Below are 57,671 nucleotides of genomic sequence, written 5' to 3' on the forward strand. Positions count from 1 at the left end.
TCCCCGTTTGAAAACCTTTTTTGTTTGTATCTAAATCCATTTTTTACTCCCTTTTTCCTCCCATTAGTCAGGCCAGATACTAGTTATCATAACTATCCTAAGGCATTTTAACAAAAATATTTACAATAGCTCATATTTCCATCAAGATAGATCAAAATACATCCGATTTGTCTCATGCAATACAATGCATTTGAATACTGTGGCGTTTAACGTCATAGTAAACAAAGTTAGCTCCTCGATAAAAGTCCAATAAACAAAAAGCGAGGTATAAATTAAATATCCCCCGCTTTTTTTATAAATCAAAATGAGCAGTTTACATTTTATAATACTGCTCCCAGCCTCTTGCGGGGGGCGGTCCTGCCAACAGTGCATTGGCAAATTTATCGTTACTGATCTCCCTTTTTGTGGGATCAAAGATCAATTTGGTATTTAAACGCTGGGCGATTACTCCCAGACAAAATACTTGACTCAGAGGTCCGGCGATCTCAAAAGCAGACCTTGTTTTTTCTTCTCCTTTACACGCTTTTAAGAAGTTAGTAAAATGATTAGACGGTGAGTTTGGAATTTCTGGAAGACGGGATTCCATTTCCTTTGCTTTCGCTTCGGGAATGATTTGCAAAATGCTTGCATGAGAACCACCTTTGAACGTCAGATCCTTTCCATAAATAATTTTTCCGGGGTTTAATTTTGCTGGTTCCAATTTACCTGTACTAGGAGCTGGAATATTCGGATCCAATCCCGAAACTCCATAACCATCTGGTATAGGTGGTAAATTATTTAACCCATCATACCAATTAATGTCAACAGCAGGCATTCTTTTCCGTTTGGGAAAATGAAATTTAAGTGTCGAAGACATGGGAAAAAAATACGAATTATGTCCATCAAGTTTAACGGCACTGACTTCGGTTGGTAGCCCAAGATCCAAGAATTCATGCGCAGTATCTAATATATGTGCTCCCCAATCACCAAGAGCTCCCATCCCAAAATCATACCAACAACGCCATTGGCCATTCACAAAATCTTTATTATAGTTGTGACCTAGTGTTTGCATTTGCCATAGTTCCCAATCTAAAGTTTCCGGGATTATTTCAGCGGCAGGAAATCCTTTCATATTCACATCCCATCCATGCCATCTCCGCGGCATGTTCATATGTGCATCTATCCGAGTGACATCTTTAATTATTCCGGCTTCCTTCCAAGCCTTAAATTGAAAGTAATTTGCTTCGGAATGTCCCTGATTTCCCATTTGTGTTACAAGCTTTGGGTTCTTCCTGGCTTTATTGGCCATTAATTCAACTTCGAGGAATGTTCGCGCCATTGGCTTCTCCACATAGACATGTTTTCCAAGATCGAGAGCTAACATCGTTATCGCAAAATGGGAAAAATCAGGTGTCCCAATACTAACCGCATCGATCTGACTTCCCATTTTATCAAACATAACTCTAAAATCTTTAAACTTTGGTGCATCAGGAAACATTGCCAGAATTTCGTGCGTTTGCTTCGCACCCAGATCAACATCGCATAATGCAACAATATTACAAAGTCCGGTTTTATAAAGTTCTTTTATAATATCTGCCGCTCTATTCCCCAAACCCACACAGGCCAAATTGACCCGTTCATTTGGTGTTGCCAGATTGACTTTCCCCAGGACACTATTCGATAACATTACAGCACCAGCTGCAATAACAGATTGTTTAACAAAGCTTCTGCGTGATAAATAATGGTTCATAAACTCTAAGCTTAGTTTGGTGTATTAATCTTTATACTGCGAAATGAAACCTTATCTCCGTGATCTTGCAATAGGATAAATCCCTCTTTTGCCTCACCAAAGTTATCCCAGTCCTTATATTTACTGATAGCAACAAGGTCCTTGAACTCCTTCGATCCTCTTTCGTAACTCAGCATCTTAATTCCATTCAGATAGTGTTCAACTTTATTGTCGGCTGTCACCACTACTCTTCCCCTATTCCATTCGCCTATCGGTCTCCGCGCACGTCCATCCCTATTTGATGTGATGAGGTCATAAAGAGAGGCTAAAGTACGATTGCCATCTCTTCCTAACTTCGCATCGGGATGCAAGTCATCGTCGAGCACTTGGTATTCAAGACCAATAGCCGATCCTTTAGACTTTTCTTTTAATGTTACAAAATACTTGACACCACTATTGGCCCCGGGGCTCAGCTTAAATTCAAAAGATAGATCAAATACGGCGTATTTATCCTTTGTTACAATATCACCGCCATTAGTAGACTCACCGCCATCAGATTTCAAAACTGTCAATTGCCCATCCTTAATCTCCCAGCCGCGATCAGGAAATTTATTCCCATGGATGCTGCGCCATCCATTATTTGTTTTTCCGTCAAATAAAAGCTTAACTCCTTTTTTCTTTTCGGCATCAGTGACTTCATTTGGTTTTAAATTGACAATATAGACTTCCTTCGGAAAACCTTTTGACTTTAGATCGCTTGTCTTGATTTTAACATTTTTGAAATAGACCTTCTTTCCATCTAATTCTGAGGGGATACTATGTACTTGTAGTCCGATGAAGCCTGTCCTGTCAATTGTGTCCACTACATAAGAAACGGGTACATCGTTGATCCAAGTACGCAGCTCATCGCCAATCGCTTCGATTCTAATGTGGTTATATTCTTCAGCTTTATATGCCTTTTTAGCGTTTTCATTGAGATCTAAGGGATAGATCCAACCACGACGTGCCTCATCATAGATACCACCTGTCCACGCTCTGGATGAGGGGTCTATCTCCACTTGTCTTCCGTACACTCTACCACGCCCATCATTAGCTTTAGGGTCTAGATGACTCCGAGTCTGGATTCCTGAATTTGTTTGACTACCTTCGAGCTTAACATCCAGTTCCAATATGAAATCACCGTATTCTTTCTCGGTAATCAAAAATGAATTGGGAGTACCTTTCGTCATTCGCCCCACGATTGCATCTCCCTCAATAGAATAAGGAGCTTTTCCGCCTACAGATTTCCAGCCATTCAACGTTTTTCCATCAAAAAGGTCTGTCCACCCTTCCGTATCCTTATTTATCTGCGCATGCGATAAAATTGAATTTCCAACCATCGCTGCCATCAAGACAGACTTAAATATTGTGTTTCTCTTCATTGTGATAGTTACTTCTTGAGCTCGTATGCTCGGTTTATTTATTGAATATTGGNNGTCTATTTTTCAATATTGGGATGCTAAAACTATTGTATAATTTAATCCCTTTCAATCCAGGAGATGGGTGCGCTGTCTTTACCTTATGGTTATTTATCCAATTGCTTTAATAAAACAATATATTAATTAATATAGGTCAAATGAACCAAGTTGAACGATTTATTTACGAAAACGTTTGAAACATCAAAAAATCTAATGGCGGAAGGAAAGCCTATAGGTTGCATATAAAAATACCGCATAAAACTGGGAGGTGAGATACCTAACGTGTAGATAGGTCTATCTCCAAAAAATAACCAAATTCTAAAAACAGTTTTACATCTAAGCAATACGCATGAACAAAAAACGGATTTAGTTTTATGGCCTACAAAACTGAATTAACCCGTAACATAGCTTCATCCCTATGGATACCATTTAACCAATCCTGTACCAAGTGGTGTTCCGAATCGTAAGGTATCAATAGCGGACGGTATCCATCTAATTGGGTAACAACCTGCATATAAAGGCCAATTGTTGAGGTTTCATAATCCTCTATTTCATTACTGAGCATCCCAAAATAGTTTTTTTCCTCGGCTTCTTTATTTGCAAACATTAGGCGGTATTCGTCCATCGTTTCATTACTCACCGAAACCCAGACACCGTAATCCAAAGTTTCATCATGGCCCAAAATCGGAACCTGCAAAACTGCACGAATAAAATAATCTATCTGGTCTTCGTGGTGAATCACGCAAAAATCATCATCTTTATCCGTAAATTTTTCTTTATCCACAGAGTTTAATATATCATAGTGAAAGGGGGCATTAAACGCTAAGGATGGCAATTCAGTATGTTCTACACCACAATTTTTACAAATAAAATTATTCATATATCTTCGTTCAAAAAAAGAATTTTCTCTATTACAAACTTAATCAAACTTTTAAATTCCCATAAAATTAATTCTATTGTTAGAAATCATCTGCTAAGTTTAACCACCAGAATTTCGGCCAAAACTTCAATTACTCGATAACTTTAATCTTCTCCGTGTCCCCAATTTCGATTGGGGTTAGCACTTTTTCTACCAAAATTTAAAGTAACTCAATTAAAACCCAAACTAGCTATTTTTAGCGCATGCTTCCTGCTGATTAGATCACCTCTATAATTTTTTCACGATTTTACCTTTTCAAAGTTATATTGGAGGGAGTTTGGCAATACTGGGATGTTCTTCAATTTTAAAAAATAAAATAAAAACAATCAGTAAAAAATTTGGAGAAAACGAAAATTATACACAACTTTAAAGCACAAACATATATTCCAAATAGGCTACAAAGTAGACAAAGGAAATTTTTTTATTTTAAAAAGACGATTTTATCCTTGAGCATATCAATGATAGAATTTCAAATTAGTTTTTTTGCAGAAAAACTTTACTTACATGTATAGACAGTAGCATTATAAAATATGACAACCACCCCCATTAAGGTATATACAGTAGTTTCAAAAGAGATTAAAGAAGATCCGGATGTATTCACCAATCTAGAGGGTGTTTTTTCTACCTATGAAAAAGCACAGGAATATATCGACCATTTTTTTGGCAATGCGAAATATGGCTATCGTTCCATCGTAACGACGCTTTTAGATCCATTCCAAGATGAAATCCAAAATAACGATTCTTATTACAGTATTTCGTCCCAGTTGATTGACAACAAATTAGAAATAGAGATCTGTAAAACTTCATTTGCAGTGGTTCTTTCCGAAGTTGGAAAACTGCGTATAGAAGAAGCTACTTCCGAAAGACCGTTGGAAATCAACCTCCATTGCTTTGCTAGATCTGAAGAAAAGGCTATTGAAAAATTCAATAATTTAGTCAAGAATTATTCAAAAGAACATAATCTTTACTTTCAAACGCTACCTTACCGGATAACAGATTCGAATCAATGCTATTAGTTTGCAAATTGTTTTTTTAAGCCGATTGTATATTTTAAGAACCAATTTTTTTTCGAATTTCACTCAGATATTCTGGAGTAAAACCTAGAAAAGATGCAATAAGATATTGCGGTACACGTTGCACAAAGTCTGGATACTTACGTAGCATGTCGCGATAAAACTGTTCTTTAGGCAATGAAAAAAGGTATTTAACACGCATTTGCGCAGCTGCATAAGCCCTCTGATACACAAAACGAAAATAGCGTTCCATTATAGGAAATTCTAGCATCAATTTCTCTTGATTTTCTTGACTGATATATAAAATCTCTGATTTTTCGACAGCTTGAATATAGAAGGAACTAACAAGCTTATGTTCATACGCCATATTATCTGTAAGCCACCAGTTTTCAATCGCAAATTCTGTTGTTTGCTCTACACCTTTTTCATTGACAAAAAACTTACGCAATATTCCTTTCAATACAAAGTAGTGATATCGACAGACTCTCCCCTCTTCTAGCAAGTTCTCTTTTTTAGCTATTGAAATAACATCAAAGTACTTTGATATTATTTCAAATGTATTATCATCAATTTGGATAAATTTCTCTAAATGTTTTCTAAATGTTTCCAATACATTTTAATTTATTTGATAATCAAAATTTCACCTCCAATTGCATTCACCAAAAACAACCTGAGGTGATATGATTTTTGTAACTAATCTCACAAGGTTATTTTTACATCAGACTTCTTTTATTTCCTCATTATTAAACCAAATAAAGTACCTCGTGTGCCTCTGTCAGCTGCGGGACTTCCAAATTGTGGAGCATTTTATCTAATACTACGTCCGGGAGAGGATAGGCCCTATTCCGATTTTGCAAACGCCATTGGCTGTACGGTTTTTCAATATAGACCAATTTAACATAGGCCTGATAGCTAACAAACAAATCGATCAACTGTTGACGCATTAATGTTGTAATATTAGTTGCATTCCAGATAAAATCCTGTCCCCTGCGCAAATAAATCTTTGCCTGTTCTTTTGCTTGCTGCACTACCCAGCCGTTCCGTTTTCTATCTGTTGGATCTATACTGTATCTACGACGAATATCATCTAGACTAATGACAGGGATATCCTCATTATGATTAGTTACATAATGATCTTTACCCATCCCCGGTAATCCAGCTAGCATAGTAACCTGAGATCTGAACCTATCAAAAGGAACATAATCCACATAACCGTCCGCTTTGTTGAAGTAAGTAAATTGTGCATTCAGTGTCGCAAAAGATCGTGGTGAATACCAACAACCAATTTCTCTTGTATACAGTTCAAAAAGCTCTAATACATCAAGTAATGCGGTTTGATCCCGACAGATTCGCCCTTTGGCGTCGGCTTCAGCCAACAGTTTCAACTCGGGCATATTTACCCGCAATGATACTTCCAAGGCGCTACGCATTGGATCAACTTTATCCATCAGCCACAACGGCAGTCCATGATACCGGACCAGCCCTACGATTTCTTCCCGAAGGGCAAAAGGTGTCTCCACATCACGGAACAAAATTTGACGTGCTGTCTGCGCCCCCTTCCGCGCATGACCAGGCGAACTGACCCTTCCTTTTCCGTCTACCGATGTGGTAGATCGTTTTTCGACATCATGCAGCAATGCCGCTGTCCAAAGTAGCTCCTGCCGTTGCCTATTAAGCCCCCTGTAGTCACTGGATTGTTGTAACTGCTCAAGTACCAATTGCGTGTGGATAGCAACATTCCCCTCTGCGTGATGAACGGGATCCTGCGGAACATTCTGCATGTCCGCTACCCAGGAAAACTGTTTTTCCAATTTCAACCAGTCTTTATCTGCTGTTAATTTCCATTCCATCTAGCTAATTCTCCTTTCCCAAATAAGCTTTGTTCTTTTCCAGGATTTTGTCCAATGTTCATCCGTCTGTACATGTCCTTTTCGCACATACTTAAAGACATTATGTTGAAACCTGGAAACTGGATAAGCATCCGCATTCCGACAGACTAGACCTTCTGAGGTACATTCGGTGCCCTGTCTTGGATCGATAGAGCCTAACACCGAAGGCTGGGAAGCTAGATTTTGAACAGTTTCTTCCAATTGCATTATCTGTTGTATGTCTGCTACCTTTTCAGACCTCAACAACGGTACCAAAGGCAAATCAAACAAAGCTGCATAGAAGCTTACTTCCTCCCATGAAAGCCAAGTATCTTTAACCCGAACGGCAAACACATAATAATAATGTTCCAATTGCGTATACTCGATTGAATGTACCGCATAAAGGTTTTCACCAAAAAACTCCAGATTACCTAAATCATTCTTTAAGCGTCCCCAATGTTCACGCAACCGCGCGGTCCAAGGAGATGTTGTCGGTGCCGCATGCGACCGGGCAAATACCCCCCGCCTGGATAGGCAGTTGTTTTCGCCATCCAATTTTTCGGTGTAAAGTAAATCTGAGAAAGATTGAATATCCTTCCAGTATTCATAATTAAAACGATCGTTGCTACTTGTCCCGGGTGAAAAAGGAAAATGATAGGTGCGACCATATTTTGTTGATTCCATTTTTTTAAACTAAAGTGAATAATGTTGATTTAAACACACAGGTATAGCAGCAATCAGTTTGGGTATTTCTCCCATCTGATTACGTATCCCCATATATTTGGTACAGCATTACATGACTCTATGTTTAAAAAGATATAACATTAATGATCTATCGAGACAAAAATAGATAATTTTCTTAAAATAAAAAACCGTTACACCAGCAGGCATAACAGAATAACCAAAAGCTATAAATAAAAGTTCTTATATTAATGAGGTCCGATGTTATCTAGATGTTAATAGGCGTATCCCAGCCAATACGGGAGTAATCCTCTTGATTGTTTAAGAAAAGTTTTACTTGATGCCCCCTAAGCCCTTTTCCAGTCCGCAGTATTTCATTAAGCTGCTCCTGTCGAATATTTTGCAGCAACATCTTCTCAATAAAGGGCTGCAGCTTCAGGTCGTCTGCCACACGTTTGATCGGATATTGCACAAAGAACATATTTATTGCATAATTTTTTGATATTTTGACAAGCCAGTTTTCCATGCCAGCCTTTTTTAGCTGATCGAAAATTGTCGGACAGTCCAATATTGTTCCGTTACGCAAGATAATGCATTTGGTCTCTGCTGTAGTGTAGACTGCAACAAGATCAACAAATCGCAGCTGTTGCAGGTTGATCTGTTGGACAAGCTCTCCCCTTTTAGCCAGTAGGTCAGCCAATAGATAGACGTCGATGTTGTCGATGTCCATTCCATAGAATTGCTCTTTCTTCTTTAAGCCATTTTCTTTTATTTTCCAGGATTCATTTAACGAAACGATCGGTGCAGTTTGTTCAAATTGTTCAAAAGTCGGTCTTTTTTTTATCAAAGGTCTTCTCTGTGTTACCATTTGCCCAGAAACAGCTAATTCTTTCTCTGAACTCACATTGCTTACAACCTGCATAAGTGGTCTGTTATAGAAAACAGCCAAATTCTGCCGTTGGCCAATGGAATGATAGAGTAGTGACCAATTTTCACACATATACACCATCAGGCTGTATGATACAAAAATAGTAGCATAGCGTATTCCATAGATTTGCATATGAAGCTCAAAAAGAACCGAACGTTCAACCGAAGACTGGCTATAAACGAAGATAATCGCGACATACAATAATAAAAATGGAAAAACAGACACTAAAAGGAGCGAAAAAAAAGCGATAAAATGCAGGATAATATCAAGACCGGGAATGTTTTTTGCAGGCTCCCCTATTCGTTCACGCATATAAGGTACACTCCAATATGTTGGCAGATTAAGCACAAGTGATACCATTGTTGCCCCAATCCAAAAAACACAGATCATTATGACAACCAAAATCCAATATTTAAACTGATCTGATCGTTCCAAAAAACCTTGAAACGATATTGTTTTCAAATTAAAAACAATAGACAGCATCAGCGAGCAAAAAAAATAAACGATAGATTTCATGACGTTTCTCCGAAATAATCTGGTTAGGACAACAAAATTAAATAAATTACTTACAAAAGTATACCAATATAATAAATAATATCGAAATTATAAAACAGCGGAACACACAAACGATAATATTTACAAAGTAATTAACAAAATCATAACATTCTTCCAAGCCAAGACTGAAGGACAAACCGTTAATAATTGCTATTTTAGATCAATATTCGTTGCTTTATGGAGGTTTAACTAATCAATAACCTACATTTCATTGTCGTGTTATCATATTTTTAAGTAAAAAAAAGATAATTTATAATAAAATTTTGAGATATTGTAATATAATGAATTCAAATAATGAAACAACAATTCAACAACCATGGCGTAGCCAAAGTACAATTTCGAATCTTGGCATTGCCAGCAAGTTTATTAGCAATTGAAACAAATGCTATTCGTCGAAATTTTCTATCTTGGATGGAAGCAAATTTCGCACTGACTACTAGCCAAAAATTTCAATTGATGACCATGCCTGACGATCTACAGGATACCTTAAGTCAAGCTATTGCAAATAGCTATGAGCTCGGACAGGCCGTTCAATTTTTCAAAGAGACAACTTCTAAGGACGATCAGCCCGATTTAAAGGACATCGTGATCAATGGTGCCGAGACAATGGCGGAACTAAACAACACGAGTAGAACAGCAGCTTTCGTGGGACAATTGGCGATCAATATTCGCTATAAAGTAAACATGTAATTTATCCAAGATAATATTACCCCACAATGCATTAGCCTTACAAGTACCTTTAACATTTATATCCCGTTTACGTTCAATCTCTCGAACAGAAAATAAACGGGATATTGTATTCAAAGCATTCCAGATAATAATTCCTGTCAATATGAAAAGATTATGCAACATAATCAGCAAGGGATTTAATATGCCGTAAGTGAACAATGCATCTGACTACCCAATATCATATGCACTGTGCTAATATTGCCCGAAGCCGTGTCCGTTTGTCAAATAGGCCAATTATCGCAGATCAAACAGCGTATCCCATCCACAATAAACTATCTTAGATCTGCAATTGTAGACGGATCCAGTTTAAGACGAAAAGTAAAATGAATGCAGTTAGCACATACACTTCTATTTTATTTACTTTAGCCGGCCCAAATTTCCAGACGCAGATACGATCGATAATAAGCAACAGCAGGATTGGAATTAATCCGAATATCCCAATGTATATCGCCATTAATTTATCGGGAGCAGAGTGTCCAGTACCCAATATTGTAACCGTGACGGCAACACCGATAAACCCTAATATCCCAAGGATTAAGAAAAGAGTACCTTTTGTTTTTAAGAATTTTATCATTACTTGTTGTTTATCACCAGCTTTTCCAACACATCATATAGTGACAATTGGCTTCTACCGCCTGTTTTCCAATTTACACATCCCGATGCGCTAAAAAATTAAAAACAAGCCCCCGAAAGCCGGGGGCGAGTGGCTCAAAGCCGGTTCATTTTTCTAGTTCGCTAGGGAATGTTCCGAGCCTCGCTGCCAAAGATAATAGCTAAGTTAGTTAATTTAAATCATAGTATTATGCTCAGACTTCAATTTAGGTTCAGACCCTATAGATCCTGTACATATAGATCAATTCTTGAAAAATATCTATATTTAAAGACCGGACATGAGGGAGTTCGGCTAATCTATTACACAAAAGATGAAATTTAAAATTTTAATATTATTTATATTTATCCATTATCTATGTTCTGCTCAACAAAAACAAGTAGTCAGCAATGAAGTAACAGCTTATAGCCTACAGACGAAAAGGGATACCTTTGATTTTATTGTTGTTGACAAAGCGCCAAATGAAAAGAAACCAATATTTCTATGATACCGCGCGAAAAATAAGAAAGTAGAGAAACCAAAATATATTGAATTCATTGATCGTAGAAAAGAAGTGCGCCCACCTGGGCTCGAACCAGGGACCAAAAGATTATGAGTCTTCTACTCTAACCNNTCTAACCAACTGAGCTATAGGCGCAATTTTCCACTTCTATTTTGAAAGGTCTGCAAATATATAAGATCAAGATAAAAACTCCAAAAAAAATAACTTTTGGAGTAGACACTGGTCTTCGTTAAAAGAAATCCCTACAAAGTCCATATGCCTCATTAATTAATTTGTTCAGTTTATTTTCCAGATCGCATTTATCTAAGGTTTCACTATTATTCAGTTGTTTAACAAGGGCAACTACAGCCTGAAAGTTTGCACTGGAGAATCTAGGGAGAGGATAGTTTTCAATATATTGAGAAAAATAACGTTTTCTTCCAGCATAGAGTTTATTGTTATACATCAGTGAATGATAATAATTCATTAATCTAGAGTTACAGACGCCCTGAATGAATAAAAGAATATCAAGATCGTTCTCGTTTGTCGCCGCCATCCAATAGCAGTTTCCGTTCACCAATTTACCACTGGAGTCAAAACAAAATCGGGGCTCAATGCTAATATCCGGAAATACAACTTTGGGAAGTTTCCAGAGAGCCGGGTTCTGGGGAACCCAGATTTCATACCAGCCGCGCCCAGATTTTAAAACATAGTGCCTGTTATTTAGTACTTCGAAATTACTGAGCAAATATTCTTTTGTCCTAGGATAATCCTCTAGATTTATTCGATTACGTTTACCCTTGTTATCAAAATGAGGATATAGTATTCTTAAATCTGTTTTAGGTGCCCCCCACGCTTTAATGTTCTCTTGTGATATCAAATCATACATTAATTCTGCCTCTGGCTCAATGATATCATAAGCACCCCAATCTTTACGAATAAACACCTTATCGGCGGTTGTTTTGACGCCTATTTTTACTTTAAAATGATCTCTTACTCTGGAAAAACAAGCCGCCTCGATTTTGCGCACAAATTCCTCTTCCCTCAAATCGAGCAAAATCCAGTTGCTTTTATTGGATGAATCAAATTTTACAGTACCAGATGTACATAGATAGGAATTCTCATTGTGTTTAAAATTGCCAACATAGTTATTTTTCAATGCCTCATAAATTGACATTTTTTTACCTCCTGGCTTCGTTTTTCTATTAAAGTCTTGATAAATTTTAAAGAACTGGCAACTTTCCGTGTTATGGGTACGTGTTTTTCTTCCTATGAATATAGCCGGCAATACTGCAGCATCGAATAATTTTGTATCGCCCAGATCTATGATTTCCAATATCTCATAATTCTCCCTCAGAAATTCCCGGATACTTTCTCCACTTTTTGTATTCAAATATTTGTTTGATGTAATAACACCCAAAATCCCCCCCTCTTTTAAAGCAAATGTCATCGCCTTAATAAATGGAAAGTACAAATCCACTTTCCCTTTAAGTCCATACTTTTTGGATATCTGCTGAGCATAGTCCGCGCCTAATAACTGCGTTCTTACGTAAGGCGGATTGGCAATAATGATATCAGCACATTGATTCATATCCATGGAAATACCATTAGACGTTCCAAAACGGGTATCATCAAAGGAAATACTTTCCAGAAAGTCAGCATACTGAACCTGGTATCTCGATTCGCCAAAGTGACTTTCAAGCCTTGTCTCTGCCTTACCCAAGTAATTATAATTGATATCAACACCCCTCAACTCAAAAGTTATTTTATTCGAGACCAATTCCTTTCCAATGCTAAGTAATAAGGCTCCATCCCCACAAGAAGGATCTAACACACTGACAGAATCTTTAGTATTGTATTTTAGTATTTTTTCCGCCAAAAATTCAGCAAGCAATACAGGGGTAAATGTTGCTCCATTTTTCTTGATATTTAGACCGTCTTTTATAGTATTCATAAATATGCTCAAAGTTATCAAATTACACTTTACTCGCCCCATCTTTAATCTGAGAAAATTCTTTCGAATGATTTTTTGTTATCTTCAATAATTAAATAATACAAATGGACAATAATATCATTGATAAGGTCGCATTAATTCACATTTCTAATAAGAAAATCTTAAGTACACAGTCAAAAGGTAAAGACAAACTTTATTTCCCCGGCGGAAAAAGAGAACATGGTGAAACTGATATAATATGTCTAAGGAGAGAAATCCGTGAGGAGTTAAATGTAGATATTATCGAGCATTCTGTCAGATTTTTTGGCACTTTTGAAGCTGCGGCTGATGGGCGCGGAAAGAATGTTATCGTACAGATGTCCTGTTACTTTGCCGAATTTACCGGTATTTTGACAGCTTCCAACGAAATAGAGCGCTTTGAATGGATCAGTTTTGCTGATAAGAACAGAACTTCTGCTGTGGATAATCTCATATTACAGAAACTAAAAGATCTAAAATTCATCGATTAACCACAAGTTCAAAACGGAAGCAACTCCATCCATTACTTTAGCTATGTAGATAGTCATTTAGCTAGTTTATACACCGCATCTGGCAAAACGAGACAGTCAATACTTTCATATGGAAGAATGAGAACGTGTTGAAGTTAGGCAAAGGATTGATGAGCAGCTGGCAAAAAACTTGAATTAATGGAGAACCATTAGCATGGCTAAACTAAAACACGACTTTATTGTTCTTTTATTTAGTTTGTAATGTTTTAAGTAACCAGAAAATGACATTTATTTTTTTTTCAAACATAAAATCTTCTTAATCTATTATTTACAACCATTTTATAATACCAAAAGGATGAACGACTTTCCAAGATTAGAAACTGAAAGACTTATTCTCGACAAAATAACAGTGGAAGATATTCCACAGATTGTATTATATCTTCAGGAAAAAGTATTTTCCGATTATACGTCGAATATTCCATACCCGTATCGGAAGGAAGATGCTGAGTTTTGGCTGAAACTATCAACCGAAAGCTTTCAAAACCGTAAAGGAATCACCTTTGCAATTCGAGAAAAAAAAGGAAAATTGCTCGGTGCCATAGGACTTCACGATGAAGGCTCGGATAAAGCCGAATTAGGTTATTGGATAGGCATTCCAAACTGGAATAAAGGCTATGTCACTGAAGCTGCGAAAGCTGTGATTGACTACGGTTTCAACCAACTGAATTTCAACAAAATATTTGCGACTTATTTCCCTCATAACCCAGCTTCTGGAAAAGTTCTAGGCAAGATAGGAATGAAAAAAGAGGCCGTATTAAAACAGCACCTAAAGAAAGATGGCAAATATTATGATATCCCAATGTATTCAATTTTTAAAGAAAATAGATAATACTAACGTGCCAGAAAACAACATTCTAATTTCAATACGCTATCAGCAATAATCATAATTTTGCTTCATTCCCACTGTAGAATAAGCTATCCAAGAGGATAAAATATGACCTATGACGCTACTCCTTTTTTTAAAAGGAGATATCGACCTTTCGTTGTATTGTCTAATACGTATGAGCGAATAATGAAATAACGAATTATCTTATTTAAAAATTCGGTAAATTTAGACTATAGACAACTATACAAAAATATATCATGAAAATATTTGCCTTTGCCGGAAGCAATTCCTCCACTTCGATCAATAAACAATTGGTCAAGTTTGTTCTAAAAAGTTTTGGTAACCATGAAATCAACCTGATTGATCTAAACGATTATAATATGCCTATTTTTTCTGTCGATTTGGAAAAAAATGGTTTTCCGGAAGAAGCACATCATTTTCTGGATAATATTACCAAAAGCGATATTATTATCTGTTCATTGGCGGAAAACAACCGCTCCTATAGCGTTGCTTTTAAGAATGTTTTCGACTGGGCTTCCCGAATAAATGTCAAGGTGTTTCAAGACAAACCAATGTTATTAATGACCACCTCTCCAGGCGGTTATGGCGGCGGAAATGTGATGGCCGAGGCACAAAAATTCTTTCCACAATTTGGTGCTATCATCAAAGAAACCTTTTCCCTGCCAAAATTCTATGAGAATTTTGATCTGAACAATGGTGTCATTAACCCAGAACTTTTAACGGCACTTAACCTAAAAATAGAAAACTTTAAGAAACAACTCGTATAACAAAATTCTATTAAATGTTAAGATTGCTCCATAGGATTTATCTCCTTACCTTATCTATAGCACCATTTTTTCTAAGTGCACAAACCAAGGAGGCTGGTCTTCTTCTTCCTACCGGAGACACTTTACGCTATACGAGCAAATATTGTTGCATTCTATCCCCAAAAAACGGATTTAAACTATACGATATGCCAAATGGAAAAGTAATCGGAAAATTAAAGATGGAGATCAGGGAAGACGACAATCAATCACCATATTTCATTTTTTTGGCAACAGCCGATGACAAAAAGAAACTTACGACAGATAATTTCAAATTAATTGGCAATGAAGTTTACGCTATTCCATATTATGAAAAGCGGGACGGTTTCATTCGTATTCTAACAGAAATGGGAAATTATTGGATTTCGGTTAAAGAACTAAACAATATGTACTTTTCAGCGAGGCCATGGATTAATTTTCTATTGGAAGAAAATGAAAAAGTACTTGGTTATTATGCGAAAGTCCCGGGACTTCGAATCAGAAAAGAACCTAATACCTCAAGCGATATTATTGAAGCCATTCGAGGAGATCTATTCGAAATCAAACTATCCAATCAAATAAAGGGACAATGGTGTAAAGTCAAGGTGACAAAATATAGAGAACATCCTTGTGAAACTGACCTTGATGACAAGGACAATATTGAACGCATCATCCAAGGTTGGATAAAAATCATCGATGATGATGGTGATTCAAATCTCTGGTATTACGCTAAAGGATGTTGATGGCCAAACAAAGCGATTTGATGAGAAATCAAATTGATTTGCTATCAAATGGAGATTCCTTCTGCATAATATTCCTCATTCCATTTCGCTAACTGACACATAATTGGAATAAGTGCCTTCCCTTTTTGAGTCAGCGAATATTCTACCCGAGGAGGCAACTCTTTAAATTCTTCTCTCAAAATAATGCCATCTTCCTCCAATTCTTTTAACGAGGATGTCAGTACTTTTCTTGAAATATTTTCGATCAATGCATCGAGTTGTCCAAATCGGGCTTTCCGATCTCTTAGCGTGTATATAATAATGGGCTTCCATCTTGTTCCCAAAATTCCCATAGAGCGTTGCATCGCGCATGGACAATTCTTAAAATCAGTTCTTTTCATCGTCAAAACATTTGATAGTTACACAAAGGTAACTACTTTGCACTATTAATGGTTACAAAAATATACTATTTAAAATATATTTGTAAAGAAATTCGTAAATGATATAAAAAATGAGCATACAAACACTTTTTAGTTCATTCCAATACAAAAATCTTGTATTAAAAAACCGTTTCGTCATGGCTCCCATGACACGAGCATTTTCTGTTGACGGAATCCCTGGAGATGTCGTTACAGGTTACTATGAACGGCGGGCAGCGGGAGACGTTGGTTTGATTCTAACCGAGGGAACCGTCATCGAGCGGCCCGCATCAAAAAACTTAAAGGACATTCCAAATTTCTATGGAGACCAGGCATTGAAAGGCTGGAAAAACATTGTCGAGGCTGTCCACGCAAAAGGAGGTAAAATAGCTCCTCAACTATGGCATGTAGGGTATACGCCAATGCAGTGGACTCCACCGGCGGCTTTTGAAAGTCCCGACACAATGACTTTAGTGGATATAGAAAATACTATCCAAGCGTATGCCGATGCTGCAAAAGCTGCAAAAGAGCTAGGTTTCGATGCCTTCGAAATACATGCTGCACATGGTTACTTGATTGATCAATTCTTTTGGGAGGGAATGAACCACAGATCAGATGAATTCGGTGGTGAAACGATAAAGGAGCGTTCCAGATTTGCCGTCGAAGTAGTGAAGGCAATGCGAAAAGCCGTTGGACCTGACTTTGTAATTATCATCAGACTATCACAATGGAAACAGCAGGATTATACGGCAAGATTAGCCCCTACCCCAAAGATGATGGAAGATTGGATTTTACCATTAGTTGATGCCGGTGTAGATATTTTCCATGGAAGTCAACGACGTTATTGGGAACCAGAATTCGAGGGCAGCGATTTAAATTTTGCCGGATGGCTGAAAAAGGTCTCTGGTCAACCGACAATAACGGTAGGTTCGGTAGGACTTGACAAAGATTTTGGTGAAGTATTTACAAATTCAGAATTTAAGTCATCCCCAGCTTCACTGGATGAATTGGTACGTCGATATGAAAGAGGGGACTTTGATTTGGTTGCTGTGGGTCGGGCAATTTTGCAAGATCCGAATTGGGTAAAGAAAGTTCAAGCAGAACAATTCGGAGACTTGTCTATCTTTGAGGCCAGAAGCTTAGCAACTTTGTCTTAAATAGATCAATGATCTAAGTGCGCTAAAAATCCATAAAAGACGAATATTCATTTTTATGGATAAAACAAGATATCCACTCGTCTTTGGGTATCTTGCTTTTTTTTAAAGAAATCATATAAAATTCCTTAGTTTAATATTTTTTTAACTTTGGATATCAGCACATTATTAATAAATTGCAGTGAAAATGCTTTTAAACCGATCATCATGTCCGATACCCATATTTATATACTTAGTGGATTAGGTGTAGACCGAAGGGTATTCAACAAAATAAATTTTAAGGGTCTAAAAGTTACCTATCTGGAATGGATCTCTCCAAGTTCAACAGAATCAATTTCTAGCTATGCACGACGATTATGCGCTAAAATTACGACCGAACATCCCATAATTATAGGATTATCTTTTGGCGGAATGATTGCCATGGAAATTGCTAAAATTATTGATGTAAAACAGGTCATATTGCTCGCTTCAGCCAAAGCCGACAACGAACTTCCTAAACTTTATAAAGTTATTGGTTTGATCAATCTTCATAAATGTATCCCTAACTCATTGCTAAAATTACACACTGGGTTATCAAATTATTTATTTGGCATCCATTTAAAAGAGGATAAAATGATGCTTAAACAAATATTAAGAGATACAGATGCTGAATTTCTGACTTGGGCAATCAATCAGATCATAAATTGGAAAAACAAGACTATCCCCAACAACTTAATCCATATCCATGGCAGTAAAGACCGGATAATTCCGATCAGAAATAATTTAATTAAATTATTTCTTCCATTGAGATAACATATGAAAACAGACCTGCTCTTAATGAATAAGGTAGACCAACAAAGTCTCCATTCAATGCATCTCTTAAAACAATAATGCAGAAAATGAAGTTATAAAAAAGAGTATTCGTTTTTTAAAAACCACTATCGTTATTCGGCACAATGACCAGATCTTAAATAAATACCTGATATGTTCAAAAAACTTACATTTTTTATCCTATCCGTCCATCTGTTAAGCTTTAAAATGCAAGCACAAGACAAACTCGCACTCGATCCAAAACTGGAAGTTGCGGCATCTTTTGACTCTTATCGTCCCATAGGAGTTAGCGCAACTTCAACAAACAGACTATTCGTCTCATTTCCTAAACTGAACAAAGACTATCAGTATGCATTGACAGAAATCATCGATGGCAAACCCATCCCCTACCCGAACCAAACATGGAATGAACAAGGGAACGAAGATTCCCATTTTGTAAATGTTCAGGATATATTTGTAGATGCAGCCGATGACTTATGGGTATTAGACTCCAAACCATCAACTTCGGGGTCCATTTTCGGTCCAGATGGGGCAGCTCCCACTGGACAATTCAAACTCCTAAAAATCGACACAAAAAACAATAAGGTCATGCGTATCTACACATTTGATGACCTGGACAAAACGAAATCGGGTTTGAACGATGTCCGCATTGATATACAAAAAAATCTGGCGTATCTTTCAGACCCAGGACAGGCGGCAATCATTGTCCTTGACCTCCAAACGGGAAATAGCCGAAAAGTACTGGAAAAAAGCTCCTTCACATTAGCGGATCCCGAAGTTGTTATCTCCTATTCGGGTATAGAAATGCGCAATAAGAACGGCGCTCCATTCCTCTCCCATGTGAACGGAATAGCACTAAGTCATGATTTTAATTACTTTTACTTTAAACCGATCAATAAAAATCACCTATATCGCGTCGCAACAAAGTATCTTTCGGATGTGAAACTCTCCCAACAAGAGTTACAGAGCAAAGTAGAAAACATGGGAAATGTAGGTGTTACACATGGCCTGCTTGCTGACCGGAACGGTAATATTTATTTGACCACCTCAATGGATTACAGTATCAAATACTTGAGTCCGGACGGACAAATTCATCTATTGACACAGGACCCCAGATTGTTATGGCCCGATTCTTTGGGTATAGATGGTAATGGTTATCTTTACTTTTCATGTGCACAACTATCCAGAGATCCGCAATGGAACAATGGCGTAGACCGGGTTGAATTACCCTATCGTGTTTATAAAATAAAGTTGCCGAATTGATTACTTGAATCTTAAGCATACATAAATGAAATTATTGACCAAACAGTTCTCTCTATTGCTACTCATCTTTGTTCATTCGCTGTCCAAAGCGCAGACAGATCGTCCTGTGCTGGATATTATGCTCAACAACTATCAATATCCCTATGAAGTAAATTATCTGTCGCTCAAAAGTCAAACAGAAGAAATAAAGATGGCCTATATGGATGTCAAGTCACAAAAGCCAAATGGTCAAACAGTATTGCTGCTTCATGGCAAAAATTTTAACGGAGCGTACTGGGAAACAACCATCCAAGCTTTAAATACAGCAGGATATCGCGTTGTTGTGCCTGACCAGATCGGATTTGGTAAATCCTCGAAACCTGCAGATTATCAGTTTAGCTTTCAGCAACTGGCTGAAAACACAAAAGCACTGCTAGACAAATTAGGTATTGATAAGATCAATTTACTTGGACATTCCATGGGTGGGATGCTTGCTACCCGATTCACATTGATGTATCCTGAGACTGTTAAAAAACTTATTTTAGAAAATCCCATTGGACTCGAAGACTGGAAACTTGTCGCTCCCTACACTTCCATTGACCAAAATTTTCAAACGGAATTAAAAGCGGGGTATGAATCTACAAAAAAATACCAAAAGGGATTTTACTACGATAACAATTGGAAGCCAGAATATGATGAATGGGTATACCTACTCACGGGCTGGACAAAAGCTAAGGATTATCCCATTGTTGCCATGGTGAACGCAAAGACATCAGACATGATCTTTACCCAACCTGTTGTCTACGAATTTCAATATATCAAAACACCCACCCTACTCATCATTGGTACAAGGGATAGAACAGCCATTGGCAAAGCTAGTGTTAAAGATCCAAAAGTGGCCGCAAAAATGGGATTATATCAGCATTTAGGAAAGGAAACACAACAAAAAATCAAGGGATCAAAACTCGTTGAACTCGACAATGTTGGACATTTACCTCATATTGAAGCTTTCGAGCGATTTATCAAGCCCCTTGTTTCTTTTTTAAAAGACTGATTCTATCGCTTCCTTAAGGTTATCATACGCACAAACAACCTTCTCTTTTGTATTAATGCAGAATAACCTCTGTACTCCGCCTTTTAATATCTATCGCGTAGATGGTTTCCCTAAGAGAGAAACCATCTACGCGATAGATCAGCGCTGCAACTATTTTTAACACGATCGCTCAAGCAGGCAAATAAAAACACATTGACATATTAGCATAAAAAAAATGCTAATCAGCTCCTTTGAACACCATTAATATACTTAGCAAAAAAAAATAAATAAAATTTTTTAAAACTAATATTTTTAGTATATTTGACTATCAATTTTAGACAACGTCTTTATGGAACAGGCAAAAAGATATGACAATAAGGAATTGCATGTTGGCGATATTGTTCGCTTCCATACCCCCTATCCCGATGAGGATCCTGATACTATCTTTATTGTACTTTGGTCATACTATGATCCTAAAGGGAAATCATCCAGAGCCGAAGTAGTAAAATTTGACCCAGTTATTAAACATTATCCTGTAATCCAAAAATGGTTTATTCGGGATCTGGAAAAAGTTCCTGAAGTCAGCCCGGAATTATTACAACGAATTGCATTATTTATGAAAAGTAAATTGGGGAATGCGATCATAAGCAAGCTGATCGTTTAAATAAAGTCAAACAAAAAATAATTTATAAGTAACACAATGGAAAATAAATTCAAAGCAAACCGAGAATTCATATCACGATCAATATGGTCCGACTGGCGAGAACGGCTTAAAGACAGCGAAATAAATGGTTTACGCCAACGACTTGAAGTGATGGATCGGGAGGTCCTTATTGACTGGTTGCAATGGTACAATCCAAAGGGTAATTACACAGATCGTAAATGCATGGACAATGGCGTAAAACCACTTTGCAAATCAAAGGCTGTCGAATATACTTATAGAGAGATCTTACGAAATCATACGAAAAAGCTATATAATAATTTTTCGAATGGCTCAATACAACTTATGTTTAACAACTAAATGCTGAATTTATGGAATCTTTCATCAAACAGATTATCGGTTATCAACTGCCAAAAATCCTGGCAATGGAATCACAGCGAAAAGATTGGCGTTATCAGCTACTGGATTTAAAAGATAAAACTCTTTTCGACAGACTTTCACTCATGAAACGGCAGGAATTACTCGAGTGGCTTCAATGGAATGACTCTGATGGAATTTATGGAGATTATGACTGTATTCGTAAAGGTATCCCGTTATTTACCAAAGCACAGGCTTTAGCGGCAGTCTATCATCACATTATGCGTGACCATGAAAGCTGGGATGGCTATATGGGAAAGGAATATATCCGTGGGAGTATATTTTAAACCATTCCTAAATTATCATTGTTTAATATAATCTTCTAATGTTCTGAGATTAGCGATAGCGGCACCGATAGTATTGTTAAAATATACATAAACTTCTTTTCCTTCAGCTAACCATTCCTTGATATAACCACCATATTCATGTAATACGTCATCTTCATAGCTTCCTTTATAATTACCTTCGGGTCCATGAAAACGCATATAGACCATATCACTACCAATGTACTGTATGGCTATTCCCTTAGCATCTTTATCGTGTAGCACCAGATTCATACCATAAGAATTTAATAGTGCCATTGTTTGCTGGCAATACCAAGACTGATGCCGAAATTCAACACATACATGCCAGCCTAAACTTAGCCTATTCGTTGCAATACATCTTAAAAGTTTATCTAAATGACTTAGCGAAGAGAATGTGGTTGATGGAGGAAATTGTATCAACAAACATCCCTTCTTTTTATCCACAGCGCTAATGACATCCAAAAATTTAACAACATCATTATGTTCAAACATTAAATTCTTTTGATGCGTAATTCCCTTCCAAAGCTTAAAAGTAAAACGAAAGTTATCATTCGTTTCTAGAGACCATCGTCCAACAGTTTCACTGCGGGGTATCTTGTAAAATGAGCTGTTAACCTCTAAAGAATTGAACAATAGACTGTATACAGCAAGTCTGCTCTTATCCTTTAAATCATTCGGATAATAGCTCTTGTTCTTATACGGCAACAGAATTCCACTTGTGCCTGAAAAATATCGGATATCCATAACGCAATAACAATCAAAACCAGGACAATAGTTCAAACAGTCCACTATAGGTTTCTTTAGAAACAAGTCTCATCATACTAACGTTTTGACGGATAAAAAACGCTATCCAAATTAAATCATTTAGTTTCGCTATATTTAGAGATGCCAAGTCTACACTATGGGAATCAATTATTCGCCAAATATTCAAAAATTTGAGCATACTTTGATCAATGGAGCACCAAAGTATACCAATATACATTCAATAAAACCAGGTCCTCTTATTTGGCCGAAGAAACCGTACAGCGTATTTTATTAAACTTTGGAAAAATTTAAACATAAAGAATATTGATTCCAAAGTAGAATCTCATTTTTTTTGTATCGCTAAAACAACGTCCTGGATTTAATCAAAGAGGAATATAACAGAAAGAAACTTCTTCAAGCAGAAAATCAACTCATTCAATACCTAATATTTCCCCGACCATGATTTAGGTTTCTTTTGAAATTATATTTATCTTACCTCAGGTATAAAACAAATCTTACTATTCTAAAGCTTTTTAAAAATGAAAACGATTCCCTCCTTATTTTTGCTAACAGTAGCATCTCTTTTTATAGGATGCGGAGAAAACGGTAAAAAAAAGACATCACCTTCTTTAGATACCTTACCAAAAAATAACCCGAACTTTAGTTTCGAAGGGATCAAACAAGATTATACAACAAATGAAGAATTATCGTTTCGGATTACAAGGACGCCTAATTTAAAAGTTGATTCCATCCACTATTATATCAATGATAAGCCAATTGCTAAAGTTTTAGAAAACACGAGGATAACCTATAGATTATCGCAAGAGAAATTTGGCAAACAAATTATTAAAGCGATAGTATTTAGCAACGGAGAATCCGAAGAAAACACCGTAAACATAGACTTTTTACCTCCAAACCCACCTCAAATTTTAACGTATCGTATTGTAAACACCTACCCGCACGACATCAAGGCATTTACACAAGGCCTAGAATTTTTCGGAGATAACCTAATGGAAAGCACTGGCAATGGTGTTGGGGTAAGTGGAAGTAAAGGGAAGTCAAGTATCCGTATTGTGAATCCAAAGACAGGAGAACTGATCAAAAAGGTCGAATTAGCCGACTCAATATTTGGCGAGGGTGCGACCATATTAAATGGCAAATTATATCAATTGACTTACAAAAACAACCTCGCCTATGTCTATGATATGGCAACATTAAAGACAATTAAAACACTACCATACTTCCAAAATATGGAAGGATGGGGACTGACCTCAGACGGCAAAAATTTGTATATGTCCGACGGTTCAGAAAACATCTATGTATTAAATCCCAATAATTTTTCTAAAATTGATTATATCCGTGTTGCTACAAATGAGAAAATCGTCAATCAGATCAACGAAATGGAATGGGTAAAAGGGAAAATTTATGCTAATTTCTTTATGGAAGACGTCATGGGAATTATCAATCCGAAAACAGGGGCCATAGAAGGTTTAGTGGACCTGTCTAAATTACGAGAGAATGTGACACAACACGTCGATCTTGATGTACTGAACGGAATTGCCTACAATAAAAAATCAAACACCTTTTTTGTAACAGGAAAAAATTGGGACAAAACATTTGAAATACAGCTATCGGACTAACCGTTATCTACCCTATTTATAACCTAATTATTTTAATTCATAAAGTGCTATTTCCTCAACTGTTTACAATTAAAAAGCAGAAGTCTTCGGCTCAGAACTATGTCTCATCTGTCAAGGCATTTCTTCAAACTTGTTAAACCCCGTTGTTATCATTTGATGCAATTGAGGTGTAAACAATTGAGGCGAAAGCGGCATTTTCTTGTCCTCCCTATTTAACCTCCATTGCACACGCTTCTCAAGCAGAAATTGCAATCGCTGCAGTGGTGTCAAGCCCGGCAATGTATAATATATACTATTTTCGCCTTCTTTCCCTTGCATTTGAATATATCTCCCCATAGTTACCTTGAATTTATTTCTTTCTTCAAAGCCACGGACAAAGCAACTATCCTGATCAGCGATATCCCACATTGGATCACGGGGGCAACAGACAGAACCATAGCTTTCCTTTCGGTACACGGTTAGCATATCGTCAGGCACCACAGATTTGTCAAAATCAAGTGCTGGATTTTCCAGCACTCCAAGTCGAGTACTATCAACTTTTACATTATCCTCTTCACGTCTGATATAGTAGTAAAAATTGGTCGTTTCTAGCTCCACGCACATCCCCTCCTTTGACGTCGTTTTACTGACCTCAGCATAGAATTTCCAGTCGGGGACAATAAGAATAAACTGCTTTAATTCGGGGTAAAATCCCAATGATTCCTTAAAGAGTTCTACCGGAATTTTTGCGTTCAAATAAAATACATAGCTTGAATCTGTATTAAACTGCAAAGGCATGTCCACGAGGTAATTCCCATTTAATACAGCCACATGGTCATCATCAATCATTGTCACCTGTGAATACTTTTCAGCTAACCAGTCTGGTCGTGCAATTTCCTGTTGATGGAGAAAGCTGGCCTTCTGCTTTATAGCTTTGCTTTTACAGGATACAACAAGTGAGAGTAATACTCCAATTAAATAAAATCTGTGATTGATTAAAGATGTTCCCATTTATTAGAAATTAATCGTGTTACTGCACAGCATTTACCTTTATCCTCGCCCTGTTTAAAAACTCCACCTGTTTCTGCAAACAAGTATCCGCCAAAGCGGCTATCTTATCTTTTTCGTCTGTGATATCCCTTAATAAGGCTTGTCTTGCCCCTTTTTTCTGTTCGTCTACATATTTGATCAACAATGTTCCATAACCATCCGCAATTCTTGTCATATAAGCGATTGTGGTCAAATGAAAGTTCTTTGCAGCTTCACTGGGTTTTAGTTCATTCACTTCACTTCTTATGCCTTTGACATAACTGCTCAGTGCCTGCGCTTCCTTTAGTTTCATTTCGTATGATAATTCGTCAGCCTTGTCCACATCATAGTTACCTTCCAACAGTTTGTTATAACTCTCATCTAACTTCTCTTTACAGCCATGAAAAAGGCCAGCTATCTTCTCGTTATAGCCGAATTCCAAATTACCGCCGCAGGATGTCAACGCGAATATACTGATGATTAAGGTCAAAATAATAATTCTCATTTCTTGATTTTTCAACAAATAACGTATTTTCAATTGCCATTATCCCTGGTAATTAATATTCGTTGCCGATCTTTTAAGATTCGTTGTCAATTTGCCCGCTCTTCCCGCTCAATCAAATAAAAACCTACAATTAATAATATATGAAACTTATTTTTAGTGAAATACAATAAGCAGAAACAGTAAAAAAAAGAAAATCCAGCGACATAGGTCAAGTGCGTTGACTTGTTTCTTACAAAAGAAATACAGAACTTAGAAAAAGAATATGACCAAATCAGAAGTTCCTTGATTTTAGTGGTCTTAAGGAAATCAATAATGAATCAAATTGAGAAGGACTAATAATAAAACAATATGAAACGATTAGCTTTATTGATCATGCTCATCGTAATGTCTAACGTGGTTTTCGGACAAGAAATTGACCGTTCTACGACCCAGACAATTACACAATCCGGAATTGGACTTGGTTCTGTAATTGCCGTGGTTACTTCGTGGGATCGCAACAAATCTATCCTCTGGGCTCTTATCCACGGTATCTTGGGCTGGCTATATGTAATCTATTTTGCGTTTACAAGAAGCGACAAGTAATAATTATACATTTCATTTTCATAATAGAACTAGTGGTACAACATAGGTTGTAAAACTGAAATCATAATGCAGTCAAACAAAATGAGAGGTCATGAGTATGATACAGAATTTTCTCCGGGTCAATTTGGAGACATTAAATAGCTTTCTCGCTGATAGCAGTGCCTTAAGCGATATGGTATATAGTAAAGAAACCATCCATTTGGACAATTTGATAGATATTGATAAAGCCTGGGAAGGTATTTTCTTTCTATTGACAGGAGAATCAATTGGCACCTATGATCAGGCATCCCCGCCTTTATCATGGATATTAGTTGGCCCTAATGACATCGACCGCAACCAGGATATGGGTTACGGCCCAGCTACCTATACCAATATTGAACAGACACGACAGATCAGTTTAGCACTACAAGATATATCCATGGAAGAGTTATCTCAGCGTTTTGACGCGGCTACCATGCTGGAAAAAGATATTTACCCCGATATCTGGGATGATGAAAATGCATTAGATTATCTGCTTCAATACTTCGAAGATTTAAAAGCATTTTATCAGATGGCATACATGCAAAATGAAGCCGTAATTCTATTTCTCAATTAATGAACAACTATTTCATACGTACTAAAGAAAAAAAAATGCATATTTCTAATAGGAGGAATATCCTCATCGAAGAACTAAAGGAAACGAATAACACCGTAGTTTCGGACTTTGTAGAATTAACATTAAATATTGTCCGGGGAGGAGCATCAGTCGGTTTTATGCAAGATATAAATAAAGAAAGAGCTTTTGAGTTCTGGAACGAAGTGCTGGCAAAGGTACAACAGAAAAAAATAGTACTACTTATTGCAAAAGACACCTTATCGGACAAGATTATAGGCACTGTACAATTACAGATAGATCTCCCTCAAAATCAGCCTCACCGGGCCGATGTTGCAAAGATGTTGGTACACTCATCTTTTCGACGCCTCGGCATCGCTGAAAGTCTGTTGCAACACCTTGAGTTAATCGCATGCAAAATGAAAAAATCGCTATTGGTATTGGATACTGTAACAAATAGCCCAGCTCATGCCCTATACCTTAAATGTGGATGGAAAGTTGTAGGAGATATACCAAATTACGCACTTTTCCCCGATGGCACCCCTTGTAGTACAACCTATTTTTATAAAAATCTTGAATAGTATTCTATTCGTAAAAAAATCTCCAATAAGTTCACGCTTATTGGAGATTTTGTAGGCAAAAACAAATAATTGCTGTCAGCTATTTTTTATACCAAACGGGACCGGGTTTACTTCCCATTTGGAAAACAAGGGTAGCTCCGGACATGATCTGCTCATGCGTGATATAACTTGTCTCGAGGGGTTTTCCATCCAAGGTAACCGACTGAATATAAATATTGGTCTTATTTACATGATTTGCTTTCACAGTAAACTTCTTCCCATTCGCAAGTTTAAATTCACTATGCTCAAACAATGGTGTACCGATTTCATACTTCCCACTTACCGGATCAACAGGGTAAAAACCCAGTGCACTGAATACATACCAAGCAGACATTTGTCCACAGTCGTCGTTTCCGCTTAGTCCCGACGGGTTGTTTAGATAGAGTTTATGCATCACTTCAGCAGCATATTGCTGCGTCTTCCAGGGTTGTTCAATTGCGTTAAATAGGTATATTGCGTGATGACTTGGTTCATTTCCATGCGCATATTGTCCGATCATACCCGTACTGAAAATAGGCAGTTTACTAGTATCTGACGGGTGGAAGGTAAACATACTATCTAATTTCTGTCCAAAGCGTTCTTTTCCGCCGACGAGATTGATCAACCCCGGGATGTCGTGTTGAACAGACCAAAAGTACTGCCAAGCGTTGCTTTCGCAGATATGAGCACTGTAATCCTCCGGATCAAATGGACTAACAAAAGCACCCTGGCTGTTACGGGGTTGCATAAATGATGTCGCCGGATTATAAACATTTTTATAATTTTTTGCCCTTTTAGAGAACGTAGCGGCCACCTCTTTGTTTCCAATCTTGTGTGCCATAACAGCAATACAATGATCATCAAAAGCGTATTCGAGCGTACGTGACAAAGACCAGTTCTCGGCATTATATTTATCAACAACGTCATAGGGAACGTAACCTAACTTTTTATAAATTCCAATACCTCTGTAATTATCGATATTCGCTGTTGCGACACAGGCTTCCAATGCCTTTTCAACATCAAAATTACCTATTCCTTTCAGATAGGCATCTACAATAACAGGGATTGCATGATTGCCAATCATCATATCAGTTTCACTACCATAAATATTCCATACCGGCAGGCGACCATGCTGTTCATAAAATGCTATAAATGATTTAACCATATCATTTACACGATTTGGATCAAGATAGGTAAACAAGGGATGTGAAGCACGGTAGGTATCCCAAAGCGAAAAAGTACTGTAATTCGTCCAGCCCTCTGCTTGATGTATTTTTCGGTCAGCACCGAAATAAGCTCCGTCCACATCTCCAAATATGGTAGGAGCCAACATCGAATGGTACAATGCTGTATAAAATTTTGTTTTTTCATCTTTATCACTCGTTTGGACACGAATTTTCCCTAGCTCCTCATTCCAGTTATCTTCAGCTTGCTTGAGATAATAATCAAAGTCATCCTTTACCACCTCAGCTTTCAGGTTTTTAGAAGCCCCATCCATACTTACTCCCGAAAGGGCTGTACTGAGCGTTATCTGCTCACCAGCAGTTGTTTTAAAATCAAAACGTGCCTTGAAAGCCGTACCGATACGCCTGCTCGTTTTTGTTATGGTGTCAACACTTGACTCTATTGCTGAACTGTCTATATGAACTGCGTGGAATGGCTTTGAAAATCGGGTTTCAAAATAAACACGTTGCCCTCTCGCCCAGCCTTCAGAAAATCGATAGCCCCGTACAGTGACCGAATCGACCACCTCGATGTATGAATCTGTTGTCGCATCCCAGTTCATGGCTTTTTTTAGATCCAAAAAAATAGCGGATTGTGCCTCAGGAAATGTATAGCGTTGGATACCACAACGTGGAGTTGCTGTTAGCTCTACATCAATATTGTAGTCTGTCAGCTTGACTTTATAGTAGCCCGCATATGCCTGTTCGTTGTGATGCGAAAACTTGGAATGGATACCCAAAGGTGCTGCTGCTTCATGATAAGGCAATGTAACGGGCATAAACGATATATCGTACAGATCCCCGGCACCTGTCCCACTTAAATGGGTATGACTAAAGCCAGAAATGGTACTATCGGGATAAAAATACCCCGAAATACGATCCCAACCGGGTAATCCATTATCTGGACTCAATTGTACCATACCAAAGGGGGATTGTGCTCCGGGGTAGGTGTTTCCAGTAAAATCTGTCCCTATAAATGGATTGACAGATTTTGCATAAGAACCTTCTGCTGAATCTTTCTGTGAAGCGCAGCTCAGGATACCCAATAACCCTGCGCATGCCAGGTATTTCATATATTTCATAGTGTAGATAGCTTCTTTAATCTTTATGTGTTATCTGTTTCCGGTAACAATCAGGATATCTTTGCTGTTGACCAAAACCTCATGGCTTATCTTAAAGCCTGCTAATAACTTTCCATCAACCACAATTTTTTTGATATATTCTCCATCGCCTTGTTTTTCGCGTCTGATGGTTACCTTATCAGACTTAGGATAATATTTTTTATCAAGTTGAATAGTGACTTTGTCAAATACAGGACTCACAATCGTATAATCTGGTCTACCGGGACAAAAAGGGTAAATTCCCATCATGTTCATTAATGCCCAGGTAGACATTGTGCCTGTGTCATCATTACCGGGAATCCCTCCGGGACTATTCGTAAAATGTTTGTCCAGAATTTGCTTCACCAACTTTTGTGTGCGCCATTCTTCACCTTTTATTTCCGAAAAAACATGCGGATAGAGCATATCTGGTTCGTTTGTGACATCGAAATACCCCTTGTCAAAGGTTGCCTGCAATCTGTCTACAAATTTCTTCTTACCACCCATCAATTGAACTAAACCGGGAATATCAAATGGTATTGCAAAGCTATAATTCCAGGCATTCCCTTCATGGAATCCATGATTAGGTTCGAAATTAGCGCCCATCAATGGATTGAAAGGGGTCAAAAATGATCCATTTGGAAGAATAGGGCGGAATGTACCATATTCCGGCGAATAGTAATGTTTGTATCCTTGCGCTCTCTTGCCAAAAGTTTGTGCGTCTTTAGTTTTCCCCAGTGAGTTGGCCAGCTGCGCTAAGTTCCAATCAGCCATATAATACTCAATCGCGTGAGAAACTGAATTATCGAAAGAATCGCGAAGAGGAACATAACCATATTTTACATAATCGGCATTGTCGGGACGAATTCGATTAGTCGAATCGATTGTGGTCGCTGACTTCAGAAATGCTTCATAAGCGGTATCGATATCATAATCCCGAATGCCTTTCATCCAGGCATCCACGATGACAGGAACCGCTGGATCACCGTCCATTGTATAGCTTTCACGGCTATAAAGTTCCCATTTAGGCATCCATCCATTTTCTTTATAAATATCAATCATGGAACGAATCATGCCCACCTGTTTATCCGGATAGACCAAAGACATAAGAGGCTGTACATTTCTATAGGTATCCCATAGGGAGAATACTGTATAACGGTTGTGATCCGCAACGAGTGTCCTCCTATTTTCCATAGCAGGGTATTCACCATTGACATCCTGTAGGATATTTGGATGGATCATCGCGTGATACATGGCCGTATAAAATACCGTCTTTTGATCTTCGGTACCTCCTTCTACCTCAATTCTCGATAGCTCGCCGTTCCATAGGGATGATGCTTCCTTTCTGGTTTGTTCAAACCCAAAACTTGGCTGCTCGGCCTGCAGGTTTTTTCGAGCGTTCTCGACACTCACAAAGGATACAGCCAGTTGAACCTCTACGCTTTCATTTTCCTGAACATCGAAACTCAGAAACGCGCCCAGATCATCTCCAGACAATTGATCCGAATAATCGGTAAAAATCTTATACTTACCCGCATCTTTGTTCCAATCATTCTCCCATTTTTCACCAGCACGCTGAAATTTCCAGTAACCTTTCTTAGTGGGCTTTTTATTTACTCGCATCACAAAGAAAATCGGATACACAGCCTGATTATTGGTATAACAGAACGAACCTAATAATTTCGAACCTTCAAGTTCCGTATCACTGACATAACGAATTGTGGCACCTGTCTCATTCGTCAGTCCTTCACCTAAATTAAGCAGAATATTAGCCTGTCCTTTAGGAAAAGTAAATTTAGATACTCCCACACGGACGGTTGCGGATGCCTCCGTTTTGATACCGTATTTTTTTAACACGTTACTATAATAGCCCGGATGGGCCTCTTCCTGTGTATAAGTACTTCCATATTGATGGTAGTCAACTTCTAATTTTCCGGCCGTTGGCATCAATAGCAAGCTTCCCATATCAGGACAACCTACGCCGCTTAGATTAACATGCGAAAAGCCTGTAAAATAGCTATTGCTATGTTCGTAAGGTGTAGACCACCAGTGTGCATCTTTATCGAAGGCATTAAGTGATGATCCCATTACATTAAAGGGGGATACATTCATTAAACCATGAGGTACTTGAGCCCCCGGATTGGTAGTACCATAATTACTGGTACCGATAAAAGGATTGACATAGTCTGTCGGTAGTTTTTGCGCAGACGCATTCTCCCAAACAAATAATCCCAAAAGGAAATAACGGATAAATTTGATCATATCTTGATAAAGGCAAACGACCTGTCCATAAATAGGGAACAGTAGTTGCTCATTTTTAAGTGTAGTCACAATACTACAGATAATACCAAAGATTTACAAATATCCACGGCACATATATCTATCATTTTACAATATTAATAGGTTTTAGCAGAACTAAAAATAGCATTGAATTCGAGAAGTCGACCCTTACAAAGTAAAGTCAGCGTATTCCAATGGAATGGTCCGGGCAGCATTAGCTCAACAGCGAAAAGCACCTCCACAAAAAAAATCCTGAAGCTGGGAACTTCAGGATTTTTACTAACTAACCAATTATTAACCTAAATTATGAAAACTACACTTATAACGCCACTCCTCAGATATTGTTATCTTCCGCAGCCCTGTTTAACCAAACTTTAACAAAAATTTCGGCTTTTTGAAAAAGTAAACAATAAGGTTAGCATAGTCTTTCGACAAAAGACATAGTATTACTAATGCGACAATCCCCATTGCATATTTGGTTTATCTCCCATTTCTAAAACTAATTCGCCGCCTTTCAACAGTTCCTCGGCGTCAAAATAGAATGTGTGCAGGGGCTTCCCGTTCAAAGTCGCTTGCTGGATATACATATTCTTTTTGCTTGCATTTTTAGCTTTAATGATGAATTGCTCCCCTCGGCCAAATTGTCGTCCCAGCTTAATTTTAATTTCTTCAAAAGATGGGCTACCAATTTCGTAAATCGGTTTTGTTCGTGTCCCTCCGTCCAACTGAAATAGTCCTATGGCATTCATGATATACCAGGCGCTCATCTGCCCTTGGTCCTCATCTCCTAAATAGGCATTAGAAATACCCTGTCCGTAATAGCGTTCGCCGATAGACCGGCTCCATTTTTGTGTAAGCCATGGCTTGTTCAACCAGTTAAAAATATAAGCAAAATGCATGGACTGCTGATTTCCCTGGACAACCGGATAATCCCAATACTGATCATTTGGTCCATTATAGCGCCATTTTTCACTCTCTCCAAATCCCCATTCCAAACGTTTTAGAAAAACATCCTCTCCGATCATTTTTGCCAACGCGGAAATATCCTGAGGTACAAAGAACGTCAATTGCCAGGCATTGCCTTCAACATAATGATGATTGGCCCCGGATTTAAAGGGATCAAAATCCTGATACCATTCTCCCTGAGCATCTTTCATCCTCGCGTAGCCGCTTTTGACGTCTATTGCATTCTTCCACCAGCTTCCCCGATCATTAAAATAGCTATACTCCTTTTCTTTTCCCAATGATTTCGCGAATTGGCCAACTGTCCAATCGTCAAAACTATATTCCATCGAATTCGAGAAACGCCCCAAGTCATAAGGAACATATTTATACTTCAAATAGATATCTAAATCCCGATTACCAGCAAAACCTCCTTCAAATTTTAGCGGACTCGTTGTCTGCATTTTCTTAACCGCTTCAAATGCCTTGGTAACGTCATAATCCCGTATTCCCATCTGGTATGCCCCCACGATTAAAGGAATCTCATGTTCAGCAACCATCACTGGAATATATTCCATCCCAGCAGGTCCTTTTGCCAGCCAACCATTGGCATCATACATAGCCAACTGTGATCGCACCCATTTATTCGACCATTCTGGAGTAACCAGGTTCCAAAACTGATTTAAGTTCCAGAATGTATTCCAAAAAGCATCACAGCCCAAGGCCAGATCTCCCGGATGTGTCATCGTTCTGATTGCCTCGTCAGAAGACCGCCATTGGCCATTGACGTCGCTAAATGTATTGCGACTAGCCAAGGTTCGATACATATTTGTGTAAAACTTCTCTTTTTCCAAATAGTCATTGCTCTTTATCTCCAGGCGCCCCAATAAATCATTCCACACCCGATGTTGATTGGCGACCACGCGTTCAAAAGACCAACCAAACGGATCAGAAAGTTCTGTTTTCAGATTTTCAGCAGCATTCGCTACACTGACATAGGAAATTCCGGTCCGCAATTGTACCTCGTTATCTTTGCGGACATCAAATTCAACATACATACCCGCAAATTGAGCACTGTCAGCAACTAGATCAGACTTAGCGGTTATTTTACCGTCATGCCAAGTTCCAAAATTGATAATTGGTTTATCAAACTCCATTACGAAATAGACAACATAATCTTGCTTTGCATCCGTAGACCAGACATTTTCGGACAACTGGCTACTGTAGCCAATAACCTTATAGTCAGAAACTTTTTTAAGGGAAAGATCTTTGATTTTATAATCATATTCGCCGTTCACTTTAAGATCAATCATTACACGTCCGGTATCCGACTTATGATAAGTATATTTTTGAAAACTGGATCGTGTGCCCGCAGTTAGTTTTGCATCAATATCCTGATCGAGAAGATGGACAGAATAAAAGCCTAATGGCGCCTGCTCACTTGTTTTATCTATTGCAGAACGATAGCCTGAATTCACAGAATATTGATCCCCCACATTCGTTCTCAATTGGCCTGCTGTCGGAAATGTCCCCAGTCCAGCCATTGTCCATTCGTGTATATGACTAAATGTACCAATGGATTCTATTGAAGGTTCATACCCCGCTTGCCAACCAATATTCTGATTATCCGGACTGATCTTCACCATTCCGAATGGCATCCATGGCCCCGGTGCCAGCATCCATCTCGAATGTGCCGCCCCTATCATGGTATTGACGTAATCCGAAACTCCGCCTAATCTTTTGGGTGAACGTTGTATGGAAGATGAGCTGATCAATTTATCGTTGACATATATCGCATATTTGCTTCGGATCTCTTTCGATGTATAAGGCATTGGGATTTCAAGTCGCGACAATCCCTTCTCATGGGTTCCATCATAAATTTTCTTTCCATCCAACAATACTTTTATGCGCTCCTGATCTTTCAATTTCAATAGATCAACGAGCATATACTGGATGCGTTCGTTCCCATTTTTTAGCTCAAAATCCGACTGGCGTACTGCTTTGACTATTGAAGTGTAATCTGTCAACAATTTCGCTTGATCAGGCCCCAATAATTTAAAGGAATCAAACTCGACCCATCCCCCCTTTATTACGGTCAGTGTAACCTGGTTAAATCCTTCGGAAATAAGATGTTCAGGTAACGTNNATCGTAGAGGCTCCGGGCTTTGAACCTGTACCTGCCGGATCAGCAGGGCCGTCCCCATTCTTCAGTTCGTAATTATAAGGTTTACCATTGATTGCGATTTGTAAGGTTGGTTTATTTTTGGGGTCGTTATTTGCTAATTTTACTTCCAGCACCCATTTCCCATTTTCAATATGACCACCTAAGACACTGTATAAATTCAAAAAGTGGGTTCTTAGACCAGAAGTTCCACCTGTCCCACCCCATTCATTGGCAGGTCCGGGCAATACATATGGAAGATCCCGGGATAACGAAGACTCGCCAACAATAAAGTATTTGTCCTCATAACCAAAATCATGTTCAAGAAATCCCTTGTAATCGTGCGGAGCCAAGGCGAATTCCTTACTAGAGCCATCTGGATTGCCCAGTTGCCAAACAGTATTCTCCTGCCCCGAAACAAATCGTCCTGAGATCAACAACAAGCCTGTGAGAATGGTAGTGGGAAAATGCTTTTTCATAATTGATGGATTTTAGAATAAAAAATATGCGAGTCTTTTTGTTCAGACAGTTATTTGTTTCCATTTATTGTTTGTATCAGAATGAAGATGAAAAACAAAAAACACCCATCAATACAGAAAATCATCCTCAAAAACAATATTGTACATACATAAAAAAACAACAATAAAGTTGTTGAAAAACAAAATAAACCCCTAAAATAATAGATCTAGCACACAATATTACCATAAATAATAATAAATATCAAACAAAAAAAATAAATGTACATACATATAGATAAGCTATTTAAAAGGGATAAATCAAGTATTTACATACCTACTAAGGTCCACGACGTAAATTATAATGATCATTTAGCATGTTAAGAAGGAGAGTAGGATTGAAACAATTTGGAGATAATTTCGCTACGATTTGGTATCGCATTAAAAATTTCCATTAAAAGCAAAGCTAACCATTGGGTATTTGAATCCAATAGAGTATATTTATATCATATTAATTGCTTTGAAGATATTAAAGGTACAAAGTAAAATACAACATTTTATCATGGTGAGTAATATTCTACCCATTTGTGTAGAATATTACTCCACTATGTTAGAAGGGTTTAATAAGAAAAATTAAATACTCTTTTGGCCAAAGTACTAGATAGACTAAGGTCAGAAAAGCCTGTTTTTTGTTAATTACTTTGGGCTGAAAGCTTATTCTTGCATTTGCGAGAATAACATTAGTCTAATTGGAAATTTCGAAGTGACAATAGATCATCTTTGTGATTTAAACTATGAAAATAAAAATTGAAGATTTTTTTAAGCCGATACATGTTAAAGACAACTTTAGCAAAGATGATTATGAGATCGTAAACGCATTTATTAATTTCGCAAGATCCCTAAGCCGACTAACCTATCAAAGCATCTATCTTATAGATTATTCAAAGAAAAGTTTTTTATTTGTTTCCGACAATCCCATTTTTTTATGCGGAAGTTCCCCTGCAGAAGTAATGAAAGAAGGATATAACCACTATGTAACTAATGTTCCAGAAGGTGATCTTCATTTATTAAAGAAAATAAATGATGTTGGTTTTGATTTCTATGGTAAATTAGGCGCTGATGATCGTTTAAAGTATTCCATATCATACGACTTTCATCTGAAGCAGCCCGGCAGCAAACCTTTACTTGTTAACCATAAATTGAAACCGCTGTTGCTGGACAACCATTCAAACCCTTGGATTGCGCTTTGTTTAGTTTCTATGTCTTCGCATGCAAATGCAGGTAACATCAGATTTAAATCTGATGAAGATGGAAGACAATTTGAATATGATCTGGTCAAAGATATCTGGGTGGAAACGCCGCGTGTAAAATTAAAACCGCGAGAAAAGAATATACTACTTTTTTCAGCGCAGGGTCTTACAATGGATCAGATTGCAGACAGGCTCTATGTATCTATTGATACCGTTAAATTTCATAAAAAACAGATATTTTCAAAACTAAAAGTAAAGAGTATAACGGAAGCTACCGCTTTAGCTATCGAGTTGTCTCTCTTTTAATAGTTCTTTCAGTACTAATTGTTTTTGGAATCGAACAACATATCTTTTGACATCGTTATAAATTTTTGAATGTCCTTATCATTTTCGGCACCGGAATGTGAAAGTTTATTTTTTTTGATAAAGGTTTCCAGCCATTGGGATTTAATATATATAGGCAATGTTTCGGAATAAAAGTAAATAATAGCATCTCCCAATTGATAAGATTCAATTTCCAGCTTACGCAACGTGTTCACCACCTTCCGGTCACATTCCGCAATTATTAAGCCGCTGCCTAAACTATAAGGACCATAAAAAGCATCGAAAAGCATTTTTTTAAGAATATTAATCCGATTTCCAATAATTTTCCCAGAAATTACAAAGCGTCCAATATGCCAAAAATTGTCAACGTTGGGTATCAACAGGTCTTCGGTCTTAATATCGAATAACTTCTGAATAGGCAAACAAGTTTCCTTATCCCAATAGGTAATCCGAATTGAAGCATGGATCGCATTATTTATCTTATTCCGCAGAACATAATAAATGGACCGATCAAAAAAGACGGAATCCTCCCCTATCAAAGATTGGTAATCGATATCATAATCCTCTTCGGAATACTCATCGAGTTTATAATGTTCTTGGACGGTAACCAAATAAAAATGAATAAGTTCAGGCAGTTCTGCACTATTAAGTTTGGTAAAATAATAATTTTCGGGCGTCCAGTTCATGCAGTTGAAATTCAGAAATGCTTTATTAAAATAGATTTGTTGATTAGATCCTCACAGAGAAGTAGATTCAATACAAAAGGTAATACTTATTTAGCTTCTTTTACTCACGCATAGATAAATAGTACGATTCAGGAAAAACTCTTATCGCTTTATCCGTAGCAATATTGAACACAACCTGGCAAACCATCCCGGCTAATAAATATAAACCCAATGATAACTGTGGCGGTGGAGATTCCATTGCGATTTTGCCATATTCCAAAAGAAAATCTTCGAGCCAATTCGTATCAATATTTTTTTCCTGTAGCCTATCGACAATATATTTCCCCACATTTATTTCAAATGCATGGTGCTCTTTATCCAAAGACCGCAAATTGCGGCTCTCGGGGGTAATAACAGTTAAAAAACCCGCCCAGCCCAAATTGTAGGGATGAACAACAACGATATTTTTCTGTGCCATATATTCATCAAATAAAAAAGGAATATCTGAAGAAAAATCCAAGGCATTAATAGCCACGTCACAGTTCAAATCAAGGTTATACAAATTGTTTGGATCAAGAAATTCGGGATAAGCCTTGATCTTTGCACCTGGATGAATGGCCATCAATCGGTCTTTTAAAGCAATGGCCTTATTTACCCCAATATCACCCTCCACATAGTTCTGGCGATTAAGATTTGTCAGTTCGACAATATCGCCGTCAATGATGGTCATATTTTCAAATCCCATGCGCAACAAACACTCAGCGATATAACTACCAATACCGCAGCCCCCAATTAGCACCCGAAAATCCTGAATGCGTCGCTGTTCCCCTTCTTTTATATGAATGGTATTACGTTTGTACCTCAAACTCATTTTTTCACGACAATTTTGTATCCTATAAAGATAGGACTATAATTTAAAAATTATTACATCATCTTTACCGATTAATGTCAAAGATTCTTTCTGATAGACATCTAACAGTAAATAAGTATATTACGCCCACGTTCACTATATTTACTGTTACAATAGAATCAAGCATAGGAGCGATATGAACAAAATCTACGCAAGAAGATGTGGCTTAAACGACAAATCACTATAATGAAAAGAAAAATACAACTACTATATATTATCATTACGTTATTACTGAGTATAGACATGCTCGCTTACTACCTGGAAAAGATAAGTTTAATCGGTTATTATAGTGACGTCCTACTTTTTTGGACATGGCTAGGACTGAGTATACTCGTGATTGTTATCTTCTGGAAAAAGATACTGGCAAAGATTATGTTGTCCGGATTAATATTGGGGTTAATTTGTAGCATCCTGCCAATGATGCTACCCTTTTATACCTTGATATTGTCCATGTCTCCTTTCGGCTTGGAGATGACGAAAGATTTAGGCGAAAATTATCGCGCCCAAATCGTTGGGTATAGTGTTTTATCCGCACCCTGGTTAGAAGTAATTGAAAAAAAGGGAATTATTGAAAAAAGAGTTTTTAGCTGTACCAACAATGCATTAAATCATGACGGGACAGCGACAAGAATAGGAAACACAAAAGATATCATTTTCAATTCAGAAACGGATACAACACTTCGCATAACACTTTTTTATGGAAGCCCCAACAAAACTATTACTTTTGATAAAAGAACAGGAAAAATTATATTTTAAAGAAGTTCCATACTCAAAAAACGATAAATTAACAAAAAACATCAACGATCATTAAAAGAAAAATGGACAATACTAGAATATATCGCATGTCATTTGCCGGTGTGTATCCACATTATATACAAAAGGTGGAAAAAAAAGGCCGCACAAAGGAAGAAGTCGATGAAATTATATTTTGGCTAACAGGTTATGATATACCGGCTTTACAACAGCTCATCGCCGACAAAACAGACTTTGAACATTTTTTCAACCAAGCGCCCCATTTCAATACCAATGCAACAAAGATTACTGGTGTTATTTGCGGCTATCGTATCGAAAATATTGAAGATCCTCTTGTTCAAAAAGTTCGTTATTTAGATAAACTGATTGATGAACTGGCAAAGGGTAAATCAATGGAAAAAATTCTAAGAAAATAAATCAACTCCAAAATACGACCATACAGAGATTATTCAACGGCATAAATAGCGCCGTCTGCGGCCCCAAAATAAAGCGTCCCGTGTTCTATCCAGATCGTGGAAAAGATACTGCCCATTTGTAAATAGGCAGCAAACAACCTATTGATATCATCTCCATATTCCTGTTGCAACTCGGTCTTTAATTTTCCTTTTTCGTCCACAAATAGACGGCAATTTCTCCACTGGCTGCGAACGAATTTCAGCGGCAGCGAAATAGTTAAGCCGGTCCACGCTTCGCGCTAGCTGTTGCCCGGAGACCACGCTTAGATTTGCGATAAGCCCCCATAAGAAAACAACATAAAAGCAATAATATCTTTGATCAAACATCATTTATTTTTCAGGGTTAATAGTAATTCCCCAATAAATTACGGCATAGGCATTTATCACTTTTGCAAGGACATTTACAACTCCGCGCAAAAGCTTCCAGTACCGATAAATAGGTTAGGGATAAATAAGATATTTCTTTCTCATTTCTTTGTAACGTCCTAATCCCGGTTCCCAGCTTTTTCGAATTTCCGCTTCCGAAACCCCATCTGCAATCTGTCGTCGAAAGGAATCAACACCAACCAATTTTTCTATACTGCCAATCTGCTTGGAAAATGACTGATCAAAGAATTTATCTTTTTCAGGAGAATTCTGATAAAGCTCTTGCATCCAGGAAAGATTTATTTTCTTACTATCCACCAGCTTCTGCAAATCATATTCCCGTAAATCCAAACCATAACATTTTTCATTCATAAAGAGTGGCGTTTCACTCATTCCTTTTTTACTCACGGGGGTAAACGAAAAACTATACAATCCTTTATAAACCGGACTTCCAAAAACCGTGAAGGGGTAATCTGTTCCCCTCCCATGATTTATCTTTACTCCTTCAAAAAGACAGGTACTTGGATAGAGTAGAATACTCTGTTCGGTATTTAAATTTGGAGAAGGATTAACCGGAAGCTTGTATAACATTTGATGATTATATCCCGCTACGGGTATGATCTTTAGCTTACATTTTTTTGTCGTTGCCATCCAGCCCTCGCCGTTAATCATCTGGGCAAACTCAGCGATTGTCATCCCGTGAGCAATCGGAACCGGAAACTGACCAATACCCGATTTATGTTTCATATCCAGTATAGGACCATCAACTAAATACGCATTTGGATTGGGGCGATCTAAAATCAAGAGTTCCTTCTCATTTTCGGCACAGGCTTCCATGATGTCCCGAAGTGTATTAATATTCGTGTAAAACCTCACCCCCATATCTTGCACATCAAAGATAAACACATCAATATCTTTTAGATCTTTCGCCGAAGGCTTCTTTTTATTTCCATAAAGTGAGATCACCCGAATTTTAGTTGTCGGATCGATTTCATCCCCCACTTTCGTTCCGTTGCTGGCATTTCCGCGAAATCCATGTTCAGGTCCAAATATTTTTACGATTTTAATTCCCCTGGCAAGTAGGCTATCCACAAGATGTTTTTTCTTGATCACGGTAGATGGATTACCCAAAATAGCTACACGCTTTCCATTGAGGTAAGGTATATATTGCTCAGTTCGTTCTGCACCCGTTTGGATGTAATCATTGCAGTAATTGATCCGGTCCTGCGCCCGAACAGCAACAACAGAAAAAAATAATGATAAAAAAACAGATAAAATTTTCATACTCGCTCGGTTTATAATAAAGAAGTCGTTGAGAAACAAACGATTCAGATTTTGCTAAAGATTAAAGCTAATGATAAACCTTCGTTTTCCAAAATCATTTTTTATCAATCATAACCTATCGCCCAGGTCTTAAATGGTTAGAAAATCCGATTAGTTTTTTTATCCTTGCATAAAAACGATCATGGAGTGCCGCTATTGGTAATAATGGCAGCATATCGTACCTATTTTAAAAAATCATCATACATTTTATATTGACAAAGCTATTTTATCGCATTAACTTTGAAATATTATACTGATATTACGTAAAATCCGTTTGCAACGCGTCATATTAATCAGAAAATAGGAGAATTTGATGTTTTGCAAAAACATAATGGACAACAATGGAAAAGCAGGTAAACGCAGGTGAATTTGTAGATCGGTTTATGACAGGTAGTCTGGAACACCTGAGGTACCAGCAGTCTCCAGTTAAAATATTCCAGCTCAGTGAAATTGCCCCTTATATCAAATTCCCCACTCCTCCCATTTTCTTGGGATACAATCTCCTTGTACATATAACAGAAGGTTATTTTAAACACAAGATTGGAGCAAAAGAATATGTCGTAAAAGCACCGGCGATTCTCATTAGCAATTACGGCAATATTTCGACGATCAAATCTGTTGACAAATCGGCAAAGGGACATTGTGTACTGATCAATGACAACGCCATGACTTCCATATTTAGGGAACAAGAGATCCTGAATATTTTTAATATTTCGCCTCTACTAAACCTATCTACACAAGACAGCACAGATCTTAACGAACTCTTCAAATTACTTTACAACGAATTACTTTCTGAGTCGCCTTATAAAGAATTGTTTGAAAGTTTGCTAAAATCCCTTTTATTAAAGATTATTAAGCTATCTTCTTCAAACCAGGCGCTCAACCGAAGGCAGGAAATTGCAATGATGTTTAAACAGCTTGTGCACAAAAACTTCAAAAAGCAAAAGCATATTGCTTTTTATGCAGATAAGCTCGCAGTATCGACCAATTACCTGAATCGCTGTGTATTTTCAGTATTCAAAAAATCCTCTAAAGAACTGATCTTAGAAGTACTTATCATGCATAGTCAATTTCTTCTGTTTGAATCAAATAAAAGCATTGCCGATATCTGTTATGAGCTGGATTTTTCTGACCCCTCCTATTTCTCCCGTTTATTCAAAAAAATTGTAGGAATTTCCCCTACTTCTTATCGAAACAAGGCAACCTAACATTTTTAGACATGCACGATTTGTCCTATATTTTATACAAAAGTGGACAGACCAATCACAGCGATATGAATTATTTTTGTATAGCGATGGGATGTTAGGAGTAAATCACAGCTATCTTAAATAAGGGATATATCGTATACATCTACTATTGCAAATGTTTTATCATTTAATCAATATCTAGCGATGTCTAACGTTTTAGGACAAAAAAAACAGATCGAAGATTTCGATTTATATATCGGAAAATTCAAAGAGCGATTGTCAAGCTTATTCCATACGGAATATGACTATAATAACCTGAGTTTAACACGTGGTTTACCCCCGCAGTTTTTAAGCGAAATCATGGCAATGAGACCTTTGTCCGTTGCTATTCCTGAACATCACGGTGGCCGTGGATTACATGTAAAGGAATGTCTGGGGGTGCTTGCCGCTGCCTCCTATGAGTCTCTGTCACTTTCCCTGATCTTCGGTATCAATATCGCTTTATTTTTGGAACCTTTTGCCAAGTATGGCAATACTTTACTTCAGGAAAAAGTATTCCATCAATTTTTAGAGAAGAAAGCCATGGGCGGATTGATGATCACAGAGCAAGCTTACGGAAGCGATGCCCTCAATATGCGTACCTCCTACCAACAAGCGGGAGATAAATATCATATTAAGGGAGAAAAACATTGGCAAGGCTTGACAGGTGCTGCAGACTTTTGGCTGGTTACTGCTCGAAAGAAAAATGAGCATGGTGAACTTGTACGGGATATAGATTTCTTTGTGACCGACAATTCCATCGAAGAGCAGAAAATTGAAGTACTGAAAAAGTATAATAGTCTTGGGCTATATGCCATTCCCTACGGAATCAATAAAATAGACATCAAAGTACCGGTCGATTACCGTTTAACCCCGGAGAGCACTGGTATAAAACTCATGTTGGACACCTTGCATCGAAGCAGGCTTCAATTTCCGGGCATGGGTATGGGTTTCATAAAACGGATGTTGGATGAGGCCATGAAACATTGTACCGAAAGACGTGTCAGTGGAATTCCTTTAAATGAATTGGATGCTGTGAAGTTTCAATTGTCCCGTTTACAAGCAGCTTTTACGATATGTTCGGCGATGTGTGCATACAGTAGTTCGATCAGTTCAATTCAGAATGATCTCTCTGGCCACAGTGTAGACGCCAACAGTGTCAAGGCACTGGTAACAGATCTTATGCATGAATCTGCACAGATCTGCGTACAGTTGTCTGGGGCAAATGGCTATAGACTGGATCATGTTGCCGGACGCGGCTTAGTCGATAGCAGACCTTTCCAAATTTTTGAAGGTTCAAACGAGATGCTTTATTCGCAGGTTGCGGAGGCAATTGCTAAACTGATGCGCAAAAGCAAGGAGAGCAATCTACTTTCATTCCTGAAAATAAATCCTGCAACCGAACTTGCGGCCCCATTTTTCTCCTCCATTTTAAATTTCGACTTCCCACTTCAACCTAAACAGCGCGAGATGGTCACCTTAGGAAAAATAATTGCCCGTGTTGTTTGCTTCCAATATGTCTTACAAATCAATAACGCTGGTTTTAATGATAAAATGACTGAAATCACACGTCAACACGTTAGTATGGACCTTTATATGTTGGTGGGTCAACTATCTAATAACAATAATGCAGAGCCGCTCATGAATTATGACGAAAAGGCTGACTGGATGAATTTCACCTCTTTATAAAAATCGAGAGGGACTGCGAAAAGAATTTTTCCACAGTCCCTCTTTTCTATTACATCTCCGCAATATCCCATTCCCAAACACTCCGGTATTGGCCGAGACTTTCTGCATAAGCAATAAAGTGCCGGTAAAATGAGTGAATCCCTATCGTTGCACTATCGCCAATGACAACCAACTTTTTCTTAGCCCTTGTCATGGCGACATTCATCCGGCGCACATCGGATAAAAAACCAATCTGTTGTTCGGTATTGCTTCGCGTCAAACTGATATAAATAATATCTTTCTCCTGCCCCTGGAAACTATCTATGGTTTGTACTTTAATAATAGCAGCATACGGCCGTAATTCCTCATCCTGCTCCAACATTTCCTTTAATATGGACACTTGCTTCCGGTAAGGTGCTATTATCCCAACACTAGGCCATTGTTCGATTGGAGAAGATCGTACCCAAGTTGCGATGGCTGTCTTTAAATGAGATTTCAGAAAACTGGCCTCCCCAAGATTATAGATTGCACCATCACTTTCGGTTTCCTCAAAACCTGCCCCAGCTGTATCAATATATACGATCGGTTCCGTATCGTTTGCTATTGTCCAATGCGCTACTGAACGATCAGCCTTCAACAGACCTCCATATAGAGCTGAGGAAGGATAATTCATGATTTGTTCATTCATCCGATATTGGGTATCGAGCAACGAAACTGCTTGAGGATAAAGATTGACAAGCTTCTCAAAAAGCGTATTACTAAGCTTATTGTCCATACCATTATTTGATTTCACTGTTGGCGAAAGCTGGCAATGATCCCCAGCCAACACCAATTTATCGGCCTTTAATATCGGAATCCAACAAGCAGGTTCCAGCGCCTGGCCGGCTTCATCAATAACAACTGTCTCATATGACCGACTTCGGATGACATCTTGATTTGCCCCTACCAGCGTCGCCGTTATTACCTGAGAGCGATCGAGAATATCCGTCACGATAAAATCCTGAATCCTATCCACATCTTTACGAATTCTGTAAGCCTCGTCAAACAATGCTTTCCTTTGCTCCCGTTCGGCCTTACCAAAATTACGTTTATATTTTTGGGCCATATCCGTATAGGTTCGAACTTGCCTTTGCAAAGACTTTATATCCTTATTCGCGCTATGGCGATCTATTTTACTGTCAAGGGTCAACTCCTGTAGGTGTTCAGATACTTTAACGGGATTACCGATTCGTGTGACGACTATGCCCGCAGCATCCAAACGCTCCGTCAATAGATCAACCGCAGTATTGCTCGGTGCTACAACGAGTATCTGCTTATTATTGCTCTTTAACAACGTGGCTATTGCCTTTATCAATGTGGTCGTTTTCCCCGTGCCGGGAGGGCCATGTAAAAGTGCTATGTCTGCTGTGCCCAAGACCCGCTGAACCGCCTTATTTTGGCCGTCATTGAGGTCTGGATGTTCAAAAAATAATTCTTTTTCTTCTGTATATAATTGTTCTGCGCCAATAAGCTTTCTAATCAATTTGCCTTGTCGTGGATCAGCTGCGAGTTCCTTTGCCTGTCGCAACGCATTAGTCATTTCACGGTATGAATGCTCGTCAAATAATAAGTCCACACCGAGTTTTCCCCTTCTGCTCCAATCTGGCAGTTCTTCTATACGAAATGAAATCCGCATACTTTCCTTATTAACTGAAGATATAACACCATCTATCCTGTCCGCCTTTGGGTCATGGTTTGAAAATAGAGAAACAGGCATCCCAAAACGAAACCGATGATCTACATCGAGGTGATTTGTTTTTTTTAAACTAACTGACAGATAATCTCCCCGCCCTAGTTCGCTATCCGTGATCTTAATAGGAAACCAGGTCACCCCCTGCATTCTTCTTTCATCTAAACTGCTTTTCAATAATAATGCTTCATGCTGCATCTTATCATATTGCTGTTCTTCATGTAATAACGTAATAAGTTCGTCGAAATAATTCATATCAGTACATTCGCTTTTATCAGACACAAAGTAACAGTTTTTTCAAATACTTTACCGATCAGTTCATCCATGTTCTTCTATTTTTCCTAAGAAAATCGGGATATTTTCTCACCAACGTTGTACACTTATAAAGAACTTCTCAAGCTGAGCTACAAAAGTCGTATTTATTTCCTATCATTGGTAATAAAGATTTGTTGATTAATTTTTCAAAATAAAAGTGATTAAAATGAGTGAGATATTCCTACACGATAAAGCGCAGAGCTGGACGGATCTAGGCGATGGTGTACAACGTAAAATATTAGTCTATAATGATGAATTGATGTTAATGAAAGTACGTTTTCAAAAAGGTGCAATCGGTGCCCCACATCAACACCCACATACACAAATATCTTATGTCAGCGCCGGAAAGTTCAGGTACCACATTGATGGCACAGATGAAATTTTAACCGTAGGTGATTCCTGTATCATTTACCCAAATTTAATCCACGGCTGTGAATGTCTTGAAGAAGGCGAATTGATAGATTCTTTCACTCCACATCGGGAAGATTTCGTTACATCGTTGTAGCCAAAAAAAAGGAATTTAACAGGTCCAACTCAACAATATTCGTTCCGAACAATCGTTTATTTACTTATGTTCAAAAATACTATTTCGCTCTTCTCCGCAAAAGTAGCTACGCTACTTTTCGGTCTTTCTTGCTGTGTATTGTCATCTTTGCGCGCACAGGAAAAACCATTATCAATTGAAAAGATCAATTCACAGCTATATCTTTATACGACTTACAATACCTTTGAGGGTACCAAATATGCCGCTAATGCGGTCTATCTAATCACCAAGAAGGGTGTTATTCTATTTGATACGCCTTGGGACTCGACACAATATCAACCGCTTTTGGACAGTATTAAACAAAAGCATCAACTACCTGTCATTGCGGTATATGCCACACATTGGCATGAGGATCGCGCGGGAGGATTTGCATATTATAATCGTATCGGCATTCCAACTTATGCGACAAAAATGACCAACGACCTGCTTAAGGCAAATCATAAAGCCCAAGCTACGCATCTCGTCAAAATCAACAAGACCTATAAAGTCGGTGGTCAGTCCTTCGTTTTGAACTTTTTTGGTGCAGGACATTCTTTGGATAATGTCGTTGTCTGGTTTCCCGACTATCAAATTCTGGATGGGGGTTGCTTTATCAAAAGTTCGGAGGCAAAAAATTTAGGTAATATTGTTGATGGTGACGTCAAAGCCTGGAAGCCTGCATTAGCCAGATTATTAGCGAAGTATCCCCAGATAAAAATGGTTATCCCTGGACATGATGAATGGAAGGATAATCAGCAGATACAACGTACCGAAGAGTTGCTTAACGAGAAGCAATAAATAATAATACTAAAAAAAATAAAAAAGCAATTTTGTTTTTACAAAAAAGGTATTATCTTAGCGACAGAAAAACAAAGGGGCATTAGCTCATCTGGCTAGAGCGCTTCGCTGGCAGTGAAGAGGTGATCAGTTCGATCCTGATATGCTCCACAAACAAAAGAGGCTACTTTTCACAAGTAGCCTCTTTTGTTTTTATACATTGCTCAGTTTCCCGAAACATCATTTCGATTTGCGGCAGTAATTCCTATTTGTAAGAGTTAACTGATTTAGAAATTTTCCAAGCACCGTTTTCCTTCACAAGTGTGATCAAATCGGTCTTAGAGAAACCATCAAATTGCATGGTTACTTTCGCAATAGCATAATCTGGTAATTCTTCAACGATCTGCGTTGTTGTTTTACAGTTCATTTTTATTCCTTTTTGTTTTTTCAAGAACTCGATCATTTCCGATCGGCTGTGATTTAAATCTTGTTTACCACAGATTTTCTGATTAAAATCAGAAGTGAATAGCCTATCTAAATTCGCTACCTGACCTTCGGTCATTGCGCCAACATATTCATCAATTGCCAAATCAGCTGTAATTAAATTACGTTCTTCTGGTTTAACCGAAGCCATTGAGCAAGTGGAGATTGCTATCATTGCTGCTGCCACAAATGTTTTTACTAAAGTTTTCATATCTTTTCTATTTATAATATATTAGTATATTTTCTTATTCTATAGTCGCACACAACCTAAATTTGTTGCGCTTTTTTTTTCATTTATTTTCTGATTCAAATTTAAGACAACTCATGTGTTGATTCCATTACATTTAGATTAACATTACATTAAAATCGGTAAATGCCGTTTTTTTGTAGGTGAATAAAAATTCGACTTTGTCGACGTATCGGTAAAACTCCACAGAAAGAATAATTTATTACACAGAATATTGCAGTTCTGTCCAATTCCTCTTAGATTGCGTGCTTTCATGGCACACTACGACAGACGACATACTTCTTATACTATTTTCACCCTTTTGATGGTTTCGTTGGTGATATACCAATCTAAATTATACGCACAACGACCAGTCAATGAAATAGAAATTACCAAACACGTTGCAGATACAAGTAAACAGCGCGACCTGATCGATATTGGAAAAGCAATCCTTAAGATAAAGCCACCGCAGTCTGTCGATAGTACAGGAAAAAAGTTTTACTTTTCTTTTTTGCCGTTTTCAACAAACGTTCCGGGAGGTGGGCATGCGCTGATCACAAGTACCACAGCCGGATTCTACCTAGGTGAACGCAAGAGCACCTATATGTCAAAAGTCACTTTCACACCCTATACAAATTTTGGAAAGCGATTTGGCCTCCCTATCCGCTCCTATGTATGGCTGAAAGATAATACCTGGGTGATTGATGGTGATATCAGACTATTAAAATACCCCCATGAAACCTGGGGAATCGGAAAAGAACATCATGGTGACCAGCAGATCAATTTGGATTATAGCTATTTTAGGTTATATCAACACGCGCTAAAAAGAATACACGGGGGACTGTTTATGGGAATTGGTTATGATCTGGATTACCGGATGAACATCAAATCTACCGGTGATATTCCGCTTGCAGACTACACCTCCTATCCCTATGGCACGGATTTAAAAGATCATACTATTTCATCGGGTCTGAGTCTCAACCTCATTTATGATACGCGCGCGAATTCTATTAATACCTGGTCTGGCAATTATGCCAATTTACAATTTCGCGTAAATCCGGTTTTTATGGGGAGTGATCAAAATTGGAAATCCTTATTTCTCGAAATCAGAAGATATCACCGATTGACTCAGGATCCCAACAAGCAGAATATGATTGCTGTACGTAGCTTTTTCTGGACTGTTTTCAATAGTAAAGCGCCCTATCTTGATTTACCCAATTTGGGCTGGGACCCCTACAATAGTTCTGGAAGAGGTTTCCCTGTAAGTAGATTCCGAGGTAAATCATTGTATTATCTGGAAACAGAATATCGTCGTGACATCAGCAGCAATGGGCTGTTTGGTTTTGTTGCTTTTATGAATTTCACGACTGTGAACGGCCCCAAAAACAGCATGTTTGCAGACTGGAATATCGGTACAGGTGCAGGCGCCCGAATTAAATTCAACAAAAATTCAGGTACCAATATTGGCATTGACTACGGCATCAGTACGAATCACCGTGGTGTGAGACTGACTTTGGGTGAAGTATTTTAATACTTAACTCAAGTGATAACTTTGGTTTTTAAACTCCATGGAGGCGTAATATCTATACTTTTCTTTGTTTAATGGATAATCCCAACAGCCCATACGATGATAAATTTCACCTCCAAATCCGGTTTTAAATCTATAAAGTCCGTATAGGGGATGTGATGGATCAGCTTGGGGAGATACACCAAAGAAATCATATTCGGTACACCCCATTTCCTTTGCAACCTGCATGGCACGCCATTGCAAAGCATAAGTAGCCATATAATTACGATTTTCAGAAGCCGATGCCCCATATAAATAGGTGCCCCGATTTGCCGCTATGACGAGAAACATTGCAGCTAAGGGCTGACTTTCCACCTCTGCAACCAACAGGTAAACGTCCGCCGGCGACAATGTATCGTTTGCTCTTGCTGAAAGCACAATCTTAAAATAGTTGATATCATGTAAGAAAAAGTTATTTCGGGCAGCTGTCTGCCGATATAATTCATACCAGATCTCCAGACTTTCCAGGCCAAGGGAACGCACCTTTACACCTTTCCTTTGTGCCAGATTAATATTATATCGCGTTTTTGATTTCATATTGGCCAACAAATGATCTTCTTCGCCCTTAAGGTTCATAAAAATGGTATTAGAAGGAAGAATATCCGTATTTGCCTTATGAAAATTCCAATGTTCCGTATTAAAATTAAAGCGCATTTCCTGAATTCGTTTTTCTGGAACACCTAACCAATTTCCATAAAGGTCATAACAATCATCATCCTTCGCCCAATGTGATTCCCAGGATAAATCATAACGTATCATAATACAGTTTTGAGGCAGATACCCACGTAAACTCTCGGAAAGTTGCTCTAAAAAATGGCCTTGATTTTCTTCTGATGGTTCAATTTCAGGTCCATACGGTACATAAGCTATGCTATGTTCATGATCTATCGTCTGGATTATAATCAACAGATCTCCCACAAAGTAAGTATCCTCTTCAACTCCTATATAAAGATCCGAACGTTTAGATTTGAAATTAAACGCTTTAGACGCTATCCCCTGCATCTTTTTCACAGCGGACCAATAGGCTGTCTGCTGAATAATACCTGTTTTGTAAAGGCCGCTGACCTCTTTGTCACTTATATCTGCTATCATAACACCACTAATTGTTATCGGATATTTCAAAAAACACAATATCCTCTATCGATTTCAATACCCAAAAGCGACAAACTTAGCCAAAATGCTCGGTTATACAGGTGTTCATTTGTCACTTTGTTGTTAATTTAATAAAACAGGGTATTATTCAAATAAAAAACGGCTTTTTCACATTATTTAACGGGATTATATTGTCAACTTCGTTGGTATTTTGGTTCAAAATTTAGGATATTTGTAGCCTAACAACTCACCACGATGATGGACAATAAAGCGATCTCTAAAATTTTTAAACTGTGCAGCCAATTAATGGAACTTCACAACGAAAATCCGTTCCGGACAAAGGCAATGGCTAGTGCATCTTTTAAATTGGACAAATTACCTTTTCGTATCGATGACGCCTCGCTTGAAGAATTGAGTGCACAGCAGGGTATAGGAAAAAGTACAGCCGAAAAAGCAAAAGAGGTGGCACAAACGGGAATGTTTAAGGAGCTTGATGAGTTATTGGCAAATACGCCATCAGGGGTTGTTGAAATGCTAAACATAAAAGGTCTAGGCCCCAAAAAGGTACAGATTATCTGGCAAGAACTAGGGATTGAAAGCGTCGGTGAACTACTGTATGCCTGCAATGAAAACCGTCTTGTTGAAGCCAAGGGATTTGGATTAAAAACCCAGGAAGAAATAAAAAAATCCATCGAATTTTCCATATCGAATCAAGGGTGGTTTCTGTATGCCAAGGTATTGCCTCAAGCCGATGTATTTTACACTGTTCTAAAAACACACTTTCCTTCTTCGCTCTTATCTTTCACAGGAGATTTTAGAAGAAAATGCGAAGTATTAAGTACGGTGGATCTTCTCATTTCCGAAAGCATTGAAGCCGTAGAAAAATTTCTGATTAATTACACATTGGTAGAGAAAACAGAAAATTCTTTGGAAATCACAGATGAATTCGGTTTTACATTCAAGGTTTTCAGCACGAATATCAATGATTTCTACCGAGACCTCATTCTCAGTACAGGTTCTGCTGCACATTTGGATCTTCTGTTCAACATTCTTTCTGATCTACCTTCACTTTCCAGCGAAGAGGCAATTTATCGCAATTTAAGGCTTGATTATATTGAACCAGAATTACGTGAAGGTCTCGACGAAATCGAACGCGCTCAGAACCATACTCTACCACAATTAATCCAATTTAAAGATCTCAAAGGGACATTGCACAATCACTCAACTTATAGTGATGGTGTGCATACCTTGGAGCAAATGGCTCTTTATTGTAGGGATGCATTAGGTCTCGAATATCTTGGAATATGTGATCACTCCAGAACGGCTGTTTATGCAAATGGTCTTTCCATCGAGAGATTGGTAGAACAATGGAAGGAAATTGCCAGCTTAAATGAAAAACTAGCGCCTTTTAAAATCTTTAAAGGGATAGAATCCGATATTCTAAGCGACGGATCACTGGACTACCCCGATGAGGTACTAGCACAATTTGACTTTGTTGTCGCCTCTGTTCACTCCAACTTAAAGATGGATGAGGAAAAAGCAACCGCCAGATTGATTAAAGCAATTGAAAACCCATATACAACAATTTTGGGACATCCAACAGGCCGTCTTTTATTAAGTAGATCGGGCTATCCACTCGACTTTAAAAAAATAATTGATGCCTGCGCCGCTAATCAGGTCGTCATTGAAATTAATGCGAACCCTTTAAGACTAGATTTAGATTGGAGATGGCACCGCTATGCCGTGGAAAAGGGAGTATTGTTATCCATTAACCCCGATGCCCACCGCACCGAAGGACTACTGGACATGCAGTATGGTATTTTTGTTGCACAAAAAGGTGGACTTGAGTCAAAAAATTGCCTTAATACATATACGTTGGCAGAGATTACAAACTATTTTACAAATCGCAAAAGCGTATAAAGATCGTCATGTCACATAAAACAAATGCCGTTCGCCTTTTAGATACGGCAAAAGTAAAATATAGTTTAAGAGAATATGAAGTTGATGATCATGATGTAAGTGCTGATCATGTGGCTTTATCCTTGGGTCTGTCCCCTGAAACACTTTATAAGACTTTAGTATTGAAAGGAAATATAGACCCTTACATTGTTGCTGTAATTCCCGGAAATGCCCAACTTGACTTAAAAAAGATCGCTAAAGCATCAGGTAATAAAAATTGTGAAATGCTCCCTATGAAGGATCTCCTAGCTGTAACGGGCTATATCCGCGGTGGCTGCTCACCTATTGGCATGAAAAAACTATTTCCAACATTTATTGAGGAAGCAGCTCAATTGGAAACAGAAATTTCTGTGAGCGCGGGAAAACGAGGCCTTCAAATGATATTAAATCCCAACGATTTAGCAACGATGACCAAAGCGATCTGGTCAGATTTGATCAGCATTTAACACGAACATCCTCGCTCGATGTCAGCTCTTTCGTCCATACAACAAAATACGTTTAAACGGATATATCGCGGGGAATCTGGAAAAATACTGTTTAATACGTATCTTAAAAGCCTCAATGAAAGCAGGTCTTTTATCTTCGTCCAATCGCTCAATATAAGGGATCAGTGCCGATCCGGAAATAAAGTCATAAAGTACATCCACTTCCGCGGCAATAATTGGGTATATACGAAGCGAAAGATCCAATTCCTCCAAGCCTGCATGAAATAAAATCTGTGCATAGTCATCTATACTTAGCACCGATGAAGCCCTATTCCAACCATCCAAATAACTTCGGTAAGGTTCTTCACCAGCCAGCTCAAATAGCAATTTATTTAAGACATTTTCTGGCTGGTAAGGCATCTGAATTGCCAATTGTCCGCCGCTACTCAATTTGGAAATGAGCCGTGGGAAAAGTACACGATGATCATCCAACCATTGCAACGCCGCATTGCTGAATATTAGATCCCATGAACCCGCCATTTCCAAAAAATTTTCAACATTGCCGTTCTCAAACCTTAGACGCTCATTTTCGAGTTTACTACTCGCCGATAACATTTCCGGAGAAGAATCTATTCCAAGAAATGTTGCCTGTGGAAATCTGTCACTTAAAATAGCCGTTTGCTCGCCGGTTCCGCATCCGAGATCCACGGCTTTCATCGTTACCTCCGAAGCTATTAGTTCGGATAGATCATAAAAAGGCTTGAATCGAATGTCTTTAAACTGATTATATACATCTGGGTTCCAAGGCATAATAACTTTTTTTTATTTCAGGCCCTACAGGACTGATAAAACAATTTTTATTTAAACAATTCCAGTATTTCAGGCGCTTCAACTTTTCCAAAATAAGAAGTTACATCTATCGAATTCAGCAGAGCAGAAATTTCTTCCAACTGATGCTTTTCGCCAATTAAGAGTTCTTCCAACTCGTGAATAGATTTAGAAGCAAAAAAATCCCCAAAAATCTTAGCATGTTCAATATAACCTTTATGTACGTCTAAGTGTAATTCAATAAAACCCGCAGGAATCTTGATTGCCTTTTTAAAATTATAATTCGGAGAGAAACCGAAATTCCAGTCCCAGGTTTCATATTTTTCCTTCACCAGATGTTCGATATTCTGGATATCAGTTGCTGAGAAATGAATGACCTTCGCATCCGGATTTTCACGCTGCATCTCTGCGATCAACAGTTCCTTAAATTTTACCGTTGTAAAACCCTGAGGTAGATAACCGACCAGATTTGTTACACGCGCCCTGTTCGACTTGACAGCCTTATCAATAAATTTAAGCGGATTTACTTTCAGTGCATCATTCAATATCTGCATCTGCGAATCAATTAAAATAGTACCGTGCTGAACCATTTTACCATTTTTTGCGAGTTTCGCATTCCCACTAAATTTTTTTCCATCCACCAAGAGATCGTTTCTTCCTTCCAGTCTTGCCGGAATATTCAATTTGTTCAAAACAGAAACAATGGGTTGTGTGAAAGTCGAAAAATCCATAAAATCCAAATTTCCCAATAGCGTATGAAAGGAAAAATTGAGGTTTCCTAAATCATGATAAACAGCACCACCACCAGACATCCTTCTAACGACCTTAATCTTATTATCATTCACATAATCAAGGTTTATTTCAGCGAGCGTATTCTGGAATTTACCAATGATAATTGACGGTTCATTCATATACAACAAAAATATAGGCTCTTTTGGATATTTGGTGAGCAGATATTCCTCCGAAGCAATATTAAAATAAGCATCATGAGAAGGTGAATCTATAATAAACATCGTATTTTTTTATTTTCTTAAAATTAGCAAGAATTCAACTGGGTTGATTCATCTCAAACTCATAATTTTCATCAATCCCGCGTTTTGTCAGTTTCCTACTACAATCCTAATTACCGCTAAGAGATTTCAAATAACGCCAAAAACAACTGAGTTCTCAGAATCAGGTTTGCTTTTAGACAGTCCGGTCAATTATTGATCTCTGCTCCCTTATTATAAAACCAATTACATATAATCTCCTTACTATACACCCGATGAATTTCTAGCAGATCCTATTTTTTCTTCAAGATTTTTGATAATCAATGCGGAAAAGTCTTCTTTTACAATCTCTTCTGTTTGGCATAAAGCTCCCGGACTAAAAACATTAATTTCCATAATACGATCGCCCACGATATCCAAACCAACAAAATACATTCCATCCTGAATCAATTTATCTTTAATTTTATCAACCATCTGTAGCAACTCAGCCGATATGACTGCCGCTTGGGTTTTCGCCCCCTGATGTACATTGCTCCGGATCTCATTCCCCTGCTGCACACGATGAACAGCAGCATATTTTCCATTGATGGAGACGGGTTCACCATTCAACAGAAAAAAACGGATATCACCACCTGCCGCTTCGGGAAGATATTCCTGCCCGATCACATAACCGTCCCGCGCTATGGCTTCTACTGTCTGCTTTAGATTTTGTTGATTGTCTTTATTGATCAAAAACACATTTTTCCCGCCTGAACCTTTTAGGGGTTTTAGAATAATCAATTTATTTTGTTGTTCAAAAAACTCGACTACGTCTGCATAATTTCTGGTTACAATTGTCTTAGGCCGAATAGATTCGTCAAAACCTTCGAGATACAATTTGTTGCTTGCCCTACCCAAACTATCTGGATCATTGATGACCTGTACCCCTTTTTCCTTTAATAAGGAGGCGAACTGCAGCGCGGATGAAGCTGCCCAGGGTCTATTCACCATATCCAAAACCGGATCGAATCTAAGCCAAACCACATCCATCTTCTCCATATTCATTTTTGTCTTTGTCGTGGCTCGTAACACCTCCATCAACTGTTTTGCAGAGGTAATCTGTTGTGTAGGGAGTACCTCACGCACATGGGCAGCAATATGGGCAGATTCATAATAAAAATCTGCTAATCCGATGTAATAAATCGCATGTCCTAGCTGATGCGCCTTCAATGCGAGCAGAGTTGTTGTGAAACGTTCCGTTTCTTTATGCGTTTGATTAATAACAAATGCTATCTTCATATAGTGTCGTTAATTATTGTATCATCTGAAATATTCCTTTACTTTTCTTTAGGTTGGCCAGTACATCCCTATAAGGGGATGTCAGGTATTTAGGTGTCAAGACCGGAGCATTCAGAATCCCTTTAAGCATCAGTTCCTCGACTATCGGAATATAATCCTCCCTGATCTTACCCATGGTCAATAGGGTGAGATCCCGGCCACTTTTTATATAATTTATTAGTTCAATCAAACCACTGAGGTATAACGCATCTTTTGTGAGTCCGCCACTTCTAAAAACACGCATGGTCATCTGAAAAGCTGTTTCCGGTAGGAACTGATACTTATCAACCAACAGCGTGAATGTATCTAAAAACGTATTTCCCTGTTGCATGTGATATACCGCGACGACCCGACCGGCCAATATACGCAACCGATTATTTGTCAATCCGCCAACTAAATATTCGGCGAGTACTGCCAGACCCTCCTGAAGCTTTTCATAGCCCGGCACACCCAATCTAAAAAGACTGAAAGGTTGCTGTTTGCCATTGTAATAAGTAACGATATGTGTTCCTACTTCGTGCTGGATTAATGCCTGCACCCTATGCCTTGGCAAACTATATTGTTTACTGATATTTAGCCCCCCCTGATTGACCATGACCCCGTATATATCATCCCGAAGCCGTACAGTAGTTGAAAAATTCGGATCCTGACTTTTTAAATAATCCAGTTCCTCTTGCGCTAGTTTCGCAAACTCTTCTGCATAGACGATATCCTCTTCCTTTGTACGATGTTCTCTGTCCGTCGCTGTAATTGTTAATATGGCTTGCGCTTTTTCCAACAGCTTTTCGTTGACGGTACCAAACACCTGCATGCTGCCGAGTAAAAAT

At 38.1% G+C, this 57,671-nt stretch carries 55 protein-coding genes and 2 tRNA genes (1 of these 57 only partly in view); 28 read left to right on the plus strand and 29 right to left on the minus strand.

Features of this window, described 5'->3' with window-relative positions; all coding sequences use genetic code 11:
* Window positions 1–313 precede the first annotated feature (313 nt).
* From B4G94_RS09800 to B4G94_RS09810, 3 genes are all read right to left on the minus strand, one after another.
* Complete coding sequence (locus B4G94_RS09800) at window positions 314–1,729, minus strand: Gfo/Idh/MocA family oxidoreductase (protein WP_286858611.1); 1,416 nt, start codon at window positions 1,727–1,729, stop codon at window positions 314–316.
* An 11-nt stretch (window positions 1,730–1,740) separates the two neighbouring features.
* Complete coding sequence (locus tag B4G94_RS09805) at window positions 1,741–3,129, minus strand: 3-keto-disaccharide hydrolase (protein WP_286858612.1); 1,389 nt, start codon at window positions 3,127–3,129, stop codon at window positions 1,741–1,743.
* 415 nt (window positions 3,130–3,544) lie between these two features.
* Entirely contained in the window at window positions 3,545–4,045 is a 501-nt protein-coding gene (locus B4G94_RS09810) for a DUF2199 domain-containing protein (RefSeq protein ID WP_286858613.1), read from the minus strand.
* A gap of 569 nt (window positions 4,046–4,614) precedes the next feature.
* Between B4G94_RS09810 and B4G94_RS09815 the strand changes: the two genes are divergently transcribed.
* On the plus strand, window positions 4,615–5,100 hold the full coding sequence (locus B4G94_RS09815) for a hypothetical protein (RefSeq protein ID WP_108633104.1): 486 nt from the start codon (window positions 4,615–4,617) through the stop codon (window positions 5,098–5,100).
* Window positions 5,101–5,134: 34 nt separating this feature from the next.
* Here the strand turns inward: B4G94_RS09815 and B4G94_RS09820 are convergent, their stop codons facing one another.
* The 4 genes from B4G94_RS09820 to B4G94_RS09835 all read right to left on the minus strand — a co-directional run bounded on the left by B4G94_RS09820 (window position 5,135) and on the right by B4G94_RS09835 (window position 8,886).
* Entirely contained in the window at window positions 5,135–5,707 is a 573-nt protein-coding gene (locus tag B4G94_RS09820; RefSeq protein WP_286858616.1) for a Crp/Fnr family transcriptional regulator, read from the minus strand.
* Window positions 5,708–5,840: 133 nt separating this feature from the next.
* Entirely contained in the window at window positions 5,841–6,947 is a 1,107-nt protein-coding gene (locus tag B4G94_RS09825; RefSeq protein WP_286858618.1) for an AAA family ATPase, read from the minus strand.
* The gene (locus B4G94_RS09830; protein WP_108633101.1) at window positions 6,948–7,649 is read right to left on the minus strand and encodes an RNA ligase family protein; all 702 of its coding nucleotides are present in this window, start codon (window positions 7,647–7,649) and stop codon (window positions 6,948–6,950) included.
* Window positions 7,650–7,914: 265 nt separating this feature from the next.
* Window positions 7,915–8,886 (minus strand): hypothetical protein, encoded by a 972-nt coding sequence (locus tag B4G94_RS09835; protein ID WP_286858620.1) that lies wholly within the window; start codon window positions 8,884–8,886, stop codon window positions 7,915–7,917.
* A gap of 537 nt (window positions 8,887–9,423) precedes the next feature.
* Here B4G94_RS09835 and B4G94_RS09840 point away from each other — a divergent pair.
* On the plus strand, window positions 9,424–9,819 hold the full coding sequence (locus B4G94_RS09840; protein ID WP_108633099.1) for a hypothetical protein: 396 nt from the start codon (window positions 9,424–9,426) through the stop codon (window positions 9,817–9,819).
* 316 nt (window positions 9,820–10,135) lie between these two features.
* Here B4G94_RS09840 and B4G94_RS09845 read toward each other — a convergent pair whose 3' ends face one another.
* The 3 genes from B4G94_RS09845 to B4G94_RS09855 form a co-directional block, all read right to left on the minus strand.
* Complete coding sequence (locus B4G94_RS09845) at window positions 10,136–10,432, minus strand: hypothetical protein (protein WP_165308213.1); 297 nt, start codon at window positions 10,430–10,432, stop codon at window positions 10,136–10,138.
* 590 nt (window positions 10,433–11,022) lie between these two features.
* Window positions 11,023–11,105, minus strand: a tRNA-Ile gene (locus B4G94_RS09850).
* Window positions 11,106–11,199: 94 nt separating this feature from the next.
* Window positions 11,200–12,903 carry an Eco57I restriction-modification methylase domain-containing protein gene (locus B4G94_RS09855; RefSeq protein ID WP_286858621.1) on the minus strand — a complete coding sequence of 568 codons (1,704 nt, stop codon included), beginning with the start codon at window positions 12,901–12,903 and terminating at the stop codon, window positions 11,200–11,202.
* Window positions 12,904–13,007: 104 nt separating this feature from the next.
* On the opposite strand from B4G94_RS09855, the gene B4G94_RS09860 reads away from it, so the two are divergent.
* The 4 genes from B4G94_RS09860 to B4G94_RS09875 all read left to right on the plus strand — a co-directional run bounded on the left by B4G94_RS09860 (window position 13,008) and on the right by B4G94_RS09875 (window position 15,823).
* The gene (locus B4G94_RS09860) at window positions 13,008–13,412 is read left to right on the plus strand and encodes an NUDIX hydrolase (RefSeq protein ID WP_286858622.1); all 405 of its coding nucleotides are present in this window, start codon (window positions 13,008–13,010) and stop codon (window positions 13,410–13,412) included.
* Window positions 13,413–13,746: 334 nt separating this feature from the next.
* The gene (locus tag B4G94_RS09865) at window positions 13,747–14,280 is read left to right on the plus strand and encodes a GNAT family N-acetyltransferase (RefSeq protein ID WP_108633095.1); all 534 of its coding nucleotides are present in this window, start codon (window positions 13,747–13,749) and stop codon (window positions 14,278–14,280) included.
* A 254-nt stretch (window positions 14,281–14,534) separates the two neighbouring features.
* A complete protein-coding gene (locus B4G94_RS09870; RefSeq protein ID WP_286858624.1) occupies window positions 14,535–15,065 on the plus strand; it encodes an NADPH-dependent FMN reductase in 531 nt (176 codons plus the stop codon).
* Between the two features lie 14 nt (window positions 15,066–15,079).
* The gene (locus B4G94_RS09875; RefSeq protein ID WP_286858626.1) at window positions 15,080–15,823 is read left to right on the plus strand and encodes a hypothetical protein; all 744 of its coding nucleotides are present in this window, start codon (window positions 15,080–15,082) and stop codon (window positions 15,821–15,823) included.
* A 44-nt stretch (window positions 15,824–15,867) separates the two neighbouring features.
* On the opposite strand, the gene B4G94_RS09880 is transcribed toward B4G94_RS09875, so the two are convergent.
* Window positions 15,868–16,203 carry a winged helix-turn-helix transcriptional regulator gene (locus tag B4G94_RS09880; RefSeq protein ID WP_206531783.1) on the minus strand — a complete coding sequence of 112 codons (336 nt, stop codon included), beginning with the start codon at window positions 16,201–16,203 and terminating at the stop codon, window positions 15,868–15,870.
* Window positions 16,204–16,313: 110 nt separating this feature from the next.
* Here B4G94_RS09880 and B4G94_RS09885 point away from each other — a divergent pair, with 110 nt between their 5' ends.
* The 7 genes from B4G94_RS09885 (at window position 16,314) to B4G94_RS09915 (ending at window position 21,825) form a co-directional block, all read left to right on the plus strand.
* A complete protein-coding gene (locus B4G94_RS09885; RefSeq protein ID WP_286858629.1) occupies window positions 16,314–17,378 on the plus strand; it encodes an NADH:flavin oxidoreductase in 1,065 nt (354 codons plus the stop codon).
* Between the two features lie 204 nt (window positions 17,379–17,582).
* A complete protein-coding gene (locus tag B4G94_RS09890; protein ID WP_286858631.1) occupies window positions 17,583–18,167 on the plus strand; it encodes an alpha/beta hydrolase in 585 nt (194 codons plus the stop codon).
* A 171-nt stretch (window positions 18,168–18,338) separates the two neighbouring features.
* Window positions 18,339–19,448 (plus strand): L-dopachrome tautomerase-related protein, encoded by a 1,110-nt coding sequence (locus B4G94_RS09895; RefSeq protein WP_286858633.1) that lies wholly within the window; start codon window positions 18,339–18,341, stop codon window positions 19,446–19,448.
* Between the two features lie 25 nt (window positions 19,449–19,473).
* Entirely contained in the window at window positions 19,474–20,481 is a 1,008-nt protein-coding gene (locus B4G94_RS09900) for an alpha/beta fold hydrolase (RefSeq protein WP_286858635.1), read from the plus strand.
* A 328-nt stretch (window positions 20,482–20,809) separates the two neighbouring features.
* Window positions 20,810–21,124 carry a hypothetical protein gene (locus tag B4G94_RS09905; RefSeq protein WP_286858637.1) on the plus strand — a complete coding sequence of 105 codons (315 nt, stop codon included), beginning with the start codon at window positions 20,810–20,812 and terminating at the stop codon, window positions 21,122–21,124.
* A 36-nt stretch (window positions 21,125–21,160) separates the two neighbouring features.
* On the plus strand, window positions 21,161–21,481 hold the full coding sequence (locus B4G94_RS09910) for a hypothetical protein (protein ID WP_108633084.1): 321 nt from the start codon (window positions 21,161–21,163) through the stop codon (window positions 21,479–21,481).
* Between the two features lie 11 nt (window positions 21,482–21,492).
* The gene (locus B4G94_RS09915; RefSeq protein WP_108633083.1) at window positions 21,493–21,825 is read left to right on the plus strand and encodes a hypothetical protein; all 333 of its coding nucleotides are present in this window, start codon (window positions 21,493–21,495) and stop codon (window positions 21,823–21,825) included.
* Window positions 21,826–21,840: 15 nt separating this feature from the next.
* Here B4G94_RS09915 and B4G94_RS09920 read toward each other — a convergent pair whose 3' ends face one another.
* Entirely contained in the window at window positions 21,841–22,587 is a 747-nt protein-coding gene (locus B4G94_RS09920; protein WP_286858640.1) for a DUF72 domain-containing protein, read from the minus strand.
* 539 nt (window positions 22,588–23,126) lie between these two features.
* Here B4G94_RS09920 and B4G94_RS09925 point away from each other — a divergent pair.
* Entirely contained in the window at window positions 23,127–24,227 is a 1,101-nt protein-coding gene (locus B4G94_RS09925; protein ID WP_286858642.1) for a glutaminyl-peptide cyclotransferase, read from the plus strand.
* Between the two features lie 111 nt (window positions 24,228–24,338).
* On the opposite strand, the gene B4G94_RS09930 is transcribed toward B4G94_RS09925, so the two are convergent.
* Together B4G94_RS09930 and B4G94_RS09935 are read right to left on the minus strand one after the other, a co-directional pair.
* Window positions 24,339–25,217, minus strand: a complete 879-nt coding sequence (locus B4G94_RS09930) for a hypothetical protein (RefSeq protein WP_286858643.1) — start codon at window positions 25,215–25,217, stop codon at window positions 24,339–24,341.
* A gap of 19 nt (window positions 25,218–25,236) precedes the next feature.
* Window positions 25,237–25,740 carry a hypothetical protein gene (locus B4G94_RS09935; protein WP_286858644.1) on the minus strand — a complete coding sequence of 168 codons (504 nt, stop codon included), beginning with the start codon at window positions 25,738–25,740 and terminating at the stop codon, window positions 25,237–25,239.
* Window positions 25,741–26,088: 348 nt separating this feature from the next.
* Here B4G94_RS09935 and B4G94_RS09940 point away from each other — a divergent pair, with 348 nt between their 5' ends.
* The 3 genes from B4G94_RS09940 to B4G94_RS09950 all read left to right on the plus strand — a co-directional run bounded on the left by B4G94_RS09940 (window position 26,089) and on the right by B4G94_RS09950 (window position 27,495).
* Entirely contained in the window at window positions 26,089–26,322 is a 234-nt protein-coding gene (locus B4G94_RS09940; RefSeq protein ID WP_108633078.1) for a hypothetical protein, read from the plus strand.
* Between the two features lie 91 nt (window positions 26,323–26,413).
* On the plus strand, window positions 26,414–26,917 hold the full coding sequence (locus B4G94_RS09945) for a YfbM family protein (protein WP_286858645.1): 504 nt from the start codon (window positions 26,414–26,416) through the stop codon (window positions 26,915–26,917).
* Between the two features lie 35 nt (window positions 26,918–26,952).
* Window positions 26,953–27,495 carry a GNAT family N-acetyltransferase gene (locus tag B4G94_RS09950; protein WP_165308238.1) on the plus strand — a complete coding sequence of 181 codons (543 nt, stop codon included), beginning with the start codon at window positions 26,953–26,955 and terminating at the stop codon, window positions 27,493–27,495.
* 79 nt (window positions 27,496–27,574) lie between these two features.
* Here B4G94_RS09950 and B4G94_RS09955 read toward each other — a convergent pair whose 3' ends face one another.
* The 4 genes from B4G94_RS09955 to B4G94_RS09970 form a co-directional block, all read right to left on the minus strand.
* Window positions 27,575–29,818, minus strand: coding sequence for a GH92 family glycosyl hydrolase (locus tag B4G94_RS09955; protein WP_286858646.1), 2,244 nt, complete (start codon window positions 29,816–29,818; stop codon window positions 27,575–27,577).
* 30 nt (window positions 29,819–29,848) lie between these two features.
* Window positions 29,849–32,167 carry a GH92 family glycosyl hydrolase gene (locus B4G94_RS09960; protein ID WP_286858648.1) on the minus strand — a complete coding sequence of 773 codons (2,319 nt, stop codon included), beginning with the start codon at window positions 32,165–32,167 and terminating at the stop codon, window positions 29,849–29,851.
* Between the two features lie 398 nt (window positions 32,168–32,565).
* Window positions 32,566–35,262 (minus strand): GH92 family glycosyl hydrolase, encoded by a 2,697-nt coding sequence (locus B4G94_RS09965; RefSeq protein ID WP_286858649.1) that lies wholly within the window; start codon window positions 35,260–35,262, stop codon window positions 32,566–32,568.
* The gene (locus B4G94_RS09970) at window positions 35,192–35,698 is read right to left on the minus strand and encodes a polysaccharide lyase family protein (RefSeq protein ID WP_286858651.1); all 507 of its coding nucleotides are present in this window, start codon (window positions 35,696–35,698) and stop codon (window positions 35,192–35,194) included. The genes B4G94_RS09965 and B4G94_RS09970 overlap by 71 nt, the downstream gene beginning before the upstream one ends.
* Window positions 35,699–36,468: 770 nt before the next feature.
* Here B4G94_RS09970 and B4G94_RS09975 point away from each other — a divergent pair.
* Entirely contained in the window at window positions 36,469–37,230 is a 762-nt protein-coding gene (locus tag B4G94_RS09975) for a helix-turn-helix domain-containing protein (RefSeq protein ID WP_108633073.1), read from the plus strand.
* Between the two features lie 14 nt (window positions 37,231–37,244).
* On the opposite strand, the gene B4G94_RS09980 is transcribed toward B4G94_RS09975, so the two are convergent.
* A complete protein-coding gene (locus B4G94_RS09980; protein WP_286858652.1) occupies window positions 37,245–37,934 on the minus strand; it encodes a hypothetical protein in 690 nt (229 codons plus the stop codon).
* A 100-nt stretch (window positions 37,935–38,034) separates the two neighbouring features.
* Window positions 38,035–38,784, minus strand: coding sequence for a HesA/MoeB/ThiF family protein (locus tag B4G94_RS09985; RefSeq protein ID WP_286858653.1), 750 nt, complete (start codon window positions 38,782–38,784; stop codon window positions 38,035–38,037).
* 225 nt (window positions 38,785–39,009) lie between these two features.
* Between B4G94_RS09985 and B4G94_RS09990 the strand changes: the two genes are divergently transcribed.
* Together B4G94_RS09990 and B4G94_RS09995 are read left to right on the plus strand one after the other, a co-directional pair.
* Window positions 39,010–39,579 (plus strand): hypothetical protein, encoded by a 570-nt coding sequence (locus tag B4G94_RS09990; RefSeq protein WP_286858655.1) that lies wholly within the window; start codon window positions 39,010–39,012, stop codon window positions 39,577–39,579.
* A gap of 86 nt (window positions 39,580–39,665) precedes the next feature.
* On the plus strand, window positions 39,666–39,992 hold the full coding sequence (locus B4G94_RS09995) for a DUF2200 domain-containing protein (RefSeq protein ID WP_349681863.1): 327 nt from the start codon (window positions 39,666–39,668) through the stop codon (window positions 39,990–39,992).
* Between the two features lie 29 nt (window positions 39,993–40,021).
* Here B4G94_RS09995 and B4G94_RS10000 read toward each other — a convergent pair whose 3' ends face one another.
* Complete coding sequence (locus B4G94_RS10000; protein WP_286858659.1) at window positions 40,022–40,192, minus strand: hypothetical protein; 171 nt, start codon at window positions 40,190–40,192, stop codon at window positions 40,022–40,024.
* A gap of 280 nt (window positions 40,193–40,472) precedes the next feature.
* Window positions 40,473–41,681 carry an exo-beta-N-acetylmuramidase NamZ family protein gene (locus B4G94_RS10005; RefSeq protein WP_286858661.1) on the minus strand — a complete coding sequence of 403 codons (1,209 nt, stop codon included), beginning with the start codon at window positions 41,679–41,681 and terminating at the stop codon, window positions 40,473–40,475.
* A 380-nt stretch (window positions 41,682–42,061) separates the two neighbouring features.
* Here B4G94_RS10005 and B4G94_RS10010 point away from each other — a divergent pair, with 380 nt between their 5' ends.
* Window positions 42,062–42,928, plus strand: coding sequence for a helix-turn-helix domain-containing protein (locus B4G94_RS10010; protein WP_108633066.1), 867 nt, complete (start codon window positions 42,062–42,064; stop codon window positions 42,926–42,928).
* Window positions 42,929–43,111: 183 nt separating this feature from the next.
* Window positions 43,112–44,635 (plus strand): acyl-CoA dehydrogenase family protein, encoded by a 1,524-nt coding sequence (locus tag B4G94_RS10015; RefSeq protein ID WP_286858663.1) that lies wholly within the window; start codon window positions 43,112–43,114, stop codon window positions 44,633–44,635.
* Window positions 44,636–44,684: 49 nt separating this feature from the next.
* Here the strand turns inward: B4G94_RS10015 and B4G94_RS10020 are convergent, their stop codons facing one another.
* Window positions 44,685–46,598 (minus strand): AAA domain-containing protein, encoded by a 1,914-nt coding sequence (locus B4G94_RS10020; RefSeq protein ID WP_286858665.1) that lies wholly within the window; start codon window positions 46,596–46,598, stop codon window positions 44,685–44,687.
* Window positions 46,599–46,824: 226 nt separating this feature from the next.
* Between B4G94_RS10020 and B4G94_RS10025 the strand changes: the two genes are divergently transcribed.
* The 3 genes from B4G94_RS10025 (at window position 46,825) to B4G94_RS10035 (ending at window position 48,129) form a co-directional block, all read left to right on the plus strand.
* Window positions 46,825–47,163 (plus strand): cupin domain-containing protein, encoded by a 339-nt coding sequence (locus B4G94_RS10025; RefSeq protein ID WP_286858667.1) that lies wholly within the window; start codon window positions 46,825–46,827, stop codon window positions 47,161–47,163.
* 66 nt (window positions 47,164–47,229) lie between these two features.
* Window positions 47,230–47,979: a BlaB/IND/MUS family subclass B1 metallo-beta-lactamase gene (gene bla / locus B4G94_RS10030; protein WP_286858669.1), complete on the plus strand. Its 750-nt coding sequence runs from the start codon at window positions 47,230–47,232 to the stop codon at window positions 47,977–47,979.
* Window positions 47,980–48,055: 76 nt separating this feature from the next.
* Window positions 48,056–48,129 (plus strand) — tRNA-Ala (locus tag B4G94_RS10035).
* Between the two features lie 94 nt (window positions 48,130–48,223).
* Here B4G94_RS10035 and B4G94_RS10040 read toward each other — a convergent pair.
* The gene (locus B4G94_RS10040; protein WP_165308252.1) at window positions 48,224–48,652 is read right to left on the minus strand and encodes a nuclear transport factor 2 family protein; all 429 of its coding nucleotides are present in this window, start codon (window positions 48,650–48,652) and stop codon (window positions 48,224–48,226) included.
* Window positions 48,653–48,941: 289 nt separating this feature from the next.
* On the opposite strand from B4G94_RS10040, the gene B4G94_RS10045 reads away from it, so the two are divergent.
* The gene (locus B4G94_RS10045) at window positions 48,942–50,198 is read left to right on the plus strand and encodes a hypothetical protein (RefSeq protein ID WP_286858670.1); all 1,257 of its coding nucleotides are present in this window, start codon (window positions 48,942–48,944) and stop codon (window positions 50,196–50,198) included.
* 3 nt (window positions 50,199–50,201) lie between these two features.
* Here B4G94_RS10045 and B4G94_RS10050 read toward each other — a convergent pair whose 3' ends face one another.
* Window positions 50,202–51,326 (minus strand): lipid II:glycine glycyltransferase FemX, encoded by a 1,125-nt coding sequence (locus B4G94_RS10050; protein ID WP_108633060.1) that lies wholly within the window; start codon window positions 51,324–51,326, stop codon window positions 50,202–50,204.
* Between the two features lie 258 nt (window positions 51,327–51,584).
* Here B4G94_RS10050 and B4G94_RS10055 point away from each other — a divergent pair, with 258 nt between their 5' ends.
* The gene (locus B4G94_RS10055) at window positions 51,585–53,246 is read left to right on the plus strand and encodes a DNA polymerase/3'-5' exonuclease PolX (RefSeq protein WP_286858770.1); all 1,662 of its coding nucleotides are present in this window, start codon (window positions 51,585–51,587) and stop codon (window positions 53,244–53,246) included.
* A gap of 8 nt (window positions 53,247–53,254) precedes the next feature.
* On the plus strand, window positions 53,255–53,731 hold the full coding sequence (gene ybaK, locus B4G94_RS10060; RefSeq protein WP_286858671.1) for a Cys-tRNA(Pro) deacylase: 477 nt from the start codon (window positions 53,255–53,257) through the stop codon (window positions 53,729–53,731).
* Window positions 53,732–53,752: 21 nt separating this feature from the next.
* Here ybaK and B4G94_RS10065 read toward each other — a convergent pair whose 3' ends face one another.
* The 4 genes from B4G94_RS10065 to B4G94_RS10080 form a co-directional block, all read right to left on the minus strand.
* Window positions 53,753–54,520: a methyltransferase domain-containing protein gene (locus B4G94_RS10065; RefSeq protein ID WP_286858672.1), complete on the minus strand. Its 768-nt coding sequence runs from the start codon at window positions 54,518–54,520 to the stop codon at window positions 53,753–53,755.
* A gap of 47 nt (window positions 54,521–54,567) precedes the next feature.
* Entirely contained in the window at window positions 54,568–55,551 is a 984-nt protein-coding gene (locus B4G94_RS10070) for a lipoate--protein ligase (protein WP_286858673.1), read from the minus strand.
* 240 nt (window positions 55,552–55,791) lie between these two features.
* On the minus strand, window positions 55,792–56,805 hold the full coding sequence (locus B4G94_RS10075; protein WP_286858675.1) for a glutathione synthase: 1,014 nt from the start codon (window positions 56,803–56,805) through the stop codon (window positions 55,792–55,794).
* 13 nt (window positions 56,806–56,818) lie between these two features.
* On the minus strand, window positions 56,819–57,671 hold the 3' end of the coding sequence (locus B4G94_RS10080; RefSeq protein WP_286858676.1) for a flavohemoglobin expression-modulating QEGLA motif protein. 980 nt of this gene lie beyond the right edge of the window; the window shows 853 of its 1,833 coding nt (coding positions 981–1,833); its start codon lies beyond the right edge, outside the window — the gene reads right to left on this strand; the stop codon is at window positions 56,819–56,821.

Origin of the sequence: Sphingobacterium sp. UBA7625 (genome assembly GCF_002484085.1) — a bacterium.
Taxonomy (GTDB): Bacteria; Bacteroidota; Bacteroidia; order Sphingobacteriales; family Sphingobacteriaceae; genus Sphingobacterium; species Sphingobacterium athyrii.

Excerpts from the sequence above, each read along its gene's own strand:
- B4G94_RS09995 (WP_349681863.1), top strand. The coding sequence starts at position 39,666 with ATGTCATTTGCCGGTGTGTATCCACATTATATACAAAAGGTGGAAAAA.
- B4G94_RS09885 (WP_286858629.1), top strand. The coding sequence starts at position 16,314 with ATGAGCATACAAACACTTTTTAGTTCATTCCAATACAAAAATCTTGTA.
- B4G94_RS09935 (WP_286858644.1), bottom strand. The coding sequence starts at position 25,740 with ATGAGAATTATTATTTTGACCTTAATCATCAGTATATTCGCGTTGACA.
- B4G94_RS09945 (WP_286858645.1), top strand. The coding sequence starts at position 26,414 with ATGAGTATGATACAGAATTTTCTCCGGGTCAATTTGGAGACATTAAAT.
- B4G94_RS10070 (WP_286858673.1), bottom strand. The coding sequence starts at position 55,551 with ATGTTTATTATAGATTCACCTTCTCATGATGCTTATTTTAATATTGCT.
- B4G94_RS09815 (WP_108633104.1), top strand. The coding sequence starts at position 4,615 with ATGACAACCACCCCCATTAAGGTATATACAGTAGTTTCAAAAGAGATT.
- B4G94_RS09830 (WP_108633101.1), bottom strand. The coding sequence starts at position 7,649 with ATGGAATCAACAAAATATGGTCGCACCTATCATTTTCCTTTTTCACCC.
- B4G94_RS10075 (WP_286858675.1), bottom strand. The coding sequence starts at position 56,805 with ATGAAGATAGCATTTGTTATTAATCAAACGCATAAAGAAACGGAACGT.
- bla (WP_286858669.1), top strand. The coding sequence starts at position 47,230 with ATGTTCAAAAATACTATTTCGCTCTTCTCCGCAAAAGTAGCTACGCTA.
- B4G94_RS09925 (WP_286858642.1), top strand. The coding sequence starts at position 23,127 with ATGAAAACGATTCCCTCCTTATTTTTGCTAACAGTAGCATCTCTTTTT.
- B4G94_RS10020 (WP_286858665.1), bottom strand. The coding sequence starts at position 46,598 with ATGAATTATTTCGACGAACTTATTACGTTATTACATGAAGAACAGCAA.
- B4G94_RS09880 (WP_206531783.1), bottom strand. The coding sequence starts at position 16,203 with ATGAAAAGAACTGATTTTAAGAATTGTCCATGCGCGATGCAACGCTCT.
- B4G94_RS09940 (WP_108633078.1), top strand. The coding sequence starts at position 26,089 with ATGAAACGATTAGCTTTATTGATCATGCTCATCGTAATGTCTAACGTG.
- B4G94_RS09805 (WP_286858612.1), bottom strand. The coding sequence starts at position 3,129 with ATGAAGAGAAACACAATATTTAAGTCTGTCTTGATGGCAGCGATGGTT.
- B4G94_RS09835 (WP_286858620.1), bottom strand. The coding sequence starts at position 8,886 with ATGCGTGAACGAATAGGGGAGCCTGCAAAAAACATTCCCGGTCTTGAT.
- B4G94_RS09865 (WP_108633095.1), top strand. The coding sequence starts at position 13,747 with ATGAACGACTTTCCAAGATTAGAAACTGAAAGACTTATTCTCGACAAA.
- B4G94_RS09930 (WP_286858643.1), bottom strand. The coding sequence starts at position 25,217 with ATGGGAACATCTTTAATCAATCACAGATTTTATTTAATTGGAGTATTA.
- B4G94_RS09855 (WP_286858621.1), bottom strand. The coding sequence starts at position 12,903 with ATGAATACTATAAAAGACGGTCTAAATATCAAGAAAAATGGAGCAACA.
- B4G94_RS09975 (WP_108633073.1), top strand. The coding sequence starts at position 36,469 with ATGAAAATAAAAATTGAAGATTTTTTTAAGCCGATACATGTTAAAGAC.
- ybaK (WP_286858671.1), top strand. The coding sequence starts at position 53,255 with ATGTCACATAAAACAAATGCCGTTCGCCTTTTAGATACGGCAAAAGTA.
- B4G94_RS10010 (WP_108633066.1), top strand. The coding sequence starts at position 42,062 with ATGGAAAAGCAGGTAAACGCAGGTGAATTTGTAGATCGGTTTATGACA.
- B4G94_RS09840 (WP_108633099.1), top strand. The coding sequence starts at position 9,424 with ATGAAACAACAATTCAACAACCATGGCGTAGCCAAAGTACAATTTCGA.
- B4G94_RS10025 (WP_286858667.1), top strand. The coding sequence starts at position 46,825 with ATGAGTGAGATATTCCTACACGATAAAGCGCAGAGCTGGACGGATCTA.
- B4G94_RS09955 (WP_286858646.1), bottom strand. The coding sequence starts at position 29,818 with ATGAAATATATGAAATACCTGGCATGCGCAGGGTTATTGGGTATCCTG.
- B4G94_RS10040 (WP_165308252.1), bottom strand. The coding sequence starts at position 48,652 with ATGAAAACTTTAGTAAAAACATTTGTGGCAGCAGCAATGATAGCAATC.
- B4G94_RS09990 (WP_286858655.1), top strand. The coding sequence starts at position 39,010 with ATGAAAAGAAAAATACAACTACTATATATTATCATTACGTTATTACTG.
- B4G94_RS09810 (WP_286858613.1), bottom strand. The coding sequence starts at position 4,045 with ATGAATAATTTTATTTGTAAAAATTGTGGTGTAGAACATACTGAATTG.
- B4G94_RS10065 (WP_286858672.1), bottom strand. The coding sequence starts at position 54,520 with ATGCCTTGGAACCCAGATGTATATAATCAGTTTAAAGACATTCGATTC.
- B4G94_RS10050 (WP_108633060.1), bottom strand. The coding sequence starts at position 51,326 with ATGATAGCAGATATAAGTGACAAAGAGGTCAGCGGCCTTTACAAAACA.
- B4G94_RS09905 (WP_286858637.1), top strand. The coding sequence starts at position 20,810 with ATGGAACAGGCAAAAAGATATGACAATAAGGAATTGCATGTTGGCGAT.
- B4G94_RS09910 (WP_108633084.1), top strand. The coding sequence starts at position 21,161 with ATGGAAAATAAATTCAAAGCAAACCGAGAATTCATATCACGATCAATA.
- B4G94_RS10005 (WP_286858661.1), bottom strand. The coding sequence starts at position 41,681 with ATGAAAATTTTATCTGTTTTTTTATCATTATTTTTTTCTGTTGTTGCT.
- B4G94_RS10015 (WP_286858663.1), top strand. The coding sequence starts at position 43,112 with ATGTCTAACGTTTTAGGACAAAAAAAACAGATCGAAGATTTCGATTTA.
- B4G94_RS09825 (WP_286858618.1), bottom strand. The coding sequence starts at position 6,947 with ATGGAATGGAAATTAACAGCAGATAAAGACTGGTTGAAATTGGAAAAA.
- B4G94_RS09985 (WP_286858653.1), bottom strand. The coding sequence starts at position 38,784 with ATGAGTTTGAGGTACAAACGTAATACCATTCATATAAAAGAAGGGGAA.
- B4G94_RS09875 (WP_286858626.1), top strand. The coding sequence starts at position 15,080 with ATGTTAAGATTGCTCCATAGGATTTATCTCCTTACCTTATCTATAGCA.
- B4G94_RS09890 (WP_286858631.1), top strand. The coding sequence starts at position 17,583 with ATGTCCGATACCCATATTTATATACTTAGTGGATTAGGTGTAGACCGA.
- B4G94_RS09800 (WP_286858611.1), bottom strand. The coding sequence starts at position 1,729 with ATGAACCATTATTTATCACGCAGAAGCTTTGTTAAACAATCTGTTATT.
- B4G94_RS09845 (WP_165308213.1), bottom strand. The coding sequence starts at position 10,432 with ATGATAAAATTCTTAAAAACAAAAGGTACTCTTTTCTTAATCCTTGGG.
- B4G94_RS09870 (WP_286858624.1), top strand. The coding sequence starts at position 14,535 with ATGAAAATATTTGCCTTTGCCGGAAGCAATTCCTCCACTTCGATCAAT.
- B4G94_RS09915 (WP_108633083.1), top strand. The coding sequence starts at position 21,493 with ATGGAATCTTTCATCAAACAGATTATCGGTTATCAACTGCCAAAAATC.
- B4G94_RS09920 (WP_286858640.1), bottom strand. The coding sequence starts at position 22,587 with ATGGATATCCGATATTTTTCAGGCACAAGTGGAATTCTGTTGCCGTAT.
- B4G94_RS10055 (WP_286858770.1), top strand. The coding sequence starts at position 51,585 with ATGGACAATAAAGCGATCTCTAAAATTTTTAAACTGTGCAGCCAATTA.
- B4G94_RS10045 (WP_286858670.1), top strand. The coding sequence starts at position 48,942 with ATGGCACACTACGACAGACGACATACTTCTTATACTATTTTCACCCTT.
- B4G94_RS09980 (WP_286858652.1), bottom strand. The coding sequence starts at position 37,934 with ATGAACTGGACGCCCGAAAATTATTATTTTACCAAACTTAATAGTGCA.
- B4G94_RS09900 (WP_286858635.1), top strand. The coding sequence starts at position 19,474 with ATGAAATTATTGACCAAACAGTTCTCTCTATTGCTACTCATCTTTGTT.
- B4G94_RS09860 (WP_286858622.1), top strand. The coding sequence starts at position 13,008 with ATGGACAATAATATCATTGATAAGGTCGCATTAATTCACATTTCTAAT.
- B4G94_RS09895 (WP_286858633.1), top strand. The coding sequence starts at position 18,339 with ATGTTCAAAAAACTTACATTTTTTATCCTATCCGTCCATCTGTTAAGC.
- B4G94_RS09950 (WP_165308238.1), top strand. The coding sequence starts at position 26,953 with ATGCATATTTCTAATAGGAGGAATATCCTCATCGAAGAACTAAAGGAA.